This window comes from Microbulbifer aggregans (assembly GCF_001750105.1).
GTDB classification, from domain to species: Bacteria; Pseudomonadota; Gammaproteobacteria; order Pseudomonadales; family Cellvibrionaceae; genus Microbulbifer; species Microbulbifer aggregans.
Window position 1 is genome coordinate 2,010,394 of record NZ_CP014143.1, and the last position, 57,671, is coordinate 2,068,064.

At 51.4% G+C, this 57,671-nt stretch carries 50 protein-coding genes (2 of these 50 only partly in view); 45 read left to right on the forward strand and 5 right to left on the reverse strand.

Features of this window, described 5'->3' with window-relative positions:
- The 5 genes from AUP74_RS08680 to AUP74_RS08700 all read right to left on the reverse strand — a co-directional run.
- Window positions 1-272, reverse strand: partial view of a hypothetical protein gene (locus tag AUP74_RS08680; RefSeq protein WP_069947230.1) — the start only. The gene continues 655 nt to the left of window position 1, outside the view; only the first 272 of its 927 coding nucleotides appear in the window; it begins with the start codon at window positions 270-272; its stop codon lies beyond the left edge, outside the window.
- A gap of 276 nt (window positions 273-548) precedes the next feature.
- Window positions 549-1,982, reverse strand: a complete 1,434-nt coding sequence (locus AUP74_RS08685) for an O-antigen ligase family protein (RefSeq protein ID WP_069947231.1) — start codon at window positions 1,980-1,982, stop codon at window positions 549-551.
- A gap of 238 nt (window positions 1,983-2,220) precedes the next feature.
- A complete protein-coding gene (locus AUP74_RS08690) occupies window positions 2,221-2,676 on the reverse strand; it encodes a hypothetical protein (protein ID WP_069947232.1) in 456 nt (151 codons plus the stop codon).
- Window positions 2,677-2,864: 188 nt separating this feature from the next.
- A complete protein-coding gene (locus AUP74_RS08695; RefSeq protein ID WP_069947233.1) occupies window positions 2,865-4,094 on the reverse strand; it encodes a LapD/MoxY N-terminal periplasmic domain-containing protein in 1,230 nt (409 codons plus the stop codon).
- 72 nt (window positions 4,095-4,166) lie between these two features.
- Window positions 4,167-4,811, reverse strand: a complete 645-nt coding sequence (locus AUP74_RS08700; protein ID WP_158514555.1) for a transglutaminase-like cysteine peptidase — start codon at window positions 4,809-4,811, stop codon at window positions 4,167-4,169.
- A gap of 980 nt (window positions 4,812-5,791) precedes the next feature.
- Here AUP74_RS08700 and galU point away from each other — a divergent pair.
- The 45 genes from galU to AUP74_RS08930 form a co-directional block, all read left to right on the forward strand.
- Window positions 5,792-6,703, forward strand: a complete 912-nt coding sequence (galU, locus tag AUP74_RS08705) for a UTP--glucose-1-phosphate uridylyltransferase GalU (RefSeq protein ID WP_069947234.1) — start codon at window positions 5,792-5,794, stop codon at window positions 6,701-6,703.
- Window positions 6,704-6,877: 174 nt separating this feature from the next.
- On the forward strand, window positions 6,878-7,426 hold the full coding sequence (rfbC, locus tag AUP74_RS08710) for a dTDP-4-dehydrorhamnose 3,5-epimerase (RefSeq protein WP_069947235.1): 549 nt from the start codon (window positions 6,878-6,880) through the stop codon (window positions 7,424-7,426).
- Window positions 7,427-7,434: 8 nt separating this feature from the next.
- Window positions 7,435-8,340, forward strand: coding sequence for a dTDP-4-dehydrorhamnose reductase (gene rfbD / locus AUP74_RS08715; protein ID WP_069947236.1), 906 nt, complete (start codon window positions 7,435-7,437; stop codon window positions 8,338-8,340).
- A complete protein-coding gene (gene rfbB / locus AUP74_RS08720; protein WP_069947237.1) occupies window positions 8,337-9,410 on the forward strand; it encodes a dTDP-glucose 4,6-dehydratase in 1,074 nt (357 codons plus the stop codon). Before rfbD (AUP74_RS08715) ends, rfbB (AUP74_RS08720) begins: the two co-directional genes overlap by 4 nt.
- Window positions 9,411-9,448: 38 nt before the next feature.
- Window positions 9,449-10,315: a glucose-1-phosphate thymidylyltransferase RfbA gene (rfbA, locus tag AUP74_RS08725; protein ID WP_069947238.1), complete on the forward strand. Its 867-nt coding sequence runs from the start codon at window positions 9,449-9,451 to the stop codon at window positions 10,313-10,315.
- Window positions 10,316-10,453: 138 nt separating this feature from the next.
- Window positions 10,454-11,626 (forward strand): DUF1972 domain-containing protein, encoded by a 1,173-nt coding sequence (locus tag AUP74_RS08730; protein ID WP_069948784.1) that lies wholly within the window; start codon window positions 10,454-10,456, stop codon window positions 11,624-11,626.
- On the forward strand, window positions 11,613-12,911 hold the full coding sequence (locus tag AUP74_RS08735; protein WP_158514556.1) for an oligosaccharide flippase family protein: 1,299 nt from the start codon (window positions 11,613-11,615) through the stop codon (window positions 12,909-12,911). The genes AUP74_RS08730 and AUP74_RS08735 overlap by 14 nt, the downstream gene beginning before the upstream one ends.
- Window positions 12,904-13,833: a sulfotransferase family protein gene (locus AUP74_RS08740; RefSeq protein ID WP_083260883.1), complete on the forward strand. Its 930-nt coding sequence runs from the start codon at window positions 12,904-12,906 to the stop codon at window positions 13,831-13,833. The genes AUP74_RS08735 and AUP74_RS08740 overlap by 8 nt, the downstream gene beginning before the upstream one ends.
- 2 nt (window positions 13,834-13,835) lie before the next feature.
- Window positions 13,836-14,378: an acyltransferase gene (locus tag AUP74_RS08745; RefSeq protein WP_162493444.1), complete on the forward strand. Its 543-nt coding sequence runs from the start codon at window positions 13,836-13,838 to the stop codon at window positions 14,376-14,378.
- 194 nt (window positions 14,379-14,572) lie between these two features.
- Window positions 14,573-15,784, forward strand: coding sequence for an O-antigen ligase family protein (locus tag AUP74_RS08750; protein ID WP_145924349.1), 1,212 nt, complete (start codon window positions 14,573-14,575; stop codon window positions 15,782-15,784).
- On the forward strand, window positions 15,781-16,719 hold the full coding sequence (locus AUP74_RS17035) for a glycosyltransferase family 2 protein (protein ID WP_083260884.1): 939 nt from the start codon (window positions 15,781-15,783) through the stop codon (window positions 16,717-16,719). The genes AUP74_RS08750 and AUP74_RS17035 overlap by 4 nt, the downstream gene beginning before the upstream one ends.
- Entirely contained in the window at window positions 16,716-17,729 is a 1,014-nt protein-coding gene (locus AUP74_RS08755; RefSeq protein WP_083260885.1) for a sulfotransferase family protein, read from the forward strand. The genes AUP74_RS17035 and AUP74_RS08755 overlap by 4 nt, the downstream gene beginning before the upstream one ends.
- Window positions 17,722-18,858: a glycosyltransferase family 4 protein gene (locus tag AUP74_RS08760; protein ID WP_145924350.1), complete on the forward strand. Its 1,137-nt coding sequence runs from the start codon at window positions 17,722-17,724 to the stop codon at window positions 18,856-18,858. The genes AUP74_RS08755 and AUP74_RS08760 overlap by 8 nt, the downstream gene beginning before the upstream one ends.
- Window positions 18,859-19,410: 552 nt before the next feature.
- On the forward strand, window positions 19,411-19,800 hold the full coding sequence (locus AUP74_RS08765) for a VanZ family protein (RefSeq protein ID WP_145924351.1): 390 nt from the start codon (window positions 19,411-19,413) through the stop codon (window positions 19,798-19,800).
- Window positions 19,801-20,059: 259 nt separating this feature from the next.
- Entirely contained in the window at window positions 20,060-21,433 is a 1,374-nt protein-coding gene (locus tag AUP74_RS08770) for an undecaprenyl-phosphate glucose phosphotransferase (RefSeq protein ID WP_226999742.1), read from the forward strand.
- A 113-nt stretch (window positions 21,434-21,546) separates the two neighbouring features.
- Window positions 21,547-22,779 carry an outer membrane beta-barrel protein gene (locus AUP74_RS08775; RefSeq protein WP_083260887.1) on the forward strand — a complete coding sequence of 411 codons (1,233 nt, stop codon included), beginning with the start codon at window positions 21,547-21,549 and terminating at the stop codon, window positions 22,777-22,779.
- A 53-nt stretch (window positions 22,780-22,832) separates the two neighbouring features.
- On the forward strand, window positions 22,833-23,414 hold the full coding sequence (locus AUP74_RS08780; RefSeq protein ID WP_226999743.1) for a polysaccharide biosynthesis/export family protein: 582 nt from the start codon (window positions 22,833-22,835) through the stop codon (window positions 23,412-23,414).
- A gap of 8 nt (window positions 23,415-23,422) precedes the next feature.
- The gene (locus AUP74_RS08785) at window positions 23,423-25,684 is read left to right on the forward strand and encodes a GumC family protein (protein WP_069947246.1); all 2,262 of its coding nucleotides are present in this window, start codon (window positions 23,423-23,425) and stop codon (window positions 25,682-25,684) included.
- Window positions 25,681-26,436 carry a tyrosine-protein phosphatase gene (locus AUP74_RS08790; RefSeq protein WP_069947247.1) on the forward strand — a complete coding sequence of 252 codons (756 nt, stop codon included), beginning with the start codon at window positions 25,681-25,683 and terminating at the stop codon, window positions 26,434-26,436. The genes AUP74_RS08785 and AUP74_RS08790 overlap by 4 nt, the downstream gene beginning before the upstream one ends.
- On the forward strand, window positions 26,426-27,169 hold the full coding sequence (locus AUP74_RS08795; RefSeq protein ID WP_069947248.1) for a VpsP family polysaccharide biosynthesis protein: 744 nt from the start codon (window positions 26,426-26,428) through the stop codon (window positions 27,167-27,169). Before AUP74_RS08790 ends, AUP74_RS08795 begins: the two co-directional genes overlap by 11 nt.
- A 67-nt stretch (window positions 27,170-27,236) precedes the next feature.
- The gene (locus tag AUP74_RS08800) at window positions 27,237-28,307 is read left to right on the forward strand and encodes an acyltransferase family protein (protein ID WP_226999744.1); all 1,071 of its coding nucleotides are present in this window, start codon (window positions 27,237-27,239) and stop codon (window positions 28,305-28,307) included.
- A 420-nt stretch (window positions 28,308-28,727) separates the two neighbouring features.
- On the forward strand, window positions 28,728-30,455 hold the full coding sequence (locus tag AUP74_RS08805) for an SLC13 family permease (RefSeq protein ID WP_069947249.1): 1,728 nt from the start codon (window positions 28,728-28,730) through the stop codon (window positions 30,453-30,455).
- A 393-nt stretch (window positions 30,456-30,848) separates the two neighbouring features.
- Window positions 30,849-31,982, forward strand: coding sequence for a non-hydrolyzing UDP-N-acetylglucosamine 2-epimerase (gene wecB, locus AUP74_RS08810; protein ID WP_083261106.1), 1,134 nt, complete (start codon window positions 30,849-30,851; stop codon window positions 31,980-31,982).
- Window positions 31,960-33,228 (forward strand): UDP-N-acetyl-D-mannosamine dehydrogenase, encoded by a 1,269-nt coding sequence (wecC, locus tag AUP74_RS08815; protein ID WP_069947251.1) that lies wholly within the window; start codon window positions 31,960-31,962, stop codon window positions 33,226-33,228. Before wecB ends, wecC begins: the two co-directional genes overlap by 23 nt.
- 49 nt (window positions 33,229-33,277) lie before the next feature.
- A complete protein-coding gene (locus tag AUP74_RS17190) occupies window positions 33,278-34,303 on the forward strand; it encodes a polysaccharide deacetylase family protein (protein ID WP_145924352.1) in 1,026 nt (341 codons plus the stop codon).
- Between the two features lie 1,041 nt (window positions 34,304-35,344).
- Window positions 35,345-35,692, forward strand: coding sequence for an acyltransferase (locus tag AUP74_RS08825; RefSeq protein WP_226999745.1), 348 nt, complete (start codon window positions 35,345-35,347; stop codon window positions 35,690-35,692).
- A gap of 1 nt (window position 35,693) precedes the next feature.
- A complete protein-coding gene (locus AUP74_RS08830; protein ID WP_069947254.1) occupies window positions 35,694-36,953 on the forward strand; it encodes a hypothetical protein in 1,260 nt (419 codons plus the stop codon).
- Between the two features lies 1 nt (window position 36,954).
- A complete protein-coding gene (locus AUP74_RS08835; protein WP_069947255.1) occupies window positions 36,955-37,806 on the forward strand; it encodes an endonuclease/exonuclease/phosphatase family protein in 852 nt (283 codons plus the stop codon).
- Entirely contained in the window at window positions 37,787-39,148 is a 1,362-nt protein-coding gene (locus AUP74_RS08840) for a lipopolysaccharide biosynthesis protein (protein WP_145924353.1), read from the forward strand. The genes AUP74_RS08835 and AUP74_RS08840 overlap by 20 nt, the downstream gene beginning before the upstream one ends.
- Window positions 39,148-40,104 carry a glycosyltransferase family 2 protein gene (locus AUP74_RS08845; protein WP_069947257.1) on the forward strand — a complete coding sequence of 319 codons (957 nt, stop codon included), beginning with the start codon at window positions 39,148-39,150 and terminating at the stop codon, window positions 40,102-40,104. Before AUP74_RS08840 ends, AUP74_RS08845 begins: the two co-directional genes overlap by 1 nt.
- Complete coding sequence (locus AUP74_RS08850; RefSeq protein WP_069947258.1) at window positions 40,105-40,944, forward strand: glycosyltransferase family 2 protein; 840 nt, start codon at window positions 40,105-40,107, stop codon at window positions 40,942-40,944.
- Window positions 40,925-41,410, forward strand: a complete 486-nt coding sequence (locus AUP74_RS17040; protein ID WP_083260889.1) for a glycosyltransferase family protein — start codon at window positions 40,925-40,927, stop codon at window positions 41,408-41,410. The genes AUP74_RS08850 and AUP74_RS17040 overlap by 20 nt, the downstream gene beginning before the upstream one ends.
- Before the next feature lie 5 nt (window positions 41,411-41,415).
- Window positions 41,416-41,889, forward strand: coding sequence for a glycosyltransferase (locus AUP74_RS08855; protein ID WP_158514558.1), 474 nt, complete (start codon window positions 41,416-41,418; stop codon window positions 41,887-41,889).
- A gap of 781 nt (window positions 41,890-42,670) precedes the next feature.
- Window positions 42,671-44,083 (forward strand): undecaprenyl-phosphate glucose phosphotransferase, encoded by a 1,413-nt coding sequence (locus AUP74_RS08865; protein ID WP_069947261.1) that lies wholly within the window; start codon window positions 42,671-42,673, stop codon window positions 44,081-44,083.
- Window positions 44,084-44,160: 77 nt separating this feature from the next.
- Window positions 44,161-45,357 carry an outer membrane beta-barrel protein gene (locus AUP74_RS17045; protein WP_083260891.1) on the forward strand — a complete coding sequence of 399 codons (1,197 nt, stop codon included), beginning with the start codon at window positions 44,161-44,163 and terminating at the stop codon, window positions 45,355-45,357.
- Between the two features lie 40 nt (window positions 45,358-45,397).
- Window positions 45,398-45,964: a polysaccharide biosynthesis/export family protein gene (locus AUP74_RS08885; RefSeq protein ID WP_069947265.1), complete on the forward strand. Its 567-nt coding sequence runs from the start codon at window positions 45,398-45,400 to the stop codon at window positions 45,962-45,964.
- The gene (locus AUP74_RS08890; protein ID WP_083260892.1) at window positions 45,912-48,233 is read left to right on the forward strand and encodes a GumC family protein; all 2,322 of its coding nucleotides are present in this window, start codon (window positions 45,912-45,914) and stop codon (window positions 48,231-48,233) included. Before AUP74_RS08885 ends, AUP74_RS08890 begins: the two co-directional genes overlap by 53 nt.
- A gap of 51 nt (window positions 48,234-48,284) precedes the next feature.
- A complete protein-coding gene (rfbA, locus tag AUP74_RS08895) occupies window positions 48,285-49,202 on the forward strand; it encodes a glucose-1-phosphate thymidylyltransferase RfbA (protein WP_069948789.1) in 918 nt (305 codons plus the stop codon).
- 958 nt (window positions 49,203-50,160) lie between these two features.
- Window positions 50,161-51,189 carry a polysaccharide deacetylase family protein gene (locus tag AUP74_RS17195; protein ID WP_145924354.1) on the forward strand — a complete coding sequence of 343 codons (1,029 nt, stop codon included), beginning with the start codon at window positions 50,161-50,163 and terminating at the stop codon, window positions 51,187-51,189.
- A gap of 110 nt (window positions 51,190-51,299) precedes the next feature.
- Window positions 51,300-52,034, forward strand: a complete 735-nt coding sequence (locus tag AUP74_RS08905; RefSeq protein WP_069947268.1) for a WecB/TagA/CpsF family glycosyltransferase — start codon at window positions 51,300-51,302, stop codon at window positions 52,032-52,034.
- Window positions 52,035-52,514: 480 nt separating this feature from the next.
- Entirely contained in the window at window positions 52,515-53,612 is a 1,098-nt protein-coding gene (gene rfbB / locus AUP74_RS08910; protein WP_069947269.1) for a dTDP-glucose 4,6-dehydratase, read from the forward strand.
- Window positions 53,609-54,475, forward strand: coding sequence for a glucose-1-phosphate thymidylyltransferase RfbA (gene rfbA, locus AUP74_RS08915; protein WP_069947270.1), 867 nt, complete (start codon window positions 53,609-53,611; stop codon window positions 54,473-54,475). The genes rfbB (AUP74_RS08910) and rfbA (AUP74_RS08915) overlap by 4 nt, the downstream gene beginning before the upstream one ends.
- Before the next feature lie 15 nt (window positions 54,476-54,490).
- The gene (gene rfbC, locus AUP74_RS08920; RefSeq protein ID WP_069947271.1) at window positions 54,491-55,057 is read left to right on the forward strand and encodes a dTDP-4-dehydrorhamnose 3,5-epimerase; all 567 of its coding nucleotides are present in this window, start codon (window positions 54,491-54,493) and stop codon (window positions 55,055-55,057) included.
- The gene (gene rfbD, locus AUP74_RS08925) at window positions 55,054-55,971 is read left to right on the forward strand and encodes a dTDP-4-dehydrorhamnose reductase (protein ID WP_069947272.1); all 918 of its coding nucleotides are present in this window, start codon (window positions 55,054-55,056) and stop codon (window positions 55,969-55,971) included. Before rfbC (AUP74_RS08920) ends, rfbD (AUP74_RS08925) begins: the two co-directional genes overlap by 4 nt.
- 187 nt (window positions 55,972-56,158) lie before the next feature.
- Window positions 56,159-57,671, forward strand: partial view of a DEAD/DEAH box helicase gene (locus AUP74_RS08930; protein WP_069948790.1) — the 5' portion only. Its footprint extends 275 nt past the window's final position; 1,513 of the gene's 1,788 nt are visible here — the first part of the coding sequence; it begins with the start codon at window positions 56,159-56,161; the stop codon falls past the right edge of the window.

Genomic DNA, 57,671 nt, shown 5'->3' on the forward strand with positions numbered 1-57,671 from the left:
GCGGCCTGTTCAGTCTCAGTTACTTCTGCCACAGACTCTTCTGTCGCTTCGGCTGATGCTTCTTCAGCTTGTACTTCTTCGTCAGCGGCTGCCTCGCTCTCCGGCTCTGCGGCAATCTCAGTTTCTTCCCTGGTCACAGTTTCTTCTGTGACTTCTTCACCAGCGATTTCTTGCTCGCTGGTCTCTTCACTGAAGTAGTTGTACGCAGTGACGGCAACTGTTGCCACCAGTACGACCACTCCGAGTGGCCCCCAAAAAAACCTCTTGGTCATTTCAACCCCTTTTGATTTTTCTTAGAAAATTTCCCCATAAGGAAATGGATTCTACTAGTCGCGGAATAAATGGGAAGAGTTCACAGGAGCTTTGTGAGCGTATCCATTAAATAATTTGCGTAGCGAGCAGATTTTGTTTTGTGGTGACAGTATTCTGCCAATTGCGAGGGCTACAGCGGTTAGAAAGGGGCTGAACGTGTTCGATATTGGTGCGGGCAGTTAACGAATGGGCAGGCTTGCCACCAAAACTCCAACAAGCGCAGCGGCTATTTCCGTTTATTTGGGCAAGGCGTCCTTTTTCTGTGCCGTAAGTGCCCGGTTTTCAGCCTGCATAAACCGCGCCTGCCAGGCCAGTGCCAGGCACAGCAGGAAATAAATCGCCGTGGCTGGTGCCTGCAGGTGGAAGTCCGTCAGCAGCATGATCAACTCGGCAATAATTGCCATCACCGCCGCAAAGGCCATGCCCTGCATCAGGCTGTCGCGCCGCTCACGCAGCGCACTGAAGGCGTGCATCAGGCTCCACAATACGGCAATACCCAGCAGTACCATGGCCGGCAGGCCGAACTCGATGGCAAATTGCAGGTAGTCATTGTGGGCCAGATCGTAAAAGGTCTGGATCTCGGGACCCTTCACGCTGGGGAAGGCGGAATAGAAACTGCCGCCGCCGGTGCCGGCCAGGGGGTGCTGTTCAATCAGCGCCAGCCCATAGCGGTTTACCTCGTCCCGTGTTTCCTGGGTGAAACTGGTGTTTTCCAGCCGGTTCTTCAGCTTTTCCACCCCGAACCAGCTGCCCACAATAAACAGGTCGATAACCAGCAGGCTCGCAAGTAGCACGGTCAGGCTGCGGCTCTTTTTGCGGATCAACAGTAGGCCTAGGACACCAGTGATAGAAAGGCTGGCAAAGAACGCGGTGTTGGCCATGCGCGAGTGGGACATCACCAGTCCGATCACCATCATCGCCAGGCACAGGCGCACCACCGCCTTGCCATTCATCAGTGTGGCCAGGGTGCCGCGTAGGAATTCGCGCAGTGAGCCGGCTTTCTTGCGCGACAGGCTCGCAATCAGCAGACCGATGCCAAAGCACAGGCACAGCACCAGGAAGTTGCCGAAGTGGTTCTTGTAGCGGAAACCACCGGTGGCAATGGTGCTGTTGGGGAAGCCCAGTATCCAGGTGGTCTCAGAACCGGATAGCGCCAGTAGCACCCCGTAAAACGCCTGGAAAGTGCCGGTGAGTACAATCACCAACGCCGTCAGCTTCAGACGCTGCGGCGTGTTCACCAGTGCAACAGCCAGAAACAGCAGGCACCAGTAACTCAAGCCTTTTAACAAGCCGATGTGGGTCTGGTTGGGATCCAGTGATAGCGTGCCCAGTGCCGCCTGCGGATCGGCAGTCAGGAAGTGCGCGGCCCGTTCAGGAGAGATTGCCTCCATCAAGCCCATAGGCAGCGGCAACACCTGTAAACCCACCCAAACCTGGAACAGGGCAAACAATCCCAGCAGTGGGGCAAACGGCTTTAAATCCTGCAAGCGCGGTGAGTAGGCATTCACCAGCAGCCAGCCACCGAGCAGGGCAAAGGCCCACACTTCCAGCAGCGCCCATGCCCAGGGCCGGTGCGAGCCCAGCGGCACTGGCAGCCAGAACAGCAACACCAGCAAGGCGTAAAACAGGCCGCGCTCAAGGCGCTGGATGCGGGGGCTGGCTTCGGTCATAGGGTGGGATCAATACGTGAACAGCTGTTTGTTGTAATCGTGAAAACAATCAAGGGTTTGGGCGCAAAAGCGGAGCCTAGTGTTTTGCTGTGTTGTCGTCATGCCAGCGCAGGTTGGCATCCTGGCCCTACTGATTTTACTCAGGTCCGCTCGGTGCCCAGGCAGCTACTACAGAAAGATTACGGAAACCCAAAACGAGAAAAGGCCCTCGCGGGCCTTTCCTTGGTGCAGCGTAATGTCAGTTCTTTGACGGGCACTTGTCATCGCAGCCACCCGCACCGGCAATCGGGGGCGGTGAGCTGGGCATGCCCGGTGCAGCGCCAGTGCGGCCCGGAGCCAGGGAGGAGCGGCCAGCGGCCGTCGCGGCAGAAACTTTACTCGGGTCGGCGCCACCGGCAATAGCGGCAGCCACCGCATCACGGGGCTTTACGCCCTTGGCGATCGCGGCGTCGACAATTTCCTGCGCCTTATCGGGGCGGTTAGCCACGGCAGCGGCAATAATCGCATCGGCTTCTTCCGGCGCGATGGCCAGCGCCTCGGTCACGGCGGCTTCCACCGCAGTACCTTCGGCCACTGCATTGGCGATCACCTGGTTCATGGTGTAACCGGCCTTGATATATTCGGCTACGTCCGCTGTGGCGATACCGCTGAGCAGGCTCGCGCCCAGTGCAACCCCCAAAACCGCCTTCTTCATGATGGCTCCTTTTATCAGTGTTTTTTTCCCGAAAGATGCGCCCAATTGTACCGGGCCCGCCGTAAATGGGAAGAGTTCACGCCATAAGGGCCAACGGTTTCTCATCCTCGCTTGTGGATAAACTCGTTAAAAAATCCATTTTGTCCTGTAATGACAGCAGGCCTCTGCCCAGGCATTCCGGAATGCCTTTATGCAGTGGGTTCAGGTTGCAGCCTGTTTTGCGCTTTGTGCTCCTGCAAACGGCCGTTTCTGGAGGCTTGCATACTACCAGTCGCTTTAGCGGGTGTTGCTGGCTTCCCTGCGGGCCGCTGCACTTGAATCTCCAGCACCGGTGGGTTCGGTTTACCGATACACTCCCCGTAAACACACCACTGGAACGGGCCCAGCAGCCGCATTTGTGCAAAAGCCCACTTGAGACGTTCCAGGGCCGCCCGCCGGGTGATCGATCCTGAAAGCGGCATCACCATCACGCGCAGCCCCCGGCCCTCGGCACGGGGTGGCACGGGGTCGCCAGCGCTGGACTCGGGCTGGATGGCCCCAATCGCCGCGCACAGCCAGCCGGCCAGCCCGCAGGCGGCGGTGCGGTAGCTGTGCGGCATATAAATGGCGTACTCCTGCCCCCCCAGGTGATAGAGCTGCACCCCGGGGGACCAGCTTTCCAGGTGCGCGCGCAGCAGTTCCGGCAGGGCGCTGCCGGCTAGAGAGTTAGAGTTTTGATTCCAGCTTGGGCCGCTACCGCCATCGGTATCCACCAGCAGCCAGTACTCTTCACCGCTCCGTGCGCCCCAGCGTTCCCGCTTGCACAGCTGCTCTTCAAATTCCCTCCGGTTGCCCATTGGTGGCAGCGCGGTTGTTGCGGCGGGTTTTGTTTGGGGTTGCTGGTTGCTGCGTCTCCACGCCGTGAGCAGCGCCAGGGCCATGCTAGCCACAAAAAGCCCTGCGTAACCCTTGGCCAACCGCCATAACTGTTGCTGGGCGGGTGCGGTGTGGATCTGTGCCTCCACAAAGGCAAGGGCTTGCCAGCCCTGATCGATGGTCGCAGCCGCGGCCGGTGGCTTGAGGTCTATCCACTCAGTGAACCAGGCGGGCACCGGTGTTTGCAGTGTGGGGCTGTGCCGTTCCGTCAGGATGGTATTGTCCAATGCGCGGACAGAGATCGCCCGGTAGTGCCCGCCCTGCACCAGGGCAGTGATGGTGGTCTCCAGGCTCAGGGTATCGTCCTCTATTACATAGGGACGCAGGGCCAGTGCCAGGGTGTTGGCGCTATCCCGCGCAGTGCCCTGCAACTCCGTCTGCAGGTAGTCGCGCGTAGTCGCCATCGAGAGCCACAGGCCTCCGCCCAGAGCCAGGACCAGAACCAGCGCCAATGGCAGGGAGTGTAGGGTGCGAAGGCCAGGTGGGGTGTTCGGTCGGTCCATGACAACCCTCCTTCTTTATATACGATGCTGTCTTTTATTGTTGAAATATCAGTTTTCGAGTCGGCGGGGTGGCTAATAAATGTCCAGCCCCTCAGACCGTAGCCGCCGGCGTAGGTCCTCCCACATGAGTGAACCACTGTAATCCCGCACTTGCTGGGGCTGGGCGGACAAGGGTTGCAGCCAAATTCCGGCGGAATTGAAACTATAGACCGGTTCCAGATCTTTGCGCTGGTCAGCGGGCGCTACCGTGTTGGTCAGGTTATCCAGTACCAGCGGCACCACGCCGGGGGCGGGCGTATACAGCAGCACCATGTGGGCCTGGTTACGCTCCAGGGCATTTACATACATCAGGCGCAGTTGCGCGGGCGGTATCTCTACTGCCTGTAAAGTGAACAGCTTGGCAATGACAAAGTCTTCACAGTCCCCTCCCTGGGAGGCGACAAACTCTACCGGCGTAGCCCAGTAATCCTCCACCCCCCAGTGGGCAGTGTCTTCCACAAATGGCACCCTGTTCAGGTAGCGGTTGACCCGCTTCAGGCGCTGTTGCGCACTGCCGCCGGTCTGCACGCGTATAAACCGATCCCAATGCTGTAAATGCCTACCTGCGCCTGAGCCGAAGCGGGCCTCCATTTGGCCCACCAGCCCCGGCGGTATCAACGGCGTATTCGCAGGCATCGCCTCAGCGGCAAATAACAACCCCAGGGTGAACGTGGCCAACAACAGGCTCCGTGTGCCCAGCAAAACCACGGACCGAAAACTGCGTGGTAAAGATTGGTTTCGAACTTGCATTCACATCCCTGAAAGCCACAAGAGCGTAATAAAGCCTTAAGGGGCTGGGTTAAGTAGCGGCACGCAGCCCAGCACAGGCCAACAGGAAGAAGTGTGGCAGCCCCAAAACGGGCCGCACGAAAAGCGCCGGTATTCACGTAGTAGCACACGCCGTTATTTGGTGCTTGTGGAGTGAGTGCAGAAAGAGCAAGTCGCCACAAACGGTAAAGTCGTCAAGTGATAAATAGGCGAGAGATAGATGTAGCAAAGAGCAGCCACTCGCAGTTTGACGTCAAATATCCAAAAAGATGAATAAACCATCAGTGGAAAGCCGTCATTAAGTGGTACGAATACATCAGTTTGCCGCTAGGACATGATTGCTGACACGGGATGACAACGCTCCCCAGAAAAAAACGTTGAAGCGGACTCACCGCGCATTGAAGTGCCAACGGGGTCTGGTAAAGTGTGACTCCTGTCACGCCGCAAGTGCGAGCCAACCAGGGTTGGCCAAAAAATAGACACTGGCGTGACCGCTTAACTGACCAAACCGGCTGATTGGGGTTGACCAGCTTCAATACAGGAACCGGCAAGCTGCCTTCAGGAAGGTTGCAGCCAGGAAAGTCACAGCGGCAATTGAATAAACACGGGGTCAAGGGGCCACTGCCAACGGGTGGTGGGAGCTGGGGGAGTCCATTCAAATGGTATCGCGCGCTGCCCATGGGGATGGGCGCCGCGTACCGCCTTGCTGAACCACCGCGCAGCCGCGCGGTGGTTCAGTGCCGTCCCTCCTAATCCAATTCCGGTAATGTCGGCTCCGCTTGCCCGGGGCTGGCCTGATGGCGTATTGGCAAGTCACCACTGGCGGCTGCAGCCATTCCCATTGGGTGGCAAAACAAGAATACAAAGGGTGCACAAAAAGGAAGGCAATCATGAACAAAGTAAAAAAAGCGGTAATCCCCGTTGCAGGCCTGGGCACCCGTATGCTGCCCGCCACCAAGGCCATCCCCAAAGAGATGCTGCCGATCGTGGACAAGCCGCTGATCCAGTATGTGGTGAACGAAGCGGTAGCCGCTGGCATCAAGGAAATCGTCCTAGTTACCCACGCCAGCAAGAACGCCATCGAAAACCACTTCGACACCTCCTTCGAACTGGAAGCCCAGCTGGAAAACCGGCTCAAGCGGCAGCTCCTGGAAGAGGTGCGGTCCATCGTGCCGAAAGACGTAACGGTGATTTCCGTGCGTCAGGCAGAGGCCAAGGGCCTGGGCCACGCCATCAGCTGTGCTCGCCCGGTTGTAGGGGATAACCCCTTCGCTGTTCTGCTGCCAGATGTCCTAATCGACCAATACGCCGCAGACCTGAGCACCAGTAATTTGGCCGATATGGTCCGCAACTTTGAGGTAACAAAGGCCAGCCAGATCATGGTTGAAGCCGTGGAGTGGGATCAGGTCAGCAAATACGGTGTGGTGGATTGCCTGGGTGCAGACCTGCAGGCAGGCGGTAATGCCAAGATTGACGGCATGGTAGAAAAGCCCGAAGTAGACGCAGCTCCCTCAAATATGGCAGTGGTAGGGCGTTACGTGCTTCCAGCAGAAATCTGGGGTCTGCTAGAAACTACTCGGCCCGGAACCGGTGGCGAAATCCAGCTCACTGATGCTATCGACGAACTCCTCAAGCAGCAGGTCGTTGAAGCGTACCGCATCGTCGGCCACAGCCACGACTGTGGCAATAAGCTCGGCTATATGAAAGCCCAGTTTGAATACGGCTTGCACCACAAGGAAATAGGCCGCAGCCTGAAAGCTTTCCTGCATACAGAGAAAACAAAGGCCAGCGAAGAGAGTTAAGTAGATAGCAGGCTTCTGACGCCGTACCCAAAGTGCATATTGCGGCATGGTAAATGCACATTGAACCGATGGGGCTTGTAGTAAGACCAATGACAGTCGTTGCTCGAAGTTTATCCATTTAAAAGAATACAGTTCACGCCTAGTGCATGAGCAATCTATTTTTTTGTGATTTTGATGAATGTAATAAAGACAAAGCTACCGGGCGTGGTGATCATCGAGCCAAAAGTGTTCGGCGATCACCGAGGCTTCTTCTTGGAAAGTTTCCAGAAGGATCGGTATCGGGATGAGGCTGGTATCGATCTTGAATTCGTTCAAGACAACCATTCCCGCTCATCCTACGGCGTCCTGAGAGGCCTACATTTTCAGAAGACAAGGCCTCAAGGCAAGCTGGTCCGTGTGGTTTCCGGTGAGGTTCTGGATGTGGCTCTGGATATCAATCCAGATTCTTCCACTTTTGGCCAGTATGAGGCCGTCGTACTCTCAGCAGACAATCATCGTCAGTTCTGGGTTCCGCCCGGCTATGCCCATGGATTTGTGGTCCTCTCTGAGTTTGCTGATTTCGAATACAAGTGCACGGAGTATTACGACCCTTCTGATGAAGGCGGAATCATTTGGAATGACCCGGACGTGGGGATTGATTGGGAAGTCGACTCCCCCAAGCTCTCAGACAAGGATCTGAAGCTGCCAACAATTGCTGAATACGCAGCGCAGCTTAAAGGGTAGCTTCAGAGATGAGAGTTTTATTATTTGGAGCCAACGGCCAGGTTGGTAGGGCGTGTCAGGAACTGATGGCCGGCCCGGAGTTTGAGCTACTTCCCATAACTCGTAGAGAAGCAGATCTTTCCAACCCCGCAGAGGCTTACGAAGCCGTAGTGTCCCGTGAACCGCAATTAGTGATCAATGCCAGCGCTTATACCGCGGTCGACAAGGCTGAGTCTGAACCGGAGTTGGCCCAGAGTGTCAACGGCGACAGCGTTGCAGCAATGGGTAAAGCTTGTGCCAAAGTTGATATCCCCTTGATTCATATTTCAACCGATTATGTGTTCGACGGCCAGGGTTCCAAACCGTATAAGGAAGAAGATCCCGTCAACCCAATGGGGGTTTACGGGGCGACAAAGCTAGCTGGTGAGCAAGCTTTAGAGGCCGGCAGTAACAAGGTTGTCATTCTCCGCTCCAGCTGGGTGTTTGGCGAGTATGGCTCAAATTTTGTGAAGACCATGCTGCGCCTGGGTGCTTCACGACCGGAGCTTGGCGTGGTGTCTGATCAGGTGGGTAAGCCCACGTATGCCACTGATATTGCCAGCGTAATCCTCAGCCTGACCCGCATATATCGTGATACCGGTGATCTTCCCTGGGGTATTTACCATTGTAGCAATCAGGGTACATGCTCCTGGTACGATTTCGCCTGTGAAATATTCAATCAAGCGGAATCACAGGGTTTTCTGGAATCTTCACCAGCTGTGAAGCCAATCACGACGGGTCAATACCCAACACCCGCTGCTCGCCCCGCTTACTCAGTATTGGATTGCAGTAAGCTGGAGCGGCTATTGGGAGCGCCTCTGTCTCATTGGCAGGTTGGATTAGAGCGAATGTTGTCACACTTAGCTGCGAGTGCCTGGCTAGGAGAAAGCAAATGAAAATCATGGTCACCGGTGGAGCTGGCTTTATCGGCAGTGCAGTCGTTCGATACTTGATTGGTGAAACTGATCACGAAGTATTGAATATTGATGCGCTCACCTATGCAGGAAACCTCGAGTCCATCCCCTGTAGCGACGATCCGCGCTACCAGTTCAAACAAATCGATATTTGTGATGCTGTAACACTGGATGCAGCATTCGCCGAATTTCAGCCAGACGCTGTGATGCACTTGGCTGCAGAGAGCCACGTGGACCGCTCCATCGACGGTCCCGCAGAGTTTATGCAGACAAATATAATGGGCACCTACAATATGTTGGAAGTGGCTCGTCGCTACTGGTCATCGTTGGGTCCTGACGCTAAGGCCGTCTTCCGCTTTCATCACATCTCTACGGATGAGGTATACGGGGATCTTGGCCCGCAAGGCCTGTTTACAGAAACGACGCCTTACGAACCCAGTTCGCCATATTCGGCCAGTAAAGCGTCCAGCGATCACTTGGTTCGCGCCTGGTTGCGGACATTCGGTCTACCAACCATCGTAACCAACTGCTCGAATAATTATGGGCCTTACCACTTCCCGGAAAAATTGATCCCATTAATGATTCTCAATGCCCTCGCGGGCAAGGCATTGCCTGTTTATGGTGACGGAAGTCAGATTCGTGACTGGCTCTATGTTGAAGATCATGCGAGAGCCCTGGTCAAAGTAGTAACTGAAGGGCAGGTAGGTGCGACCTACAACATTGGTGGCCACAATGAGCGAAAAAATATAGACGTTGTAAAAACTATTTGCTCGATCCTCGAAGAGCTGGCGCCGGAAAACCCCAACTCAAAAAAAACAGGCAATGAGGGTGGCTTTGAGTCACTGATTACCTATGTGGCGGACCGTCCCGGTCATGATGTCCGCTACGCAATCGATGCCAGCAAAATAGAGCGAGAGCTCGGTTGGGTGCCTGCAGAAACGTTTGAAAGCGGGATCCGAAAGACTGTTCAGTGGTATCTGAACAATGAGAGCTGGTGGCAGCGAGTGCTGGACGGTAGTTATCAAGGTCAGCGCTTGGGGCTGGCAAGCTGATTTGACTCGCAGGCAATACAAAGAATAAAGGTTTTAACATGAAAGGTATTATTCTGGCAGGCGGTTCGGGTACCCGCCTCTATCCATTGACAAAGAGCATCTGCAAGCAGCTGCTTCCCGTCTACGATAAGCCGATGATTTACTATCCACTTTCTACTCTGATGCTGGCGGGTATCAAAGACATTTTGATCATTTCTACCCCTGAAGATACACCTCGGTTTTCTCAAATGTTGGGTGATGGCACCCAGTGGGGGATCAACCTGCAATATGCTGTGCAACCATCACCCGACGGACTGACACAAGCTTTTATCATCGGGGAAGAGTTTATCGCTGGAGATAGTTGTGCACTTATATTGGGCGATAATCTCTTTTTCGGTCATGGAATGTCGCAGGCGCTTCAGCGTGCTGCACAGAAAGATAGTGGAGCAACCGTATTCGCTTACCCCGTCAGCGATCCAGAACGTTTTGGTGTGGTTGAGTTCGGTACAGATGGCCAGGCTATCAGTATTGAAGAAAAACCGCAGAATCCAAAGTCCCGCTACGCTGTAACGGGGCTCTATTTTTATGACAGTAGTGTAGTCCAGCGTGCTAGAGACGTTCGACCCTCTGCGAGGGGGGAGTTGGAAATTACTGATCTGAACTTGATGTACCTGGAACAGAATGAGTTGAGCGTGGAGTTAATGGGCAGGGGCTCTGCCTGGTTGGATACAGGTACACATGATTCGTTGATGGAGGCTGGAAATTTTGTTCAAACGATTGAACATCGTCAGGGACTCAAGATTGCTTGTCCGGAAGAAATTGCTTGGCGGCAAGGGTGGATTGACGACTTAAGAATGAAAGAGTTGGCAGAACCCCTGCTAAAGGGCGGATACGGAGAATATCTACTTTCTATTATGAATTTTTGATCTGTTTTTGGGGTTGGGGTTTTAGCAAATAGCTCGGACTTCTGAATAAATTAAGGAAATACTTGAACAAGGGGAGTTATCGCTGGCTATATTTAAGCGAACTGCCTTTTAATTAGCATCGAGATGTTAAGGTTGAATATGCCAAAAAAAAGAACTGACCTAGTCGACAGCGGAAGTAAAACAGTAAGGATCTTAGGCACTCGGGGCGTTCCTGCAAGCCATGGGGGGTTTGAGACTTTCGCAGAGAAGCTTGCTTTATATTTGGTTGATCGAGGCTGGCAGGTCGTTGTTTATTGTCAGGAGGAAGGGGCAGGGAAATTTAGGGAGGACGATTGGAACGGCATTGCTAGGGTGATTATTCCGGAGCCAAATGAGGGAGCCTTGGGAACAATTCGTTTCGACTGGAAGGCGATTTCGCACGCAGCGCAGCATAAGGAGGATTTAATGCTGGTGCTCGGATATAATACAGCATTTTTTTGCCTCATTTTCCGACTCAAAGGCATTGCTAATATTATTAACATGGATGGCATCGAGTGGAAAAGAGCTAAGTGGGGGGCAATTGCAAAGACTTGGTTCTGGCTAAATGAAAGGTTTGGCTGTTGGTTTGGAAATCACTTAATAGCCGATCATCCCGAAATAAAAAGGCATCTGGCAACTCGAGTTAGCGAAAATAAAATAACTATGATCCCATATGGTGCCGACCAGGTCCTAGAAGCCGACCCCACCCTTTTGGGTGAGTTTGGCTTGGAGCCCTATGGATATGCAATTGTCGTCGCTCGCCCTGAGCCAGAGAACTCGATTTTACAAATTGTAAAAGGATTTTCGGAAAAAAAGCGGGGTAGAAAGCTAATCTTGATTGGAAATTACGATATTTCAAATACCTATCATAAGAAGGTTATGGCCTCAGCTAGTGAGGAGGTGATTTTCCCTGGTGCTATTTACGATAAAGTTAAGATCAATGCTCTGCGTCGCTTCTCTTTTTTGTATATTCATGGTCATACGGTAGGAGGCACAAATCCGTCATTAGTTGAAGCCCTTGGCGCAGGTCTGCCTGTATTGGCACATGAAAATAAATTTAACCGGTGGGTGGCCGGCGAAGGCAATGCATACTTTGAGGATGAAAATTCTTTTAGCATTGTTTTAGAGGACCTTTTATCTAGGCCCTTGGCACTCAGGGAGATGAGCCTAAATTCTCGGGCACTTTTTGATAAAAAATTTAGGTGGAACATGATTCTGGAGCAGTATGAGCAGTTGATGCAATTTTGGCTTTCTGGGCAAAGTGTTGATGAGGGTGAAATTGTTCAAGCTTGAACCACACTTGACTGAAGTCCTCAAGGGTTCTGCTACTACATTTGTACTAAAGATGTTTGGTATGGGGCTCGGTTATGTTGTTATCAGTTTGATCGCAATGCGAGGTGGAGCAGAAGGAGTAGGTGCCTACAGTTTGATACAGTCGCTTCTTCAATTCCTTAGCTTGTTAGCGATGATGGGTATGAATAACGCCATTCTGAAGTATTCTGCATCATCTGTTAGTAATGAGGGGCTCTCTAAGTTGAGAGGATACTATAGTTTTTCTCTGAGTAGGGCGGTAACCCTTTCACTTCTAGTGGCCGTTATTTTGTGTCTCCTTTCGGGCCCTCTGTCGCACTGGTTAGATGGTGGTGAAAAATATCAATTTTATTTGTACCTTGTTGCGGTAGCTCTTCCATTAAGTGTTTTGCTTCTCATTTCTGTAGAGGTCCTTCGAGGATTATCAGAAATAAAGCTTTCGGAATGGTTTAGAAGTATAAATATAAATTTGCTGAATGTTTGTGTTTTTCTGGGAGCAGGTTTAGTTCTCTATCCAGATCCGGTCCTGAGTTACATTTTGGCTGTTCTGGCCTCGTCGCTGCTTTGTTTATACGTTTTGTACACTCGCTTGAAAGGGGTTACTGCCGGGTTGCTTTGCAAAGAAGAGAGGCGGGATTACTTGGCAGTATCTTACCCCATGTATGTTACAGCACTGTGCACATATCTCCTTCCGCATTCAGCCATATTTATTATTCAGTATTTTCTCAAAGGAAGCGATGTTGGTGTGTATAGTCTTTGCTTAAAGCTTTCTTTGTTAGTTGGAATGGTTCTACTTGTTTTTAACACTATGCTGGCGCCAAAGCTCGCTAGAATGCATGTTTGCGGACAACCCATGAATGACTTGATTGGAAAGTCCTCTTTAACGATGACTCTCCTCTCGGCTTTTATTGGGCTGTTTTTTATCGTTTTTGCAGAACAAGTGCTTGCACTATGGGGTGAGGATTTTATACGTGGGAGTCTTTTGCTAAGAGTATTGGTTCTAGCGCAAGTTATAAATTCAACATTCGGTATAGCTGGCACTTTGCTGAACATGACGGGGCATCAAAGCGTCGTTCGCTGGGCTTCCATTCTAACACTGATTGTCAATGTGGCGCTTTTATGGGTTTTTGTGCCAATTTATGGTATTGAAGCTGCGGGGATAGGAGTTTTGACTAACGCACTCCTTATGAACTCAGTGCTGGCTTCATATGTATATTTTCGACTTGATATCAAAATATGGCCAAGTGTGAGATTGTTGAATGTCTAAGCCAAATTTTTTTATTGTTGGTGCACCCAAGGCTGGAACTACATCAATCGTAAGTTATTTAGGTGAAAGTCCAGAAGTTTATATAAGCCCTATTAAAGAACCACATTTTTTTAGTTCTGACATCCGATGCTCAAACTTCACCCAAGCCGATTGTAAGTCAGCTTGTATCGATATTGATCGTTATCTGAAGAAAGTCCCTCTGCAGCATCTTCATATTGCGTTTGTTAAAGATATCGCTAACTACTTGGAATTGTTTCGGGAAGCGCAGGCTGAGTTAGCAATTGGAGAGGCAAGTACTGGATATATGTATTCAGAATTTGCGGCACAAAATATAGCTAAGTTTAGCCAAAGTGCAAAAATTATCATGTTGCTGAGGGATCCGGTTGATAGGGCGTACTCACACTGGAAGATGAACGTGGCGGCTGGTAAGGAGCCCAAGAATAAGCCTTTTTCCCAAGCGTTGGAAGACGATTTCAATAAGAAAACTAAAGGCTATTGCCGTTCACATTTATATGTGGAGAGTGGGTTATATGCTGCTCAGGTGAAAAGGTATTTTGAGTTCTTCCCAAGGGAGCAAATACTTATCATTAAATATGAGAATCTAGTGCGTGCACCTGAGATTGTGATGACCAATTTATTTAACTTTTTAGGAGTTAAGCCGGTAGAAGTTGATCTCCATCGACGAGAAAATGTTTCACGTATCATACGGTTTCCTAAGTTTTTGGCGTTCGCTAAGAAAATGGGCGTTAAGTATGTTTTCCCAAACAAAGTAATATCACTTTTGAAGCGACTTCTAGATGATAGCAGAAAGTATTTTCTAAGTACTTCTGTCAAGTCAGAGCTAAATAAGAAGTTCTTCCTGAAAGATATTGAAACCCTCGAGTCTGTTTGCGGCATCAAATTTGATGAGTGGAAAGGCTGATTATGAAGGCTTTGATTAGAAACTATGTGAATAGCTTGATTTGGATGTGGTTAGCTATTCTTTCGAGATTACCTGTCCGCTGGATCAGGACGGGACTTCTTAAGTTATCAGGCATGCAAATAGATGGGGCAATAGTTTATGGTGGATTTCATGTTCGGAAACCTTCCAAGATAAAGATTGGCAATGGAAGCGTAATTGGCCACGGAGTTACCTTGGATGGGAGAAATGGTATTACCATAGGCGAGAATGTGAACTTTAGTTCCGAGGTCATGGTCTGGACTATGCAACATGACTACGATTCGCAAGACTTTCGGATTGCCGGAGGAGAAGTCGTAATCGGTGATTACGCATGGATATCTGCTAGAGCGACTATTTTGCCTAATGTGAAAATTGGTGAAGGTGCCGTTGTTGCCGCGGGTGCTCTGGTAACGAAAGATGTTGCCCCCTTTAGCGTAGTTGGAGGGGTGCCGGCAAAAAAAATTGCCGTTAGGCGCAAGGATCTGAATTATTCCCCCGCTGAGGGGGGGGGGCTTCCTTTTGTTTAATCTGCCTGGCAGAGATGCCCTATAGCCATGTATTAGCTTAAAATTTGGGTAGTTTTGTGTTCTTTTTAGCGATATTATTTTTTTTGCTATGTGCCCTTAGTGTAATTATATATGTTCACATTGGCTTAAAGCGCTCTGACCTTGCCTTTATATTGACTCTCTATGTCGTTCTGCTTTGGCCAACCTATCTAAATGTGAAGATTGGTTCACTGCCGAATATCGGTTTGGACAGGATATTTGTTCTTCTGTTTCTCTTCACGATGCTGGCAAAAAAGTTTTCGGGATGGAAGGGCTATTTGAAGTCTGCTGACTTTCCCTTGGCTTTATATGCGCTCTTTGGTTTCTGGATGATATTGGTGGGGTTATTATCACCATTCTCAAAAGTGGCTGCTACCTATGCTGTTGTGAATTGGTTTTTTTTCGGCCCCTTTTTAGCGGTCTCAGTCATAAGTATTTTTAATGGGGCTAATGGGGCTCATCGGCTTCTTTTGCATCTATATATTATTTCCTTAATAGTAAATATTTTGGGTTTATTAGAGGTTTTTTCTGGAGAGCCACTGTTTGCTGAGTTGTCCGCTCTATTGGGTGTCAACCGAGAGGGGTTGGTAGAGGGCTTTTACCGAGATGGCCGCGCTAGGGTGATATCAGTATTTTCAAGCCCGCTGGTTTACGCGCAGTTTCTATTGGTCACTCTTTGCTTGAGCTTGATGAGGTACGTAGAAAGTTCTGGTCCCTTTAAGTTGTTGGCGGCACTTAATATTTTATTGTCGTATATTCTTTTGTTGAAAACTGGATCGCGTGCCGGACTTGCTATTTCGCTCTTACTCCCAATTATTTTCTTATATATTAAGCTTTGGCGTATAAATTTTGCGCTACCGTTATTGAAGTTTGGCCTTTTTTGCCTGATGAGCCTCCTGTCACTTTCCGTCTACTGGTTGTATGTGACTTATATCTCGGACGCAAGAAATTTAGAAACATTGATGGCATATGGTTATGTGAGCACTAGCGAGGCGAGTTCATTAGCTAGAGTTTTGCAGTGGGATCTTGGCCTTGAGGCCTTCAAAGAACGGCCTTTTTTGGGCTACGGGGAGGGGCAGGCAGGGGAAGCAATTATTTCAACTATAGTCTTAGATAATTATTATTTAACCCGTTTATTATCTGGGGGTGTTCTAGGCTTGATTCTTTTTTTGATGCCTATTCTAATACTTGTGCGATATGGCTTTGTAGCTCTAACTAATGGTGAAAAGCGCGCGATATATCCTTTATCTGCTGTTGCTTGCCTCCTAATATTTTACTTTATTTTGTCGATCAATCGACTTGATACTTTGCTTTTCGTTTTGTTCGGCGTTTTAGTCCTGTACTGGAATTCGGTCAAAGTGAAAAGCATTAAGGGCGGTGGTGCATGATTCGCGTGTCGGCAATAATATTGAATTTTAATGGTGCTACTGACACGATCGAATGCTTGGAGAGTCTTTCCAAAGTTAATGCGGAGGGGATTTTTTTACAGAAGATAGTTATCGACAATCACTCAACCGATGATTCTGTTGGCCAGCTGCGGCGCTACATGTCCAGAAAAAATTATAATTACAAGTGTTATGACACTTCTGATGTAATTGGTGATGAACTGTCGAGTTTAGATGTGGTTCTAATTGGATCTGGTCGCAATGGTGGATTTGGCTTTGGTAATAATGTAGGGATTAAAATTGCGTTTAGTAGCGGCGCAGATTATGTCCTCTTGATTAATAACGATACTGTTGTGGAGCCAGATTTTTTATCTCCGCTATTCAAAGTGTGCGAGTCAGAAAGCTCGGTTGGTATTGTTTGTGGGCAGATAAATTATTTTGATGAACCGGACCGAGTGTGGTTTAACGGTGGTGATTTTAATTTGGCCACTATGAGTGTGTCCCATAGAGATTTTGGATTACATATCTCCGATAGGTCCGCTTGGCATCGTGATTCTACTTTTATATCTGGTTGCCTCTGGCTTTTGCCAAGAAAGACGATCCAAGCTGTTGGCTTGCTTAATGAGTCGTACTTTATGTATTTCGAGGATGTCGAATATTGTCATAGGGTAACTGAGGCAGGTTTGCGACTAGTCGTTGAGCCCGAGTCTGTAATCTATCATAAGGTAGGTAGTAGTGGGGGGGGGCATATGTCGGACTTTTCTATTTATTGGACTGCAAGAAACAAGGCTGCTTTTTGGAAGAGTAACTTAGGGCGTGTTGGGTTTCTGGCCTTTCTAAACATTGGTCTTTTATGGCCATTTAAATGTTTTTTAAAGTTTGGCTATTCGGCTTGGGTAAATGCAAATAAAGGGTTTTGGAGTGGTTTGTTGAGATGATTTTCGTTGTTGGTAATTCCCGTAGCGGGACTACGATGATGAGTCGAATCCTGGGGCGGGGGAGTCGTGTTTGCAATTTACAGGAAGTCCACTTTTTCGAGTGGATGGTTTCTGCCGATAGAATTCGGGAGGAGATTTCATATGATGATGCAGTGCGTTTGTTCTGCTGCCTGATAGCTAAGCAGGAGCAAAATTTCTATCGAATTTCTGATCCTGATCAGTACGTTAATCGGTCAAGAGCAGTGTTGGACCCTATACCCCGCAGAGATTTGACTCCAATTTCAGTCTATAAGTTATTTCTTGGTTGGTGGGCAGAGAAAGTTGGGGTGGATATTTGTTGTGAGCAGACCCCAAAAAACGTGTTTTACATTGAGGAAATATTAGAGCATTTTCCTGATTCGAAGATTATTAATATGGTTCGTGACCCTAGGGCTGTGGCTTTTTCACAGCGAAATAAGTGGAAGCGACGATTCTATGGAGAGGATGGGGAGACTGTCTTCGAGACGATAAGAGCCTGGTCTTTGTATCACCCCATTTTGACTGGCCGAATGTGGTCTATGGCGGTCGATGCAGGTTTTCGTGAGGACAGTGAGCGGGTAAAGACCATTAGATTTGAAGATTTGGTTGCTGATCCCCATAGAATAGTGCGTGAAGTCTGTGATTTTTGTGAAATCGAATTTGATCCAGTTATGCTGAACGTGCCAGTCGTAGGATCTTCGCTGGGAAAGGACGAGCCCAGTTCAAGGGGGATATCGTCCAGCAATATTGCCTCTTGGGAATCGGATGGCGGTTTGTCGAGTTCAGAAATATTTTGGATTCAAAAAGTTGCGGGGCGTAACCTTGCGCGAGCAGGCTACGAGCTGTCTAAAAAGGGTCGCTGTTCTTTCCGTGTTGGCAGTGATTTGCTTACGTTTCCGTTCAAATGTCTTTTTGCACTAGTGCTTAATACGGGTCGAATGGCGAATCTGCTGAGCACGATAAGACGGCGATTCGGGGGTGCTCGTGCCTAGGGTTGCAATTATTGAGCCTGTCGGCGGTCACGGTGGGATGAACTATTATGATCTCGGGCTTCTGAAGGGGGTTATTGATGCCGGCACCGACGCACTCTTGTATACGTCAGAGGAGACTAATGTCAGTCCGGAGATGTCCTGTTTTGTGCGAAGGTATTTTAGGGGTGTCTGGGGCCCCAAAAACAAACTTTTTCGAGCAAGCCGCTTTGTTTTCGGCATGGTTAAATCATTACTGCACGCGCGGTTTTCAAGATGTAATATTGTCCACTACCATTTTTTCCATTATGGAATTATGGAGCTCTTTATGGTTCTTGTTGCGCGGTTGCTTCTCTTTAAAGTGGTCGTCACCGCGCATGATGTTGAGAGTTTCAAGGGCGGTCAAAAAGATTGGCTTGCAGAGATAATTTTAAAGGTGGCAAGTGTTGTTATTGTCCATAACCAGATCAGTAAAAAATCTCTTGTAGAGAAGTTGAGTTTGACTGAGTCTTACATTTATGTGATTCCGCATGGAAACTATTTCGATTTTATCGAACGGAGACCAACAAAGACTGCCGCTAGAGAAGCACTGGGAATTCCTAAAGATAAGATGGTTGTGCTATTTTTTGGGCAGATAAAGAGGGTGAAGGGCCTGGAAGTTCTCCTGAACGCATGGGGTGAAGTTGTCGCTAATGAACCAACTGCTCATTTGGTAATCGCTGGTAAGGTCTGGAAGGATGATTTTTCTGTATATCAGGATCTGATTGATGATTCCCTGCTCTCGGATAGCGTTTCAACTTTTGTGCGTTATATACGTGATGAAGAAGTAGCGGACTTTTATTGTTCGGCGGACCTGGTTGTACTTCCCTATCACCAGATCTTTCAAAGCGGTGTTTTGCTAATGGCGATGAGCTATGGAGTCCCGGTGCTGGTTTCTGATATAGCTGGGATGATGGAGGTTATTGGCAACGACGAGTTTGGATTGAGTTTTGAGAAAGGTTGTCCGAAGGATCTCGCAGTAAAGACCCGCAACCTATTGAAAAGTCCCGATTCCCTAGATCGCTATGCTGATTTGGGCATAAAGAGAATGAATGAAAGCTATAGCTGGGGAAATATCGGAAGGCTGACCGCGGAGCTTTTTCGTTCCCTTTGAATGTATAGGAAGTCTCCGGTGGCGAGAGTTTCGCGTGGGCGCCAATTGTGAAGTCCAATTAAGGGGTGTCACTTATCCGGTGCTGAAGATTTGGATCTCCGCGTTGGAGGCCCTAAAGCTGTTCTCTTTAGTTCAAGCATCTGAGGACTAATAAACGTTGTAATGGTCCAGAGTTCTAGAGACATGATTCTATATTTACTGCCATTGGGCCATGTTATTAGTCATGCTTTTGATGCTTATTCATGGGAATGTAGATTTGCTTTTCCAAGAATGGTACTTGAGGTGTTGGGGGCATCTTTTTTATTAGTTGACTTCAGATTCATGATGCTCGCTAGCGTTTGATACTTATGGGGTAAGGTGCTCAACTGAACGATAACTGGCGGTTATATTTGATAGAAGCTGGATCCAGCAATCGATGATGATCCGGCTTCGCTATAGTTCGTGCTCTATCCTGCGGCCTTGGTGATGCTTCTGCATTCTTCAGTCAAAACGTAGATGTAATGCAAAGTAATCGATTTAGCCCAAAAGGGCTATTTTTTGAGGTTAATTAAAGTGAATAAAATTATTGCTCGCGGCTTATTCGTAGTTTTGTTGGCCGCGGCGCTCTTTGCCGGGCTGAAGTCCACGCCGGTACCACAGGTGGTTTCACACTTTGACCTAATCCTTCACTTCGGTGCTTTTGCTGCGCTCGCAGGGCTTTGGATGATTGGCTTTACGCGGCCGCCAGTTGGTATTTTTGTACTAATTACAATTGGGCTGGGTATTGAAGTGTGGCAGGGCTGGATGCTGCCGGGCCGGACGGCCGATGGCTGGGACATATTGGCCAACTCGCTTGGGGTTTTTTGTGGTTGGTTCTCCATATTGCTTTTAAGCAGGTTTGTATTGTCGCGAGCGGATAAAAAGGCGGGGCTTGTCGAAATTTCGATCAAAAATTCAAAATAAAATCGTGATTTGTATCTCGTTTTTGTGTTGATTGGTGTCACATCTGTGGCATCATTTGAGACCTAAAACAAGAAGCCCGAAAGGGCTGGCCAGGGGTCATGAAGAGCGTACCGCACCTGGGGAACAGGGCAGATTTTGGTCTGCCTTGTGGCGCGGTCGACCCACCTCTTTGCAGGGGATGACCAGGGATACTGGCAGGGAAGAATTTTTCTGGGGGATTTTCGTGGGGCAAGGTTGGATTCGCAGCCACCAGAGTAGCTTGGCTGCTGTATACCGTTTACTGGACGGCGCGCTGATTCTGGGCGCGCTGTTTACCTGCATTACTGCCTTTGGTCACAGCATTACTACCGAGTGGGTGCTGCTGGGGCTGATTGCGGCCGTCGGCTTTGCCGTGATGGCGGAGTCTGTGGATCTCTACCGTTCCTGGCGAGCGGACACTTACCTGCAGATGGTGGCCTACACGGCCTTTGCCTGGTGTGCACTGGGCGCGGTGCTGCTGGTGCTGGGTTATTTCAGCAAGACCAGTGTGGGCTATTCGCGCTTGATCGTGGGCACCTGGGCCGGTTCCACGCTGGTGTTGCTGTGTGCCTGGCGCTTTGGCTTGCGCCAGTTGCTGTTTGTGTTGCGTTCACGTGGCTTCAATACTCGCAGCGCCGCTGTGATCGGCGTGACGGAAGCCGGCCTGCGGCTGGCCCGCAACCTGAATAATGAGCCGCAGCTGGGTATCCGCGTGCAGGGCTTTTATAGCGTGCCGGATTGTGCCGGTTGTGATCAGTCCATGCTGGAACTGGAGCCGGTCAAACTGCTGGGCAGTGTGGAAGATGCCGTGGCGGCAGCCCGCGCCGGCGAGCTGGACCTGGTTTATATCGCCCTGCCCATGCGCGAGGAGCAGCGCATTGCCGATATTCTGCAGGCGCTGGCAGACACCACGGTCACGGTGCACCTGCTGACAGACCTGTTCGTGAGCAACCTGTTGCACGCGCGCTGGCGCCAAGTGGGGGATTCAAGCCTGCTGAGCGTGTACGACACGCCCATCGAGGGCTTGAACAGCTGGCTGAAACGGCTTGAGGACCTGCTGCTGTCGTCCGTCATTCTGCTGTTGATTTCACCATTGATGCTGCTGATCGCTGCGGCGATCAAACTGACTTCACCAGGGCCGGTGATTTTCAAGCAGCACCGCTATGGGCTGGATGGCCGCGCCATCAAGGTGTGGAAGTTCCGCTCCATGACCACCCAGGACAATGGTGACAAGGTGGTGCAGGCGCAAAAGGGCGATGCGCGCATTACGCCGGTGGGCGCTTTTTTACGACGCACCTCGCTTGATGAACTGCCGCAGTTTATCAACGTGTTGCAGGGGCGCATGTCCATCGTCGGCCCGCGCCCGCACGCGGTGGCCCACAACGAGGAATACCGCCAGCTGGTGAGCGGTTACATGCTGCGGCACAAGGTAAAGCCGGGCATTACCGGCTGGGCCCAGGTAAACGGCTGGCGCGGTGAGACGGACACGCTCGAGAAAATGAGCAAGCGGGTGGAGCACGATTTGCATTACATCCGCCACTGGTCACTGTGGCTGGATATCCGCATCGTGCTGATGACGGTATTCAAGGGCTTCACCGGCAAGAATGCCTACTGAGTTGGGCAGGGCTCAACGGTAGCCAGCCGGTGTGGCAGGACAATTGGGGTGCATAGGCACCGTTCGGTTTGGCCGGGCGGTGCATGACTTGTTTTTAGGGATATGGGAAAACGATGATGAAAAAAACAACTCTTTCTCTGGCGATCGGCCTCGCGACCCTCGTAGGCACGGGTGTTGCCTCCGCGCGGTCTGAGGCCGATGCCGGTGCGGTGGACTTGGGCAATGGCATCCTGTTTACACCGGTGCTGGACATGGGCCTGGTCTACGATGACAACGTCGTGCATACCGATACCAATCCCACCGACAGCTGGGTCACTGAGTTGCGCCCCAGTTTCCTGCTCTCTGCAGAGAATGACTTTTCTGAGTATGGCCTGCGTTACACCGTTTCCCACGGTGATTACCAGGACAGCAGCGAAGATAACTACACCGACCACATGCTGCAGGCCAATGCAGACTGGGAACTGAACGCCCGCCATCGCCTGGGCCTGGCTGCCAGCTACGAGGACCTGCACGAGATGCGCGGTACTGGCTACTCCCAGGGCTTTGGTGCGTTGCTGGACGAGCCGGACCGCTACTCGGAGAGCGATGTTTCCGGTGTCTACCGCTACGGCGCCGAGACTGCCCGCGGCAATATCGAGCTGGAAGCAGGCACCCGCGCGCGGGATTACGATCCCACCCAGTTCATCGACGGCGTGGAGCAGAATAACCCGCTGGCAGATGTGCGCGATTACGGCACCGACTACGGGGCCGCGCGCTTCTTCTATAACACCGGCGGCAAGACACGCCTGCTGGTGGAGGCGAAAGGTAGCCTGGTGGGGTATGACAATGCCGTGGCCGGTATCCCCAGCCGTGACAGCACCCAGAGCAGTGTGCTGTTTGGCCTGAGCTGGGAAGGCACAGCCAAGACCACCGGTACCCTGAAGGTGGGTGCGCGCTCCAAGCAGTTTGATGATGCCGCCCGTGAGGATTTCTCCGCGCCGGCGTGGGAGGCAGGTGTCATTTGGCAACCGCTCACTTACAGCACGTTTGAGTTCAGCACTGCGCGCCGCTTCGAGGAAGCCCGTGGTGACGGTGACTTCGCCGATGTCGAGGTACTGTCTGCCTCCTGGAACCACACCTGGCTCGAGCGCCTGTCCACTGACGTGATGTTCTATCACCAGAACATGGATTACGAAGGTACTGAGCGTACCGAAGACCGCCTCGGCGGCACATTCAATTTGAATTACGAGATGCGCCGCTGGTTGATCCTTACTGCCGGTTATGCCACCGGTAGCCAGGACAGCACTCTGCAGGGCTATGACTACGACCGCGCTGTAATGACGTTTGGCGCTCGCGTCACACTGTAAGAGTTGAAGCCGGGTATCGGACGCAAGCAATTAAGAGGTAACTACGGGTAACCATGATGGGACACACACGCTCACCTGGGCAGCGCGCATGGCGCGCAGCCCTGTCCATTTTCTCCGCACTGTGGCTGGTACTGGCCGCCGCTTCGGCTGTGGCCATTACCGACAGCACCCTGGTCGATAACTATCGCCTGGGTTCCGGGGACAAGATCCTCATCAATGTGTACGGCGAGGATGACCTGACGGTGGAGACCCAGCTGAGCGACAGCGGCCTGGTGAATTACCCGTTCCTGGGCGAGCTGAAAGTCAACGGCATGACCGTGGCGCAGCTGGAGGCAACCATCCACGGGGGCCTGAAGGACGGTTACCTGGTGAACCCCAATGTGCATGTGTCCATCATGGAATACCGCCCCTTTTATATTCACGGCGAAGTGGAGCGCCCCGGTGGTTACCCGTACCAGCCGGGCCTGACCGTGAGCAAGGCGGCGGCACTGGCCCAGGGCTTTACCGAGCGGGCGTCCGAATCCAAGATTTTTGTGGTGCGGGGCGATGATTCGAGCAAGACCCCGAAAAAAATCACCCTGAACACCGAGCTGCGTCCCGGCGATGTAGTGACCGTGGAACAGCGGTTCTTCTGAGGTAACCAATGAACGCGCAAGACAACAACACCCAGCAGGAGCGCTTACTTCAGGAGGAAGTGATTGACCTGCGCCAGTACTGGCGCATCCTGGACCGGTTCAAGTGGCGCATCGGTGCGCTGGCGGTGGCAGTAGCCATGCTGGCGGCGATGGTGGTGTTCTCCATGACACCGCGCTACCAGGCCACAGCGACCCTGATGATCGAGGCGGAGCAGCCCAAGGCGCTCTCCATCGAGGAGGTGTACGGGCTGGACTCCAGCCGCAAGGAATATTTCCTCACCCAGTTCGAAATCCTCAAGTCCCGCCGTATTGCCGAGCAGGTGGTGGAGCGGCTGAACCTGACCGAGCACCCGCTGTTTGACCCGGAGCAGCAGGAGCCTTCTTTTAAAGAGAAAGTGAAAGGCTGGCTGCCGTTCCTGGCTTCCAATGAAATCCTCAGCGAAGAGGAGTTGCGCGAACTGAAGCTGGAGAGCGTGACCAAGGCGGTGAGCGAAAACCTCACCATCTCGCCGGTGCGCAACACCCAGCTGGTGAAGATCAGCTTTGAATCCGAATCCCCCGAGCTGGCCGCGCAGGTGGCCAATACCGTGGCAGAAGTGTTTATCGACAGCCACCTGGAAGCCAAGCTGGATATGACCAAGCAGGCCACCTCCTGGCTGAATGTCCGCCTCGAGGACCTGCGCGTGAAGCTGGAGGACTCCGAAGCACGTCTGCAGGCTTTCCAGGAATCCCAGGGCTTGGTGGATGTAGCTGGCGTGCAGGGCCTGGCGGCGCAGGAACTCAACGAGATCACCACCCAGCTGATTGATGCGCGTAAAGAGCTGAAGCAGGCCGAGAGCATTCATGCGTTGGTGCAGAGCCGCGGTACGGATGTCACTGCGCTGTCCAGCCTGCCGGAAGTGCTGAACCACACGGTGATAGCCAATATCAAGCAGGCGGAAATTGATGCATCGCGTAAGGTCTCCGAGCTGGCACGCCGTTACGGGCCCAAGCACCCGAAAATGATCGCCGCCCGCGATGAGCTGGAATCGGTGCAGGACAAGCTGCGCAGCGAAGTGCGCCAGCTGGTGAGCGGTATCCAGAACGATTACGAAACCGCGCAGGCGAATGTCCGCGCGCTGGAGCGTGAGCTGAACGCGGCCAAGGGCGACTACCAGCAGATCTCCCGCAAGGAGACGCGCTACAACGAGCTGAAACGCGAGGTGGAAGTCAACCGCCAGCTGTACAACGCCTTCCTGACCCGCTTCAAGGAAACCAGTGAAACCTCCGGCTTCGAGGCCGCCAATGCGCGCCTGATGGACCCGGCCATTGCACCCCGCGAGTCGGCCAAGCCGAAGAAGAAGCTGATTGTGGCGCTGGCGTTTGTGGTCAGTGCCATGCTCGGTGTGATGCTGGCCTTCCTGATCGAGGCGCTGAACGACGGCATCCGCAACCCGGATGATGTGGAAAACAAGCTGGCCCAGCGGATGATCGGCATGCTGCCCTGGGTGAAGCATGAAAAGGACGAGCGCCTGAGCCTTTCGACCTTCTTCGATAGCGCCAACCACCAGTTTTCTGAGGCGGTACGCACCCTGCGGACCAGCCTGGTGCTCTCGCACCTGGAAACGCCGGCCACGGTGATTTCCGTCACTTCTTCGGTTCCCGGTGAGGGCAAAACCACTGTGGCGGAGAACCTGGCCTTTGCCCTGGCACAGATGGAAAAAGTACTGCTGATCGACGCGGACATGCGCCGTCCGTCTGTGGGCAAGGATTTTGGTCTGCCGGTTTATCACCCGGGCCTGTCGAACCTGATTGCCGGCAGCAATACGCTGGCCGAGTGTATCCACCACGACGAGAAGAGCGGACTGGACGTGATGCCTGCTGGTGCGGTACCGCCCAACCCGCAGGAGATGCTGTCTTCGCCACGCTTTACCAAGGCGCTGCAGGTACTGATGGACAAGTACGACCGCGTGATTCTCGATACCGCGCCCGCGCAGGTAGTGAGTGATGCGCTGGTGGTTTCCCGCGTGGCAGACTCCATGCTGTACGTGGTGAAGGCGGACAGTACTCGCCAGAAGATGATCACCAACGGTATCGGCCGCCTGTTGCAGGTGGGTGCGAAGCTGGATGGCGTGGTGCTGAACCAGCTGGACACTTCCAACAAGGCCAGTTATTACGGTGACTACTACGGCTATGAAGGCGAGTACAGCAGTTACAGCGCTGCGGTAAAACCCCAGCAGCCCTCCAGACAGGCTGCCAAAGCCGCTGAGAAAGACCTGGAAGTGGCATGATCGACCTGCACTGCCATCTTTTACCGGGCATCGATGACGGTGCCCGCGACCTGGACCAGGCGCTGCAACTGGCGCGCATGGCGGTCGAGGATGGCATTACCCACTGTGTGGCCACGCCCCACATCCACCCGGGGCGCTGGAACAACACCCGGGCCAGCATTGCTGACGTTTTTCATGCGTTCAGGGATTCCCTCGCACAGGAGGGCATTCCGCTGCAGCTGGGTATGGCGGCGGAGATCCGCTTCTCCGATGAAATTCTTACCATGGTTGCCAGTAAGCAGGTGCCTTTCCTGGGCAAGTGGGAGGGCGAGCCGGTATTGTTGCTGGAGTTGCCCCACAGCCATATTCCCGCCGGTGCCGAGCAACTGATCCGCTGGCTGCAGAAGCAGGGCGTCCGCCCGATGATCGCCCACCCGGAACGCAACAAGGATATCCTGCGCGATTTCAGTAAGGTGCTGCCGCTGGTACGGCAGGGTTGCCTGTTACAGGTGACCGCCGGTGCCGTGGCCGGCGATTTTGGTGAAGGGCCGCAGCTGCGTGCGCAGGAACTCCTGAGTGAGGACATGGTGACGATCCTTGCCACCGATGCGCACCACGAGGAGCGTCGCCCGCCCGTACTGGCCCGCGGCCGCATGGCTGCAGAAGCGGTGGTGGGCGAGTCCCGCTCCTGGGATCTTGTGCGCAATAATCCGGGCCGCATTGCCGCCAGCCATTTCTCCCTCGAGAGTGTTGAATCCGGCAATGGCGACTGAATCCCGTCGCCGCCGTCGCACCCCCTGGTACCGCAAGTGGTATCGGCACGTAAGCCGTCCCCGCCTTGCGCTTACCGGCTTGCTGCTCTGTGTGCTGGTTAGCCTCGCCTGGCAGGCTGGTTCCTGGGGCCTCGCGCACCTGCAGGTGGTCGCGGTGGAAAATACACTCAAGCGTTGGGGGCAAAATGGCAAGGTGTCTTCAGAAAAGGATCTGGATAATGCCTTTGTTGCGATCGACCGCGCCATTGCCCTCCATCACGACAATCCCTATCAGCTTTCACTCAAGGCGCGGTTGTTGGAGTGGCGTGCTTACGCCATGAGAGAGGATGAGGGCAGGGTGGCTGACTACCGCGCAGCGCTGGCGTTATATAAAGAAGCGGCTGCACTGCGCCCTATGTGGCCCGAGACCTGGGCCGAGATGATTAATGTTAAGCTCAACTTGGGAGAGCTGGACGGGGAGCTGCAGACTTGGATGTTGCGGGCCGATGAGATGGGGCCTTACACACCTGCGGTGCACACAGCCATAGTCCGGGGGGGCTATGCGCTGAAGCAGCAGTATCCGTTTGAGGAGCGCCCATTGCTGGACCGCCACCTGCTGCGAGGCCTGGCGGACCACCGCAGTCGCCCGGAAGTGGCGCGGTTGGTGGAGCAGTACGCCCAGGAGGTGTCGGCCTGCCGGACGATTGCCCAGGCAGCGGAGCCGAGACCGCGGCTACAAATTTGCGAGACCTGATTGCCTGAATGATGTATCTCCAGGCTAGCAATTCCATACTAATAATAATGAGGTTGCGGTGGAGAGAGTGGCGAATGGTGTAAGCGTGGAGAGTCGAGCCCAATGGGTCGACTACGCCAAAGCGATCGGCATCATCCTGGTGGTTTATGGACATGTGGCGAGGGGGCTCTTCGACGCAGGCATCCCTGTATCCCCTGAGTTATTCCTGCTGGTGGAAAGCATTGTTTACAGCTTTCACATGCCACTGTTCTTTTTCCTTTCCGGCCTTTTCTTTGAAGCATCGTTCCGCAGGCGTGGTCCCGGTGGGTTGGTGCTCAGCAAGCTGGATACAATCGTATACCCCTATATTCTCTGGTCGCTGTTGCAGGGCTCGATAGAAGTCTTCCTATCGAAATATACGAATGGGTCGGTTGGGGCCGGGGATGTCTTCTCTTTTCTGTGGGAACCCAGAGCGCAGTTCTGGTTTCTCTATGCCCTGTTTATTCTCTTTTGCGTAGCCACCCTGATATTTTCTTTGCTCAGGCTGCGGGGAAGCCTGATTGTCTTTTCCGTACTTGCGGCCTTGCTTTATATCTATCAACCCCTCGCGGGGGTTCAGCCCCTCGGCTTCCTCGTTGATAACCTGGTTTACTTTTTACTGGGTGCGCTGGTTTATCGGTACGGTGGCGAGACGGAGTTGGGGCGTTACCGCTGGGCAGTGGTTTTGGGCGCTGGCTTTTTGCTGGCCCAGTATTGGTTCCACGCTACGCTGGGGCTCACTTGGACAGATAAAGGGGCTCCCTCTCTGCTCTTGGGGGGGATCTCAATCCTGTTTGTGGTATCCCTGTCGGTAGCACTGGCACGTAGCCCGAGCAAAATATGGCTGCTGGTGGGCTCATCCTCAATGGCAATCTACCTGATGCATGTGCTTGCGGGAGCCGGAGTCCGGGTCGTTTTGCAAAAGCTGGCCGGTGTGGATGCCTTCTTGGTCCACCTGGGGCTGGGAATGGCGGTGGGGCTGATCGGGCCGATCCTGGCGCTGGAAATCATCAAGCGCCTGAATATTCGCTATCTGTTCAGTGCGCCAATTTCCTCTTACCTGATGTCCATAACGACGCGTATTGGCGGCAAGGGTGAGGGGCGGGCAGCAGATAGTTAGATTGAAGCTGAGCTGGCGCAGGAGCATCCGTTCGCCCCAGACGATTTACGCCATCTCTTACTGACGCCACACCCGTGGATCCCGGTCCGCACCGGTACGAGTGACCGCTCGTTGTGGCAAGCGGTTAGCGGTTACCGTACTCGTCATGCCGGCCGTGAGGGCGGATGGTCGCTCGTAATGTCCACAGGGCTACCGGCAACACCCCGTCGTGCCGGCGCAGGCCTGTATCCACCTAATTCTCTGCGCCCGCACGAAAACCTGCACATGAGCAGTGGATGTGCGACTCTTCCCAACCCACTAAATCGTCCTAACCATAGAACTACAACTGCATTGGGTGGCTGTACGGAATTTGGCATAATTAGCTACAGACGTTGTGTATAAAAAATAATCACCGGGGCGGGCGCACCGACCATCTTCACTATGACCATAACCCAGATTTTTGTTGCCGGGCTCTTTGCGCTGGTCATTGCCGCCCTGGTTTTCAGTCGTGTGCGTCCCTCGTTGGTATTCGCCTCGGCGGCCGGTGCGTGTTTCCTGACGGGCCTGGTACCGGCGGAGTCGGTGTTACAAAAGGCGGTAAACCCCGGTCTGGTGACGCTGGTGATTCTGATTCTGGTATCGGTGGGCCTGGAAAAGGCCCGCTGGCTGCGCTCGGTTTCTGACGGCCTGATCAACGGCTCGCTCAAAACCAGCCTGTTAAAACTGACCACTGCGACGGCGATCAGCTCTGCTTTCCTCAATAATACTGCCGTGGTAGCGGCATTGGCTTCCAGCATCAGGTCGCAGCGCCGCTATCCGGCCGCCAAGCTGCTGATGCCACTCTCCTATGCCGCCATTCTCGGTGGCACCATGACGCTGATTGGTACCTCCACGAACCTGATCGTAAACAGCTTTGTGCTGGACCGTGATATGCCCGGTCTCGATTTCTTTGCTTTCTTCCCGATAGGCGTGGCCGCTGCGCTGGTGGGCCTGGTGGTACTGTTTGTGAGCAACCGCTTACTTCCGTCCAGGGCGATATCGGATGAGCCGCTTACCGAGTACTTGCTGGAAGCGGAGGTGGTGGTGGACTCACCATTGGATGGCAAGACCGTGGAAGAGAACCAGCTGCGCCGGCTGGAAACCCTGTACCTGATCGAGATCGTGCGCGGGGGGCAAGTTATCAGTCCGGTGTCGCCGACCGAGGTGCTGAAGTCCGGCGACAAGCTGATCTTCAGCGGCGATGTCCGTGATCTGGGCCGGTTGCAGGATATTGAGGGGTTGCGTCTGTTCGCGCTGGAGGACAACACACTCAACATGGAGTTCACCGAAGTGGTGATTACCCCCACCTCCAGCCTGATTGGGCAGAGCCTGAAAAGTGCCAAGTTCCGCACCCGCTTTGATGCGGCTGTGGTTGCCATGCGCCGCGGCGGTGACCGCCTGTCGGGCAAACTGGGGGAGGTTGAGCTGCAGGCGGGGGATGCCCTGTTGCTGGCGGAAGGGCCGGACTTCAAGCATCACCTCAACATCAGCAAGAACTTCTACGTGATCAGCGGCAGTGATCTGCAGCGCCAGCTGCCCAGACGGGACAACTGGTTGCTCGGGCTTGGGTTTGCGGCGGTGATCGCCGGTTCTGCGCTCGGTTACTTTTCACTATTGAAAGGGCTGGTGATCCTGCTGGGGGGCATGATCGCCCTCGGTATTGTTTCCACCACTGAGCTACAGCGGCGCTTTCCCTTCCAGATCTGGGTCATCATCGCCAGCGCGCTGGTGCTGGCGGAGGCCTTTACCGGCAGTGGTCTGGCGGATGCGATGGCCAGCGGCTTCCGGCAGCACCTGCAGGGAGCCGGCCCGTACGTGGCCTTGATCGGCATCTTTCTACTGACTCTGGCACTGACGGAACTGATGACCAACAATGCCGCCGCTGCACTGGCCTTCCCCCTGGCCTGGAGTCTGGCGGAGAGCTTTGGCGTCAGCTGGATGCCCTTTGTGATGGCGGTGGCCTACGGTGCCAGTGCCAGTTTCCTCACGCCATTCGGCTACCAGACCAACCTGATGGTGCAAAACCTCGGTGGTTATCACCTGCGCGATTTTGTTCGCGCTGGCCTGCCATTGACCATTGCCTATTCTGTTACCGTTGTGTTGCTCCTGCCGGTGGTCTTTCCTCTCTAAAAGCCTCCTTGCTCCGTTCATTATTCTGTTTTGTTTATTCCCCCTCAAAGGTTCCTATAAGCAGGGCAGAGGGGGCTTCACTTGATGTGCAAGTGGAAGTCACCGGCTAATGCATCTCGGAATCCACGCTCCTGTCTTTTGATGGACCCTTGCCGTCGGCAGATAAGGAAGGTCCCGACACTGCCGCACCAAAAACATCATAAAACGATGTGCTACCGCCAAGATGGCAAATGAGGCATCGGTACCAACCTGATCTTTACTGTTTCTCATGCAGGCCAAGCAGTCGGAAGCTATATAGATTCTTGTGCCTCGCTATACATCACTGGCAGCCGGGGCAACAGACTGAAAATAATCGGTACACGCCGAAATACGCACTTGGGGTGGTGGTATTTGATGAAAGTGTTACTCGTCTTTGGAACACGTCCGGAAGCCATCAAAATGGCGCCGCTGGTCCGGAGTATGCAGGAGGATGAACGCTTTGATGTGCGAGTGTGCGTCACAGGCCAGCATCGAGAAATGCTGGATCAAGTGCTGGCCCTTTTTGAAATAGCGCCTGACTATGATCTGAACATCATGCAGAAGGGTCAGGACCTCTACCAGGTCACGGCCCGAGTATTGCTGGGAATGCGGGAAGTGCTGGATGATTTCCTTCCCGACAAGGTGTTTGTTCATGGAGATACCACAACTACCCTGGCGGCGTCCCTTGCTGCTTATTATCGCCAGATCCCTGTGGCCCATGTAGAGGCGGGCCTGAGGACAGGCAATCTCTACAGCCCTTGGCCCGAGGAAGCGAACCGCAAGCTGACAGGAGCCATCGCCCAGCATCACTTCGCGCCGACAGAACTGTCACGCGACAATCTAATCAACGAATCCGTATCTAAAGACACCATCCTCGTCACCGGAAATACGGTAGTCGATGCCCTGCTTGATGTTGTTGAGCGGATTGAGCAATCGGAAACCCAGAGGAGGAAGCTCGCGGACCAGTTCCCCTTTCTGGATAACAGTAAGCGGCTAGTCCTCGTCACGGGCCATCGACGTGAGAGTTTCGGTGAGGGGTTTGAGAACATCTGTATCGCCATTCGCCAGATTGCAGAGCGCGGGGATGTACAGGTGGTTTACCCGGTTCACCTGAACCCACGTGTGCGGGAGCCGGTGAACCGTCTTCTGGCGGGCCTCGACAATGTCTATCTTGTTGAGCCTCTGACCTACCTGCCATTTGTTTACCTGATGAATGAGAGCTATCTCATCCTGACCGACTCGGGCGGCATACAAGAGGAGGCTCCATCTCTTGGCAAGCCGGTCGTGGTGATGCGCGAGACCACAGAGCGGGTGGAAGCTGTGGCCGCCGGTACGGTCAAGCTGGTTGGAACTGATGTAGAGAAAATTGTAGACGCAGTGCAATCGCTATTGGATGACGATAATGAGTACCGCACTATGAGCCGGGCCCACAACCCCTATGGTGACGGATTCGCTTGCGAAAAAATAGTGGAGGGAATACTCGCGGATGTCCACGAATACACAGTTTGAGCGAATCGCTGTTATTGGCCTGGGATACATTGGCCTGCCAACGGCCGCAGTATTCGCCTCCAGGGGAGTGGAGGTTGTGGGGGTCGATATCAACCAGCGGGCGGTGGATACGATCAATGCGGGCTGCGTACACATTGTCGAGCCCGATCTCGATAATGTTGTTAGGGCAGCTGTCACTAGCGGAAAGTTACGAGCGACCCAGTTTGCGGAACCCGCTGATGCTTTCCTGATTGCGGTGCCTACTCCCTTCCGCACCAGCAAGCATGGTAATTCACGTGAGCCGGACCTGACCTACATCCATGCCGCTGCAGAGGCGATTGGACCATTGCTGAAAAAAGGAGACCTGGTTGTATTGGAGTCCACTTCGCCAGTGGGGACCACCGAACAGTTGTCCGAATGGCTCCAACAGGCTCGGCCCGACCTGACTTTTCCGCACTTGCGGGGAGACGCGGCCGACATCCGTGTGGCGCACTGTCCCGAGCGGGTTTTACCAGGCAAGGTGTTGAAGGAGCTGGTCTCGAACGACCGTATTATCGGGGGGCTTAGCTCCGCCTGCAGCCATGCGGCATTGGCACTCTACAAGGTGTTTGTTGAGGGAGAATGTATTATCACGAATGCCCGGACTGCGGAAATGAGCAAACTCACAGAGAATGCCTTCCGTGATGTCAACATTGCCTTCGCGAACGAGCTCTCGATGATCTGTGATCAGCTTAAGATCAATGTCTGGGACTTGATTCAGCTGGCCAATCGTCACCCCCGGGTGAATATCCTTAATCCCGGGCCGGGAGTTGGGGGCCACTGCATTGCGGTTGATCCCTGGTTTATTGTCAGCAGCTGCCCGGATCAGGCCCGCTTGCTAAGCCTTGCGCGTAATGTCAACGATAGCAAGCCGGATTATGTAGTGAAAAAAGTCCTCAAAGTGGCAGAGCAGTTTAAGGAACCGATCATTGCTTGCCTGGGCTTATCCTTCAAAGCTGACATCGACGACCTACGGGAGAGCCCCGCGATGCGAATCGTGGGAGAACTGGCATCACGATGTGTCGGAGATGTGGTCGCCGTAGAGCCAAATATCAAGGAATTACCATCCGCACTAGCTGACAAGGGCGTGCGGCTGGTCGACCTGTCTGCTGCCCTGGAAAACGCCAACATAGTGGTAGTACTGGTTGACCATCGCGAATTTAGAAATCTGGATCCATCACTCTTTTCCGCCAAAGCAGCAATCGATACCCGAGGTGTCTTCGCTTAGAAATAAATTCGGGAAGTAGTACAAGGGTAACTTGAGGACGTACGACCGTATGAAAACGCTATTGACATTGGATTACGAGCTTTTCTTTGGTCAAAAAACGGGTACGCCAAAAGCATGCCTGATAGATGCAACAGAGCGCTTATTAGAAGAACTCAATAAATTTGATGCACGTGCAGTCTTTTTTGTTGATGCTGCCTATCTGGTACGGCTGCGGTATTTTGCACAGACAAAAGAAAAAGCATCAGAGGATTACTCTGCAGTCATTCGTCAGATTCGTAATCTTGAAACGCAAGGTCATCAGATACAGCTACACATCCATCCCCATTGGTATGATACGACTTATGACGGGGATAACTGGAAAATAGATACCCGGCGTTACCGTCTTGGGGACTGGAGCCGCGAAGAAGTAGGGAAAATCATCACTGACTGTACTGGAGAACTGAATAGGCACCTCAGAAATAAGGTATTCGCATTCCGCGCTGGTGGTTGGTGTGTACAGCCCTGGCAGCACATTAGCCGCTTCATGAAAGCCAATGGCATCACAATGGATTGTACTGTATATAATGGCGGGCAATGCCTGAACGGCCCGCACTTATTTGATTTCTCCAGTGCGCCCAGCATGGGCATATGGAAGTTCGAATCGGAACCCTGCCGGTTAATTAGAGATGGATCATTTACGGAATTGCCAATATCGTCAGTTCGCGTATCACCATTGTTCTTCTGGCGTTTTGCTTTGAACCGATTATTTGGCGACCTTTCAGTACATCGAACTTTTGGTGATGGCGGAGCGATGAAGAGTAAGCGTTCTGAGCTTATACGTAAAATGGTACGTGCTTCCAATATTCCTGTTTCTATAGACGGATTCAAGTCATCCCTGCTGAGTGAGAATTATCGACGAGCATTGGAAAACGGGAAAACGCACTTTGTGGCTATGGGGCATCCGAAGGCACTATCCGAATTCTCTTTGGGCAACTTGCGTAGCTGGCTCACTGATGTTTATTCGCGTGGTGAAAAACTGGAATTGCTGGATAGCCCTGTATTGACAGTACAGCGCGAGAAGGAAGTGATAGCCTGACAATTTTGGCTACAGGTAGGCTTCTTTCCGTGCAATGTCAGAACCAATAGAACCCAGAGACGCTTCTTTAGAAACCGGATATCTAATGGGGATGGGTCTCTTAGTCATTGACGGTCATTGGGGGGCAAGTTAGAAAGTCACGTTATTTCTAATAATAAGTTGCCGCTTAGTTTGGCGTTACTTAGTGCGTAAAGTCAATCAATGGTATTTGCAGATAAATACAATTGCTTCTTGATTCCATTTTCATCATCTCATGAAAATTAGTACCTAGCATAAGCTCATGAAGGTGAGCGCTGGAGACCCATTAGCATCTTTTTGCGCAGTGATGCTATTGCAGGTGACGCGTCATCGTACTTAGCCCACAGTAGCAAACTAAAAGTCCGCCAGCGATGGCGCATGCTTCATTTCCAATTGTGACTTGAATGAGTCTCACAGTCCAAAGTGGGCAGATTGGCAGAGAAATCCACCAAGGGTAGATTGCCGTGCCATTCTTCGAAATATTTTTGCTTGCCTTCGCATCAACCTTTGATACAGTGAATCCTGCGCTATGTAGCGGTTAGCGCCTGAACCCTGACTGACGTTTACATGGATGTAAATCAATAGTACGGCAGGGTGCCTCTCAAGGATAAGTTAGAGCCCGAGTGGAACCTGACGTCGAGAGAATAATGAGGCAAGGATGATGCTTCCTCCCTTGTGTGGTGCAAGGCTACATTCTTTTCCTGGGCACCCCGGTGGCTGGCGCCAGCACACCATCTCTTCACCTGTCATTTCTGACAATAGGCCGATCAATCGTTATCGGGGATCGCTGACTCCAGTCATGGGCGTATCCTGTCAAAAATTGCTTGTTAGCTACCAACTTCAACACTCGCTTTATCTGCCCGCGGAAGATAAGACTCTTCTCAGCCAGGTAATGTCGCGTATTGAGCAAAAAAATACAGGCAAAGAGCAGCAATGAAAAATAGATTATTCCGGTTAATACATATTCATCTTCGGCACTTTCTCCTTGGGTTGAGAATAAAAGTCCTGAACAGAGTGTTTGGTATGAATATCGATCCAACGGCAAAAATTTCATTGAAAGCTAACCTGGATTTCACTAATCCAGCGGGTGTCTACATCGGCGCGGGTTCATACCTTGCATTTGGCTCTACGATATTGACGCACGACATGAGCCGGGACCTCAACAAACCGGTCAAAATTGGCAAAAACTGCTTTATCGGTGCGAATGCAATTTTGCTCCCAGGGGTGGAGTTGGGAGACCAGGTAATTGTGGGCGCGGGATCGGTAGTAACAAAGTCATTCCCGTCAAATGTCATTGTAACGGGAAATCCTGCAAAAATTGTCAAGCAGGAAATAAGAACAAGTAGGCTAGGAATTCTAGAATCCGCATAATATGAATACCATCAGTACCACCTCGTCGTACAAGCTTGCGTTAATCTATTTCGCATTAATGCTGATCCCTATGGAACTATCAGGGTTTGTAGGTGATCTCCGGCTAGAGCCCTATCGGGTTTTCCTGATATTAGTTTTCTTATTCAACATTAGGGGTATGTATCACCTCTATAAGAATGACACGATAGCGAAATGGCTAGGGTTCTACTGCTTCCTGTGCTTGATCAGTTATCTAGTGAATCATGGTAGTGCTGGATTCCAGTCTGCCGCAATCCTCTTTCTAGAGGTATGGGTCGGATACTTCATCGGTTCACGCATTGCCGGAGACCATGAAGCTTTTAAGAAAGTATTGAGAATCCTGATTCTTGCCTACTTGATTTTGGTGCCATTTGCAATCATGGAGGCACAAACGGGCTATCGACTACTGCACATGTGGGCGGCGAAGGCAGTAGGCGGTACTGCAACTGAGACTCTGGGTCCAGATTATCTAAGATATGGTATCCACCGGGCGGGTACCGTGTTCTCCCATCCTATTCTCTACTCCGTTTGTGCGGTGATGTTTCTACCAATTATTTATGTTTATTACTCAAAGCTGAAAGCAACACTGCTCTCATCAGGCATATTTGTGGCCATGGTGACGTCAGTAACATCTGCCGGTGTAGTTATGGCAATTATTACCCTCGGCTTGTATTTCGCTCGTAAGCTTTCACTCCGTATACCCTCGATATTCACCAATATATCAATCGCCTTTATATCGCTATTTGTTTTCGTATCACTATTTTCAGATCGGGGGCCAGTTCTGTTTTTCGCTCAGGTTTTCTCGTTCAACCCACAGACCGCCTACATGCGTTACCTGCAATGGATGTACGCTTCCGATGACATTGCAGCAAATCCCTGGTGGGGCATTGGCTTTGCTGACTGGAGCCGCCCACACTGGATGCCAGATAGTGTGGATAGTTACTGGTTGATTACAACTTTGCAGAATGGGTATCCAGCTCTGATTGCGTTGGGGATAGCATTTATATTAAGTATGAAATCATACTGGCAGCACTGGAGATATACCGGAATTACAATTTACTTTGCCTACTTCTGCTCGATCATCTCGTTGGTCTTTGCGGCTTACACTGTCGACTTGTTCGACCGCGCTCCGTTGATCGTATTTTTCGCCATGGGAATGTTCAACTCGTTCCTGATTAAATCGCTTCCGGAAAAAGTGAGGGAGGCTCAGAGAGCATCACCCTCTGCACTGGCGGCTGCGTAAGATGCTCAATCCAGAATTCTTGCATCTGGTTGACTACTTCAAGTGGGAAATCATATTCCTTGTAGTAGCATCTTTGTCAATTTTGCTCAGGAAGTGGCGACTGGCATTTGTGGGAATTGCATGTATTGGCGCTGTTTTTGTTGGGAAAACCTTCGGTGTGAATACCACGAAGCCGGACATTGATGATGTAAGTATTGTTTCTTTTTCTGTCCGTTCTGGTAATAACCAAGCGATAAGCGACATTGGGCGCGTGTTGGAGCTGGCCCCAGACGTCATCTTGTTTCAAGAGGTCATCCTGAATAGGGCATTAGAGAATGTGATTTCTGAGGCTGGCTACAGCATCTGCTCTTTTCACAGTAAGGCTTCGCTGATTGCAGCAAAAAGACAAATCACCAACTGTGAATTACACGGTAATGTGATCGAAGTTGAAGTTGAAGGCTACTCCAATACGAAATTCTTCAATATACATGCACCTAAGTTCTTCGTTGATCTTGAAACCTATAACGATTTCTTTGAAGCAGTGATTGAAATCGCAAATACAGAAGATCCGAACGTAGTGATAGGTGGTGACTTTAATTCGCTGGTTACAGGCACCTGGAGGAAGAAGTTAAAGAAGATCGGTTTTGTTGCAAGCATCGATGAGCTAGCAGCAGGTTTCAAGACTACTTTTCCAGCATCAGGCAGGAGGTTGGGTGTGCTTCCACCACTGCTTGCAATTGACGATATATATGTAAAGGGATTGACAGTAGTGCAGTCGAAGGTCATATACAATAATAGCGGCAGCGATCACTTTCCAATAGTTGCCTATATAGAAAATCCTGAAGGGGCAGAAAGTGAAAATATTGCGAAATAATAGCATTGCCGCTGTTATGTCTAAATTCGCATCTGCAGGATTTTCATTTGTATTTGTCTGGTCTGTAGCATTTGTCCTTGATACAAGGACTGCAGGTATATTCCTGTATTCCTATATGCTTGTCACAGTACTCGTGCAGCTGGCTCGCGCTGGGACCGAGAACTCTATGCTGCGAATTATTCAGTCAACTGATGATCGTGTAGAAACCATATCCAAGCTAGTTGTATTTCTCGTATATGTTGCAGGCATGACAATTATATTCGGGGGGATGTTATTTGCTTTGGTAGGGCTCGGTATTATTCAGATCTATCAAGATACGCAGGCATCTCAATCACTCTGGCTATTATTGGTGCTCGCGTTGTTGTTTGGTGTCAGCCAGGTATTTGGAAGCTATTTCCAGATCCAACGGAATGTGTACTCACAGTACTGGTCATTAGCGATATTTGTCTCGTTTGCAGGTTGTCTTGCAAGTGCCCTGGTCTATTTTGGCCAGTCCGAGGTAGACGTTGTTCAGTACACATTAACCTTCCTCTTGATCTCGATGCTGTGCTTCGGAATCACGCTTCTTCTACTTTGGCATTCACTTGGGAAAAAATGTAGTAAGGAAAAGCGGCATGAGGAATTGGTGAATGCAAAGGGCATTCAAGTCATAAAGTCGACAATGCCATTTGCCCTGCTGACTTTTATACATATAACCACGCAATGGGGTGGGCAGCTTTTATCAGGTGGCTGGTTAAAGGAAGAAGAGCTGGCGATGTTGTCGGTGGCCACTCGGCTCGCCATGTTAACTAATTTTGTTTTTCTGGCCTTGGCAGCTTTGCTTGCTCCATCCTATTCGAAACTTTATGAAGAGAATAAAATAAATCAGTTTGAGGCTATTTCCCTCAGGTCAGTAGGTCTCTCCACCTTGTTTTCACTGACATTGATTTTAATCTTCATTGTTTTCGGTAAAGCTATTTTAGCTTTCTTCGGAGCGGAATATCAGGCTGCCTATTGGGCGCTGGTTATCCTTTCGGCTGGCTGGCTTGTGTGCGTAATAGTGGGACCGACGAGTGAAATACTGTTAATGACTGATAGAACCCGCGAAGTACGAAAAAGTTTGATCGTGTCCTCAATCATTACCGTAATTCTCTCTCTTATTTTGATCCCCTTGTTCCGTGTTGAGGGTGCGGCCATCGCCGGAGCCCTGGGGTTGACAGCCCTCTCATTACAAAATTATGCAAAAGTAAAAAAAGCGTATGGAATAAATTTTCTCTCTCCCAAATCCCAGGCTGCTCAGCTTGGGTCAATATGGCAGATGTTCTTTGTTCAAGGATGGCGGTTGAATAAAAGGAATGTGTAATGAGTTCAAATTCTAGAATTCCAGAAATACATGTCGTATTTGTATCATACAATTGTGCGGAAGCAATATATAAAGTAATAACACAGATAAAAAACAGTTCATATCCCAATAATAAAATAAAAATTATCGTTGTTGATAACAATTCAGTAGACGATCTTGGGTTTTATATATCTAAAGTCGAAGATTTTGAAATTAAAGTTATTCGCAATAAGTGGAATATTGGCTTTGGGAGCGCTTGTAACAAAGCATTGCCTCATCTACCAGAAGATGGCTATGTTCTATTCCTTAATCCCGATATTACTCTAAACAGAAACAGCATTGGTAACCTGGTTGAGTATGCACTTAGCCATCCGTTCGCTGAGATCTGGGGCGGCAAAACAATCGATAATAATGGATGTTATGACGGTCAGTCTGCTTGGCGGGAACCGAGCCTGGCTGGATTATGGTGCTGGGGCTTACTCGGTGACATTTTATTAAAGCGGCTGAAATTATCTTTGCCAGATGCATATTCAGAGAAAGAGCTGAAAACTAATAGCCGTGTTGACGTTGTCTCTGGTTGCTTCTTTATGATTCGGGCTGCTTTGTTTAAGGAGCTTGGTGGCTTCGACGAGCGTTACTTTATGTACTCCGAAGAAGTGGATCTATGCCGACGAGCAAGGAAAATTGGTGCCAAACCAAGAATTGCGTTAAAGGCGACACTTCGTCATGAAGGAAGTATGACGATTGAAAGCACAAAGAAAATTGAATTCTATTTCGATTCAAAGATGAAATACATCAAACAGTACTGGCCAAAGTATAAGTACTATTGTGGCGCCGCAGCAATCTTAACCGGTGCTTCAATACGGTTCATGGCGCTCTATATGGCAAGTGTTGTTGGGCTTGCGAAGAAGCGCGCTGCGTATGGCTGGTTTAGGCTTGCGCGTCAGCAAATGCAGACAGTGGGAATGGTTAAATAGATGGAAAAGGAAGCAATGTGTCCAGCAATCATTATTCCCGCGCATAACGAGTCCAGGGTAATCGGTCGTCTGCTAAAAGCGCTTAGTCCTGCCGCTATTAACGGTGAGTTCGAGGTTGTTGTTTCTTGCAATGGCTGCACCGACGGGACAGATGAGATGGTGCGAAACAATTATCCAGAAATGCGCTGTCTCAATGTAAAACAGGCCTCTAAAGTAGCAGCCCTAAATGCAGCTGAGGAAAGTGGACTCGGTTTTCCGAGAATATATATTGATGCTGATATTGAAATAGACCTCGATTCGGTAAGATCGCTGATCGATGCTGTGGCGTGTTCTAAGCGTCCCTTACTCGCAGTGCCAACAGCGATTCTGAAACGAGATGAAGCAAGCTGGATCGTGAGGAAATATTACTCAGCATGGATGAAGACCATTTTTTATCGTGAACAGGGCTTCGGTGGTGGTGTTTTCGCTCTAAACAAGCCGGCAAGAGTGAAATTCGGATCCTTCCCGGATCTGATAGCCGACGATACCTATGTCAGACGAACCGTTGGACTGAAGAATATCAAAGTTGTCAAAAATTCAAAGGCATATGCTCGTGTTCCAAGGACTGTTGCCAGCCTGCTCAAAGTGCTGTCCAGAGTCAAGCTTGGCAACAGACAGCTGAATCAAACCATCGGCTTATGCGCAAATCGGCATAGCAAAGCTAATGCTTATGAAAATCTGGGGTTTTTGGAGCTCGTAATATACCTGTTAATTAATAGTGTTGCTCAGCTATTGGCATGGAAGCCAATCGATAAAATGGATTCGTACAGGTGGCAAAGAGATGAAACATCAAGAGCATGATGTATTGATAAGAGGTTCAAAGAGAAAGGTACTGGCTGCATCATCAACTGGCGGACATTGGGTTGAGCTACTTCGTCTTCAGCCGTCGTGGCAGGAGCATAATGCGGCTTATCTAACATGTGACCCGGCGCTGCAGAAACAGGTCAGTCCCTCGCCATTCTTTGTCGTGACAGATGCAAATATGAAGAGCAAAATTGCTCTTATTAAATTGTGCATTCAAGTGTTTCGGGTGATTTATGCGTATCGCCCTGATGTGGTCATATCTACAGGTGCTGCACCAGGATTCTTTGCTGTCTTTTGGGGCAAAATATTTGGCGCCAAAACAGTCTGGATCGATAGTGTTGCAAACATTGATCAGTTATCTTTGTCAGGTAGAAAGGCCAAGTTTTTTTCAGATGTCTGGCTTAGTCAGTGGCCGGATCTTGCTGGTGATGAAGGTCCTCAATTTCGGGGGCGTGTATTTTGATACTCGTGACAGTCGGAACTCAGTTACCTTTTGAACGTCTGGTAAAAGCTGTAGATGACTGGGCAATTACCAACCAATACTTTGATATTGTCTTTCAGGTCGGAAAGTCGTCCTATCAACCCAGGGTAGGCAAGAAGTATGACTTTCTTGCAGTCGATGAAATGGATGACCTCGTAGCTAAGGCAAAGATTATTGTTAGTCACGCGGGTACTGGAACGATATTTAATTGCCTGTCTATAGGTAAGCCGATGGTAATGTTGCCCAGGCGCTTCAAGTATGACGAACATCGCAATGATCACCAGTGGCAGACCTTCTTGGCGTTTAAGGAGATGCCCGGAATCTATGCTGCGGAAGAAGAAGATGAAGTCGCGAGGCGTATCGAGGACGCACTACTGGAGAAGTCGTATGAGAGCAAGATAGGCGCATATGCTGATGAGGAGCTACTGGATTTTTTACGAGCTGAGATCAATTTTGTGTGAGCGAGAAAATTTTCTCAGCAGTGCGCACATTAAGAAATGCTTAATAGACTGATATTATCTTGTAGCCTGGCTTTTGTGTTCCTTATTGAACGGTCAAATATTTGTGGCTTTAGTGTCGTGGAGTTGATGGTGGCTTATTTGGGTTCGATAAGTGGAGTTACTAGAGCGAATTTTTTGTGGTTTGGCGACAAAAATAAATGCTAGCTCTTATCCGTTTCGGATTTTGGCTGCTTTTTATCATCCTAATCATTGCCGGTACGCTAAGTAGTCCTGTCAGACAGATATTTAAACACTGGGATCAGGTGTTACATGTCGGCATATTCCTGGCGCTAGCGGTGTTGTGGATTACCGGATACGGAAGGCATGTTGCTTGTATCGCAACGCTATTTTTGGTTGGGCTGTTAATCGAAGCTTTTCAGGGGATAGTCCTTCCAATGCGAACTGCAGATCCCCTGGATGTGGTTGCGAACCTGCTTGGAATTATCGCCGGAACTATGATCGGTAGTTTCATTCGGTCGAATTACATGTCACGCCAATCGCGAGGCAGGAAAGCCGCCAGGTTATGATGATTTATGCGAAAATTTTTTACTTGTTCCTCACAAATGTGTCTTGAAAAGCTTCTTCGAGCGGAGTAGCTTGAAGAGGTGAGGCAGAGCCGACTCTGCCCGGTTTGGCAAAGGGATATATGCCAAACATCGATGTACCCCTTTATAAGATGTACTTGATGGCCGCGATGATTTGATCCGTGGCTGAATGGTTCAGAATAAGGATTTGGGGTGTTATGAAACAAGGATGGTTGATAAGGCATCGTCGTGGAGTGGGTGTTCTATACCGGCTTTTCGACGGCTTGATAATCTCAGTTGGTCTTATTTTCTGGGTCCAATATTTCCAGTACGAAATATCCAGTGAATGGCTGCTTTTGGCTTCAGTCTCGACTATCGGCTTTGCTCTCATGGCCGAATCCCTCGAAGTCTATCGGTCCTGGCGCGCAGATTCTTTCCTTAAGATGGTTAGTTACACCATTGCTTCTTGGTGTGTACTTCTTGGTGTGGCACTCTCAGTAATATATGTAACAAAAACGTCAGACCTTTTTTCTCGACTTGTGATTGGCTGTTGGGCCGTCAGCACAGGTGTTCTTTTTATCGCCTGGCGGTTTAGTCACAGGCTATTGCTGATGTTTTTGAGAACCCGAGGCTACAATTCGAGAAAAGCCGTGATTATTGGCCTCAATGAGTCCGGCTTGCGCCTTGCCGGTAATATCGAAGCAGAAGTACATCTAGGGATTAAGCTGTCGGGTTTCTACCGTAGTGAGTACGACCAGGTCGATGAAAAGATGCTGGACGGATTTGGTCCACGTTACAGCGTACTCGGGGATGTGGCACAGGCTCTGGCCGATGCACGCGACGGAAAAGTGGATCTTTGTTATATCGCCCTCCCATTGCGCGCGGAAAAACATATTGCCCAGCTGCTGATCGAATTTGCCGACACACCGGCGACAGTGCATGTGGTGACGGATCTGTTTGTCAGCAACTTGATTCATGGACGTCTCTACCATGTAGGCGATTCCAACATTCTCAGCGTTTACGACACCCCAATAGAAGGTATTACCGGTTGGATTAAACGTGTCGAGGACTTGGTCCTGAGTGCTGTAATCCTCACCGTTATTTCTCCCCTGATGTTGGTCATTGGTCTGGCTATCAAGGTAACGTCGCCAGGACCCGCAATATTCAAGCAGACTCGCTATGGCCTTGATGGGCGACCTATAGATGTATGGAAGTTCCGGACGATGTCGACACAAGACAACGGCGAGATTGTAGTGCAGGCCTGTAAAAATGATCGCCGGGTGACGCCAATTGGAAGATTCCTTCGAAAAACATCCCTCGACGAATTGCCGCAGTTTATCAATGTCCTGCAGGGCAGTATGAGTGTCGTAGGTCCCCGGCCCCATGCCGTTGCTCATAATGAGCAATACAGGAAGTGTGTTTCTGGCTATATGCTTCGCCATAAAGTAAAGCCTGGAATTACGGGGTGGGCTCAGATCAATGGGTGGCGCGGAGAAACAGATACGATCGAAAAGATGGAAAAAAGGGTCGAGTATGATCTGCAGTACATCAGACACTGGTCTCTGTTGCTAGACGTGAAGATTCTTTTTGCCACGATCATGATTGGGTTTATCAACAAAAATGCCTATTGATCCCAGCATGTGTGATGGCAGGCGAATAATAAATAGATGAAATCAGTAAGTAATAATTGTGAGAGCGGGGTGGTTCGATGAAGAAGAAGATAATCGCAGGCGCAGTAACAATGACACTATCTGTTGTTGCCAGTGCTCAAAATTCTGAATCAATGGAGCCTGCCGGGTTGGAGATCTATGACGGTCTCATGCTTGTCCCGGCGTTGGGAATTGAATTTCTCCATGATGATAATGTTGCCCGTTCCCAGGATGCTGAGATTGAAAGCTGGGTCACCTTGATCAACCCAAACCTTCTCCTGCTCGCTGAAAGTGGTAAGAAGGAGTATGGCCTCCGATACAGCGCAGAGATTGCGAGCTACTTTGATAGTGAAGAGGATGATTATGTTGATCATACTCTGGAAGCTTTCGGAAAATTTGACATCAATATCAGGAACTATTTTGAAGTTTCAGGTAGTTATGAAGATGCCCATGAGGCAAGAGGAACTGGTTTTTCCAGGGGGTTTGGAGAGTTTCTTGAGGAGCCAGATCGTTACCAAAGAGCAAGTCTTGATGGCCGTTACCGCTACGGAGCACAGGGTGCTAAAGGAAATATAGAACTGCTTGCAGGTACACAGAATACTGAATTTGAGACGGCCCTTTTCTTTGATGGTCGTGACTACGATACGCACTATGGCACAGGTCGGTTTATATACAACCGGAGTGGAAAAACCCAGCTCTCGCTTGAGCTAACAAGAAGATCGATTAGTTATGGCGAGCTTCCTGGTGAGTTTGCCAATCTAGACAGTGTTGAAAATGAAGTGCTGGTAGGTGCTTCTTGGGAGGCAACTGCAAAAACTACCGGTAGCATCCAGGTGGGCGCCCAAGAGAAGAAATTTGACGATGTTTCGCGTTCTAACTTTTCTTCACCAACCTGGGAAGTTGGAGTTCTCTGGGAACCAAAGAGCCATATGGCCTTTGACTTTTCGGCCAGACGTGACATCGAGGAGTCCCGCGGTCTGGATGACTTCACAGATGTGCGAACTCTTTCTTTAAGCTGGATAAATCGCTGGTCAGAAAAGCTATCTTCGACCGCAACCATATACAGTCAGGATGTGGATTATGGTGGCCTCGAGCGGACCGAAGATGAAGTTGGCAGCGATATTAACCTTAATTTTCAGATGAAGCGTTGGCTCGGTTTTAGTCTGGGCTACTCTAGCCAGACTGTAGAAAGTAACGCGGACGGCTTTGGTTTCGAAAGAAATATATTTTTCATTGGAGCCAGTGCTTCTCTGTGATTAATAAACAAGCAGTAGAATTTTAAACAGGGTATATAAGATGACCACGGCCCCGGAAAGTTACGGAAGCAAACTCAAGCTCGCCATATCAGCGTTCATTCTCGCTATTACAGCCTTTATTGCGCCTCTGGCCCTCGCGGACTCAACAGCCGATTATGGACTTGGCGCCGGTGACAAAATTTTGATCAATGTGTACGGCGAGGAAGACCTCACTGTTGAGACTGAAATTAGTGAAAGTGGCAAGGTCAACTATCCATTTCTGGGTGAGCTGTACATCCAGGGACTTACAGTCGCTGAGCTAGAAGAACGGATCACCAGCGGTTTGCGTGGCAGATATTTGGTAAAGCCAAATGTCCATGTATCGATCCTTGGGTACAGACCTTTCTATATTTATGGAGAGGTCGAAGTACCTGGCGGTTATCCATACCAGCCAGGTCTTACAGTTGGAAAAGCAGCCGCTCTGGCGAAAGGATTTACGGAGCGGGCATCCAAGAAAAAGATTTACGTAGTACGGGCCAATGACAGCAGCCAGAAGCCGCTGAAAGTTGATCTCAATGACAAGCTTCAACCTGGTGACGTTGTCACTGTTGAAGAAAGCTTCTTCTGAGGGTGATATGAACGACCTAATTAGGAATTTTCCACAAGACACCGCCGCTCAGCCTGAGGCTTTTGATATCCGGCAGTACATAGGCGTCGTCAACCGCTTCAAGTGGTACATACTCGGCTTGACAGCGGTAGCAACCCTGGGCGCGATACTTGTCACATCAGCTTTGCCTAAGGTCTATGAAGCGACTGCAACCTTGATGGTAGAAGCTGAGCAGCCTAAAGCATTGAAGATTGAAGACGTGTATGGGCAAGACCCGACACGCCAAGACTATATGTCTACGCAGTTTGAGATGCTCAGATCGAGAAGTATCGCGAGGGAGGTCGTCACTCGGCTGGATTTAGTTAATGATCCGAAGTTTGCCGCTGACAGAAACTCAGTATCACTGAAGGCAGCTATCAAAGGTGTTTTCAGTTCAGGGCCCTCCTACGGAAATGTCACCAGGGAAGAGATGGAGGCCATAGAGCTTGAGAAGGTGGTTGATAAGGTTGCGGACAATCTGACAATCGAACCTGTCATCAATACACAGTTCGCAAAAGTCAAGTTCGAGTCCAGGTCTCCGGAAATTGCTGCTCGAGTTGTCAACACCGTGGCTGAAGTCTTTATTGACAAGCACCGTGAGTCCAAAAATGCTATGACCCGGGAGGCATCCGTATGGTTACAGCAGCGTTTGGAGGATCTTCGCGGGAAGCTTGAGGAATCTGAGGAGCGCCTTCAGAGTTATCAGGCTGCGCAAGGTCTGGTGGACGTTCAGGGTGTGCAGAGTCTTGCCTCTCAAGGATTGAATGAAATTACTACCGACCTCATCCAGGCAAGAAAAGAGCTCAAACAAGCGGAAAGCCTGAGAGATCTGGTTACCAACCGTGAATACGATATCAATGCGCTGGCCAGCCTGCCTGAGGTTCTCAATCACGGAGTGATTCAAGACGTAAAGAGAGCGGAGGTAGCTGCTGCTGCTAGGGTGTCTGAGCTTTCACAGCGCTATGGCCCAATGCATCCCAATATGATCGCCGCGAGGCAGCAACTCGGTTCTGTTCAGCAGAAGCTTCGCACTGAGATACGTCAATTGATCAGTGGTATTGAAAACGATTTTGAGGCTGCCCAAGCTAATGTCGCTGCCCTTGAGCGTGAACTTGATACCGCGAAGCAGGACTTCCGTGAGCTTGACCGTAAAGATACCCGTCACAATGAGCTAAAGCGGGAGGTCGAGGCGAATAGGCAATTATATAACGCTTTTCTAACCCGGTATAAAGAGACCAGTGAAACGACTGGGTATGAAGGCGCTAATGCCAGGCTGATTGATGAGGCTTTACCACCCCAGGCTCCCTCTAAACCGCGAAGACTCCTACTGATAGCGGCAGCATTCATGGGAAGTTTGATCGGCGGCTTGGGGCTGGCATTTGTTTATGAAGCATTCAACGATAGTGTGCAAACTGCCGTCACTGTCCAGAATAAGCTCGGCCAGCAATTGCTGGGAATGTTTCCTAAGGTGAGCACGAAAAGCGGAAATAGATTCCGACTTTCAACCTTTATCAGGGCTGCGCATACTCCTTTTGCTGAAGCCGTACGCACACTTCGGACTAACTTCGTTCTTAAACATGTCGATAATCCAGCCAAGGTCGTCGTGGTGACATCCTCCGTGGCAGGCGAAGGCAAGACGACCGTCGCTGAAAATATGGCTCTGGCCCTTGCCCAAATGGAGAAGGTGGTCCTGGTCGATGCAGATTTACGACGTCCATCCGTTGGTAAGGATTTCGGGTTGGCTGTGTACATGCCAGGGCTTTCCAATTTAATCAACGGTAGTAATTCGTTGGCGGAGTGCACCTATTTTGATGAGCGGCGCGGTCTCGACATCCTGCCGTCAGGGGTTGTTCCCCATAATCCGCAAGAGCTACTGGGTAAGCCGCAGCTTGCGGAGGTCATCAAGTCATTGGCCGAGAAGTATGACCGTGTGATCATTGATACTCCCCCGATTCAGGTAGTGAGCGATGCTCTTATGGTTTCCAGACTTGCTGATTCCACCGTATATGTAGTTAAAGCGAATGGTGAATCTCAGGCATTCGTGAAAACTGGACTCGACAGGTTGATTGCGACCGGTGCAAAAGTTGATGGCGTTGTATTGAATCAGGTGGAAAGCCCTGCAATGTCAGGTTACTTCGGTGATTATCAAGGATATGAAGGCGGTTATGGTGCAGGTGCCGTTTATGGCGCAGGTGGTATGCCACCCGGTATGAGAAGTCGCAAGGAGCCTGACCTGGAACTGGAAGGCTAATTCCGTGCTGGCAGAGGTAGCTTATTGACCAAATTGGAAGTCGACCGAAATATGAGAAAAGGAATTATTCTTGCTGGGGGATCTGGGACCCGGTTATACCCGCTCACCCAGGGGGTCAGCAAGCAGCTTATGGCTGTCTATGATAAGCCGATGGTTTACTATCCCTTATCAACACTTATGCTGTCCGGTATCAGGGAAGTCCTTATTATTACCACTGAAAGGGATTGTGCCCAGTTCAAGAGCCTTTTAGGCGATGGTGCTCAATGGGGCATGGCATTCAGCTATGCGATTCAGTCAAGACCAGAGGGCATTGCGCAAGCACTGATCATTGGTGCTGATTTCATTGGGAACAATAGCTGTGCTTTGGTGCTAGGCGACAACATTTTTTATGGGCACAATCTCACTAGCACACTCCGTGCGGCTAATGACCGCACTACGGGTGCTTCTGTGTTTGCTTATGAAGTTTCTGATCCCGAGTCTTACGGTGTCGTTGCCTTCGATAGTAACCAGCGCGCACTAAGCCTCGAGGAAAAGCCAAAAATTCCCCAGTCAAACTTTGCTGTAACGGGGCTATATTTTTTCGATAATCAGGTGTGTGATATTGCAAGAGATATCAAGCCAAGTAAGAGAGGTGAACTTGAAATTACCGATGTAAATCGTTGGTACCTGGAGCAGAACCTTCTCAATGTAGAGATTTTGGGGCGCGGAAGTGCTTGGCTCGATACCGGTACTCACGACCGCCTTCTCGAAGCAGCCCAATTTGTCCAAACAATTGAGCGCAGACAGGGTCTTAAAATTGCCTGTCCTGAGGAGGTCGCATTTCGTATGGGCTATATCAGTAAACGTCAGCTCGAGAATTTGGCTGAACCGTTGCTCAAGAGTGGCTATGGACGGTATTTGCAGAAAGTGATATCGAGCACCGATATGCCTAAGTTACCTAATGAGCGTGTTCTTCAGCCTGCTATCTAGCTGGAATGTTCGTTTTCAGCCTTTATCTAGTCTGTTAAAGATGCCGATGGCGCAAATGCTAGCAATGCATCGGCTTTTTCTTTCCGTCATCGATTGTTTGGGGTGCCAGAGGATCGAAAGGGCAGTGCTGTTAAAGCATTAGGCAGCCAATATTCTGCGCCATTCCTTACAGAAATCCTTCAATCCCCGAATTCTCCACACTGTCGTCTAAAGCCGCTTTACTGCCAGCGATATCAAGCGATAACCGGCTGCGAGTCATCTTTGTTTAATTAAACGACAAAAGTCGTTTTAGTAGCTGTAACTTACGCCAAGCCACGTCTGGTTATAAATTAGGCACCTCTGACAACCCCGGATTGTACGATTTGTGTGCGGTTTCAGCATGTGCAAGCTATATACGTTCACGTGCCCTGCATCACTTAGCCAACTGTATGATTTTGTTTGGCTGAGATGAAACAACAAGACTCGCCTGTGGTGGTGGTATCGATGAAGGTGTTATCAGTGCCTGACGCAACACATGTAGCCTCAGCGCCTGCAAGTTTGGTTAATTTGATCCAAGCAAAAAATTGGACGGAGATTTTTAGCTGTTTTCTGCCAGTATTCTTTAAACGCTTCATGGCGAGAGGTTCACACCGGCGTTCCTGTCGGTGGATAATATTTCAGGCTCCTTTCTCACCCTTCCTTCACACCTCTCAAAACGGTCGCAGACCAGCTATCGACTATCAGTTTTCGAAGTCAAGTTGTTGTCGGACTGAGCTTAGCGGTGACTCTCCGAAGATTGATGTTGGCAATTCATTTCATCTGCGTCCTGTTAGCTTTTGCTTTAGCGGAAGGATTGGGGAATATGCTTCAACGGCAATCTCTTCAGCGCTATATGACATGTCTTCATGTTACGCAGAAAGTCAGTTGCTAGTAGCTGCTCCATTATCAATGAGTTCAGCTGAGAGGAGTTCGTAATCCAATGAAGATATTCTTGACGCTAAATTATGAGCTTTTTATTGGCTGCAGATCCGGTTCGGTAAGTTCGTGTCTGATCAATTCGACTAATGTCATTCTGAATATATTGCGGAAGTTTAATGCGCAGGCAGTAATATTCGTTGACGCCAGCTACTTGGTCAGATTGAAGGGTTATGTGGACAGATTTCCTAATGCCGCACGAGACTACAATGCAGTTACAAGCCATGTAAAGGAACTGGAGGCTGCAGGGCATCAGATACAGTTGATCGTCCATCCGCATTGGTGGCATTCAGTTTTTGATGGAGAGAGTTGGACTTTCAATTCACAACCGCTTTCACCTGCCAGCCTTAGCAGGGAGACAACCGTCAAGATGATAAAAGAATCCATTGCGGAACTTAATAGTCATCTTCACAGGAAGGTCTTCGCTTTTCGGGTAGGAGGGCTGTGTCCTGATGGATGGGAGGCTGCGCCAGAAATATTACGCTCATACGGTGTGATGATTGACTGTGGAAACAAAAGGCATTCACGTTCACCGAGATTCCCCCATTTCGGTGGCTCTCTATATAGAGAGGAGAATCATAGTCGGGAACACTCAGTCAATGAACAGCGGCATTTTGATATGGCTGGTGGCTTTTTAGAGCGACGGGTATCAACTATGAACGTCGGGCCATCATTCTTTTGGAAGGCTTATCTCGCACGAATGCTAGCGCCAAAATCGCTCCATATGGTTTACGGGGACGGAGTCGATGGCAGGAGGCAGACATCGTCGCTTATTCAGAAGTTAACAAAGAAGTCTCAGGTCCTGGCTTCCATTGACGGATTGAATTCTTCGCTATTGATAAAGAGTTACCGAGATGCTCTATCGTGGGGTCACAGGAATTATACGGTTGTAGGCCACCCAAAGTTGCTCACGGATTACTCAATAGCAAACTTAAAATCATGGCTTGACGAAGTGTACAGGCATGGTGACTCGCTTGGGGTTATTGAGGAGCCAGTCTGGATGAAGGTCAGGGATTCCATGGAGTTTGCGTAGTTTTGTGCTTTAGGGGCAAATCGCAGTGGTGATGAATGCCCTTAAAGTTATAGGTAATGATGTAATACGGATGTAAAAATTTGAAGCGTATTGAACTATTTAGGGTCCCGATGGATATCATTTCCATGAAAGAAACTGTTGAGATGATATCTGGAAGGCTAGAAAATCGTTGTTTCACTCAGCACGTGGCAGTAAATGTTGCCAAGGTAATTAACTCGCGTAGTGATGAAAAGCTTGAACGCTCGGTGAGCCAGTGTGACCTTATCAATATTGATGGTATGGGTGTAGTCTGGGGCGCGAGGTTACTTGGTTATGCAGTGCCAGAGCGTGTTGCGGGTGTAGATCTTTTTCACGAATTACTCGCGATGAGTGCTGAAAAAGAATTCCCAGTGTACTTCTTAGGAGCAACGAGTGACGTTGTAGAACGTGCAGCAGCCTTGTCTGTGGAGGCACATCCAGGGCTAAAAGTTGCCGGATTCCATCATGGTTATTTCTGGAATGATGAGGAAGCCGTTGTCGAAAAGATCCGGCAGTCTGGAGCCAGGCTATTATTTGTTGCGATTACATCACCGCTGAAAGAGAACTTTATTAATCGCTGGCGACAACGATTGGGCGTGGATTTTGTAATGGGCGTTGGCGGAACCTTTGATGTCGTAGCAGGTAAGGTCAGGCGTGCGCCGGACTGGATGCAAAATCTGGGGCTCGAATGGCTCTATCGCGTTATTCAGGAGCCAAGGAGGATGTGGAGGCGGTATCTGGTTACAAATTCTGCTTTTGCCTGGCTGCTCATACAGGAGCGGTTTCGCTGTGCGTTTAGCAGCGAAGAGTTCGGCTTTGGGGATTGATGGATGATTTTTGTGAGCCCCGACTTCTTCCATCGCTTTTGGGACGTTTCTCATGTGGGCACTTGATATAGTGCTAGCGACGTGGGTGCCATCCTGCGTCACCTAGCAATCTATCCAGTATCTCTATGCCTCTGACCGCCAACGTGTGCAGCACCAAGATCCGAAGAAAGAGCTTGTTGCAGCGTTGAAGCACGATGCTGGTAATTTTCGTTATTCTGGAATTGACTGGGACACCAGCAGCTCGACGCTTCAATGTTTGCTTGTTCCCGCAACAGCATCAAAGCCCTTTGGCGCATAGAGCATACAGTCGTGGACAGTTGTCGCTGGCGCCTGAATCTCATTCCTTTTTTTTCGACACCTCTCCCCACCTGACTTCTGTCAAGACCCAAGCACCGATCTGAGTCGAGGTCTATATACAGGGTTGCACACGAGTACCAGCTGCGCGGTGAGCGCGTGGCAAGAATCACTGGTGGTGAATGTATGCGAATTTTAGTGACGGGCGGTGCCGGATTTATTGGCAGCGCCGTGGTGCGCTTTCTGCTCAGGGAAACCGGCAACAGCGTGCTGAATGTGGATGCGCTGACCTATGCCGGCAACCTGGCATCAATCCCTTTGGTCTCTAGCGGCGGTGCAATCAATCAACAGCGCTATCAGTTTGCCCGGGTGGATATACGCAACCGGCAAGTGCTGGAACATTGCTTTGCGGAGTTCCAGCCCGATGCGGTGATGCATCTGGCGGCAGAAACCCATGTGGATCGCTCGATCGATGGGCCTGCGGAGTTTGTCAGCGCCAATGTGTCTGGCACATGCACGTTGCTCGAGGTAGCGCGCAGCTATTGGAATGGTCTCGATCTGGAGGCGCGCAAGAAGTTTCGCTTTCACCATGTGTCCACCGATGAGGTATTCGGTGATCTTGGCTCGGAGGGCTATTTCAGCGAAACGACTCGCTACGACCCGAGTTCTCCCTATTCGGCCAGCAAGGCCGCCAGTGACCACTTGGTGCGAGCCTGGCATCGCACATTCGGGTTACCTGTGGTCTTGAGTAACTGCTCGAATAATTACGGCCCCTACCAGTTCCCGGAAAAATTGATCCCGCTCACCATTACCAATGCGCTGGCCGGTGAGCCGCTGCGAGTCTATGGCGACGGTAGCCAGGTGCGCGATTGGCTTTACGTGGAGGATCATGCCCGCGCATTGTACCGGGTGCTGACGCGCGGCGAGGTTGGGGAGACCTACAACATCGGCGGCCACTGTGAGCGCCGCAACCTGGATGTGGTCACGCGAATTTGTGACATTCTTGAGCAGGTCACCCCACACAAACCCTTTGGCATCAACCGCTTCCGCGATCTGGTCTGTTTCGTGGCCGATCGCCCTGGCCACGACCGCCGCTATGCGATCGACGCCGGAAAGATTGCCCGTGAGTTGCACTGGACCCCTGCCGAGACCTTTGAGACCGGCCTGTACAAGACCGTGCTCTGGTATCTCGATAATGAGAGCTGGTGGCGCCGGACAGGCACCCCTGCCTATGCGGGAGAGCGTCTCGGGCTCACTCCAGTGAGTGAGGAGGTGCGCGGATGAAAGGGATTATTCTCGCCGGTGGCAGCGGCACACGGCTGCATCCCATTACCTGGGGGGTGTGCAAGCAACTGCTGCCAGTCTACGACAAGCCGATGATTTACTACCCGCTGACCACACTGATGCTGGCGGGAATTCGCGATGTACTGGTGATCTCCACACCAGCGGATACGCCGCGCTTTGCCCAGATGCTCGGCGACGGCAGCCGCTGGGGCATCAATCTACAGTATGCAGTGCAGCCATCACCGGACGGACTGGCGCAGGCCTTCCTGATCGGTGAGCAATTTATCGATGGCGATGCCTGTGCCCTGGTTCTTGGCGACAACCTCTTTTTCGGCCAGGGGCTGACGGCAACGCTGGAGCGTGCCTCGCAGCAGGAGCACGGTGCCACCGTGTTCGCCTATCCGGTCAAGGATCCGCAGCGCTTTGGTGTGGTGTCCTTTGATGATTCTGGCCGTGCCATCGAGATCGAGGAGAAGCCGCAGTATCCCGCCTCCCGCTATGCCGTTACCGGCCTGTATTTTTACGACGAAAAAGTCGTCGACCTGGCGAAAGAGGTCAAACCGTCCCACCGCGGCGAGCTGGAGATTACGGACCTTAATCGCTTCTACCTGGATAACGGCGAGCTGAATGTAGAGATCCTCGGCCGCGGTGCCGCCTGGTTGGATACCGGCACCCATGATTCCCTGCTCGAAGCGAGTCAGTTTGTGCAGGCCATCGAGCATCGTCAGAGTCTGAAGGTGGCCTGCCCGGAAGAAGTGGCCTGGCGCCGGGGCTGGATTGACCGGGACCAGTTGCAAGAGTTGGCGATGCCGCTAATGAAAAGTGGCTATGGCAAGTACTTGGTTGATCTCCTGGAATACTGAATAGGGAAGGACTGCATGGAGATTATTGATACTGCGCTGACTGGCGTAAAAATCGTGGAACCCCAGGTCTTCGGTGATGAGCGCGGCTTTTTTGTCGAGACCTGGCAATTGGCCCGTTACATGCGGTTATTGGGGCTAAGTGCCGGTTTGGAATTTGTGCAGGACAACCATTCGCGTTCCGCCAAAGGCGTATTGCGCGGCCTGCATTTCCAGGAGCGTTGTCCGCAGGGGAAGCTTGTGCGTGTCGTACGCGGGGAGATCTACGATGTGGTGGCCGATATCGACCCGCGGTCGGTGACCTATGGCCAGTGGGTTGGCGTGCATCTCAGCGAGGACAATCACCGCCAGCTGTGGATTCCGCCGGGTTATGCACACGGATTTCAGGTGCTCTCGGTGTCTGCGGACGTCGAATATAAATGTACCGACTATTATGTACCGACAGATCAGTGCGGGGTGGCGTGGGATGACCCGCAGTTGGCGATCACGTGGCCCATTGCAGAGCCGGTTCTTTCCGAGCAGGACGCTGCCTGGCCGACGCTTAAAAAACTTAAGAATCAAAATTGGGAGCGTGTAACGCCGTGAAAATCCTTCTCTTTGGTGCCAATGGCCAGGTCGGCCGCGCGTGCCGGGATGCCTTGCAGCAGCCCGGATGGGAGTTGATTGCCCTGGCCCGCAAGCAGGCTGACTTCGCCTGTCCTGAACAGGTCACCGCTACCGTACAGCGTTCACGTCCGGATCTGGTGGTCAATGCGGCTGCGTATACCGACGTGGAGGCAGCAGAGAAGACCCCGGATATGGCTTCCATGGTCAACGGGGAGTGCGTTGGCTCCATGGCCGCGATCTGTGCGGCGCTGGAGATACCGGTAATCCACCTGTCCACCGATTTTGTTTTTAATGGCCAGGGTTCGCGCGCCTACCGGGAAGAAGATCCGGTGAGTCCGATCAACACTTACGGGGCAAGCAAGCTGAAAGGCGAGCGCTTGCTGCGCGCGGTGCATCCTCGCTATATCTGCCTGCGCACCAGCTGGGTGTTCAGTGCCCACCCCGGGAATTTCCTCACCACCATGCTCCGGCTTGCCGCTCAGCGCACCACGGTCAGCGTGGTCGGCGATCAGGTAGGCTGCCCCACCTATGCGGGCGACATCGCTACCACCATTGCCGAACTGGCGCGACGCTACGAAGAGTTTGGCGATCTGCCCTGGGGCCTTTACCACTGCAGTTCACCGGAGCCCTGCAGCCGCTATGAGTTTGCGCGCCATATTTTCTCCGAGGCGGAGGCGGCGGGTCTGCTGGATCCTGCGCCCTGGGTCAAGAAAATCAGTAGCTACCAGTTTCCGACTCTGGCGGCGCGGCCGCCCTACTCGGCGCTGGATAGCAGCAAACTGGCAGAAATTCTGGGTCACCCGCTGCCTCACTGGAACCGGGGTATCCGCAAGGCCTGCCAGGTGCTGGCGACTCGGGAGGAGCCGTCGGCGACCCCCTCGCTACTGAACTGAGTGGTCGAGCCCGGGTGTGAGTGGGGTGTTATATGGATGGTCTCAGGCGTGTCTCTGGTGGCTGGTTAAAAAATAAGCTGCCAGGGGAGGGCGAACCTGTTAGACTGCGCGGCCTTTTGACCCCCCGCCGCACCTGGCCCCAGCCGATTGTTCGTGGGCCCCACTGCAGCCTCAAGTGAAATCCGAAATGACCGATACTCCCGAGCCTATTGGCTTTGACCAGCTCAACCTGCCCACGCAAATCCTCAGTGCTATCCAGAAGCTGGGTTACGAAACCCCCTCACCGATCCAGGCGCAGACCATTCCCTCCCTGTTGGACGGCCGCGATGTACTGGGCCAGGCCCAGACCGGTACTGGCAAGACGGCAGCCTTTGCACTGCCGCTGCTGGCACAGCTGGACCTGAGCAACAAGCGGCCCCAGGCGCTGGTGCTGGCGCCGACCCGTGAACTGGCGATCCAGGTAGCGGAAGCCTGCCAGTCCTATGCCCAGAACCTGAAAGGTTTCCATGTGGCGCCGATCTATGGTGGTGCGGATTATCGCGGTCAGCTGAAGCAGCTTCAGCGCGGCGTGCAGCTGGTGGTGGGCACTCCGGGGCGTGTCATGGACCATATGCGCCGCGGCAGCCTCGATCTGTCCAACCTGAAGACGTTGGTACTTGATGAGGCCGACGAGATGCTGCGCATGGGCTTTATCGACGATGTGCAGTGGGTACTGGAGCAGCTGCCGGAAGAGCGCCAGATTGCGCTTTTCTCTGCCACCATGCCGCGGGAGATCGCCCGTATTGCCCGCGATCACCTGCAGGACCCGGTTGAGGTCAAGATCAAGGTCAAGACCGAGACTGCCGAAACCATCCGCCAGCGCTACTGGCCGGTGGGTGGTCTGCACAAGCTGGACGCGTTGACCCGGATCCTGGAAGCGGAGCCGGTGGATGCGACCATCATTTTTGTGCGCACCAAGAACAGCACCGTGGAGCTGGCAGACAAGCTGGCCGCGCGCGGCTTTGCCAGTGCTGCCCTGAATGGCGATATGGCGCAGAACCTGCGCGAGCAGGTGATCGACAAGCTGAAGAGCGGCAAGCTGGATATCGTAGTGGCCACTGACGTGGCGGCGCGAGGCCTGGATGTGAAGCGCATCAGCCACGTGATCAATTACGACATCCCCTACGACACCGAAGCCTATATTCACCGCATTGGCCGTACCGGCCGCGCCGGACGGGAAGGGGATGCCATCCTGTTTGTCGCTCCGCGTGAGCGCCGTATGCTGCGCATTATCGAGAAGGCCACCAAGAAGCCTATCGAGCAGCTGGAGCTGCCGAGTGCCAAGGCGGTGAACTCCGCACGCATGCAGCGATTCCGCGAACGGATTACCAGCACCCTGGAGGGCTCCATTGATCTGGCGCCCTACCGCCAGCTGGTGGATGAATACCTGTCCATGAATGAGACGGACCCCCTGCAGGTGGCTGCAGCCCTGGCCGCCATGGCCCAGGGCGACCAGCCGCTGTTCGTCAAGGAGCAGGAGCCGAAGAAACGCCGCGAGCGCGATGAGGATTTCGAGCCGCGCGGGCGCAAGCAGGGCGGTCACGGAAAAGACAAGAAGGTGGGACCGCCGGACGAGGGCATGGAGCGCTACCGTATTGAGGTCGGTCGCGAGCACGGCGTACGTCCCGGCAATATCGTCGGTGCCATTGCCAATGAGGTGG

Coding starts and splice junctions, on each gene's coding strand:
- wecB (WP_083261106.1), top strand. CDS start 30,849: ATGAAAGTGTTACTCGTCTTTGGAACACGTCCGGAAGCCATCAAAATG.
- AUP74_RS08805 (WP_069947249.1), top strand. CDS start 28,728: ATGACCATAACCCAGATTTTTGTTGCCGGGCTCTTTGCGCTGGTCATT.
- AUP74_RS08775 (WP_083260887.1), top strand. CDS start 21,547: ATGATGAAAAAAACAACTCTTTCTCTGGCGATCGGCCTCGCGACCCTC.
- AUP74_RS08685 (WP_069947231.1), bottom strand. CDS start 1,982: ATGACCGAAGCCAGCCCCCGCATCCAGCGCCTTGAGCGCGGCCTGTTT.
- AUP74_RS08730 (WP_069948784.1), top strand. CDS start 10,454: ATGCCAAAAAAAAGAACTGACCTAGTCGACAGCGGAAGTAAAACAGTA.
- AUP74_RS08865 (WP_069947261.1), top strand. CDS start 42,671: ATGAAACAAGGATGGTTGATAAGGCATCGTCGTGGAGTGGGTGTTCTA.
- wecC (WP_069947251.1), top strand. CDS start 31,960: ATGTCCACGAATACACAGTTTGAGCGAATCGCTGTTATTGGCCTGGGA.
- AUP74_RS08745 (WP_162493444.1), top strand. CDS start 13,836: ATGAAGGCTTTGATTAGAAACTATGTGAATAGCTTGATTTGGATGTGG.
- AUP74_RS08830 (WP_069947254.1), top strand. CDS start 35,694: ATGAATACCATCAGTACCACCTCGTCGTACAAGCTTGCGTTAATCTAT.
- AUP74_RS08790 (WP_069947247.1), top strand. CDS start 25,681: ATGATCGACCTGCACTGCCATCTTTTACCGGGCATCGATGACGGTGCC.
- AUP74_RS08885 (WP_069947265.1), top strand. CDS start 45,398: ATGACCACGGCCCCGGAAAGTTACGGAAGCAAACTCAAGCTCGCCATA.
- AUP74_RS08890 (WP_083260892.1), top strand. CDS start 45,912: ATGACAAGCTTCAACCTGGTGACGTTGTCACTGTTGAAGAAAGCTTCT.
- AUP74_RS08825 (WP_226999745.1), top strand. CDS start 35,345: ATGAATATCGATCCAACGGCAAAAATTTCATTGAAAGCTAACCTGGAT.
- galU (WP_069947234.1), top strand. CDS start 5,792: ATGAACAAAGTAAAAAAAGCGGTAATCCCCGTTGCAGGCCTGGGCACC.
- AUP74_RS17195 (WP_145924354.1), top strand. CDS start 50,161: ATGAAGATATTCTTGACGCTAAATTATGAGCTTTTTATTGGCTGCAGA.
- rfbB (WP_069947269.1), top strand. CDS start 52,515: ATGCGAATTTTAGTGACGGGCGGTGCCGGATTTATTGGCAGCGCCGTG.
- AUP74_RS08780 (WP_226999743.1), top strand. CDS start 22,833: ATGATGGGACACACACGCTCACCTGGGCAGCGCGCATGGCGCGCAGCC.
- AUP74_RS17190 (WP_145924352.1), top strand. CDS start 33,278: ATGAAAACGCTATTGACATTGGATTACGAGCTTTTCTTTGGTCAAAAA.
- rfbC (WP_069947235.1), top strand. CDS start 6,878: ATGAATGTAATAAAGACAAAGCTACCGGGCGTGGTGATCATCGAGCCA.
- AUP74_RS17035 (WP_083260884.1), top strand. CDS start 15,781: ATGATTCGCGTGTCGGCAATAATATTGAATTTTAATGGTGCTACTGAC.
- rfbC (WP_069947271.1), top strand. CDS start 54,491: ATGGAGATTATTGATACTGCGCTGACTGGCGTAAAAATCGTGGAACCC.
- rfbA (WP_069947238.1), top strand. CDS start 9,449: ATGAAAGGTATTATTCTGGCAGGCGGTTCGGGTACCCGCCTCTATCCA.
- AUP74_RS08695 (WP_069947233.1), bottom strand. CDS start 4,094: ATGGACCGACCGAACACCCCACCTGGCCTTCGCACCCTACACTCCCTG.
- rfbB (WP_069947237.1), top strand. CDS start 8,337: ATGAAAATCATGGTCACCGGTGGAGCTGGCTTTATCGGCAGTGCAGTC.
- rfbA (WP_069948789.1), top strand. CDS start 48,285: ATGAGAAAAGGAATTATTCTTGCTGGGGGATCTGGGACCCGGTTATAC.
- AUP74_RS08755 (WP_083260885.1), top strand. CDS start 16,716: ATGATTTTCGTTGTTGGTAATTCCCGTAGCGGGACTACGATGATGAGT.
- AUP74_RS08795 (WP_069947248.1), top strand. CDS start 26,426: ATGGCGACTGAATCCCGTCGCCGCCGTCGCACCCCCTGGTACCGCAAG.
- AUP74_RS08785 (WP_069947246.1), top strand. CDS start 23,423: ATGAACGCGCAAGACAACAACACCCAGCAGGAGCGCTTACTTCAGGAG.
- AUP74_RS08740 (WP_083260883.1), top strand. CDS start 12,904: ATGTCTAAGCCAAATTTTTTTATTGTTGGTGCACCCAAGGCTGGAACT.
- AUP74_RS17040 (WP_083260889.1), top strand. CDS start 40,925: ATGAAACATCAAGAGCATGATGTATTGATAAGAGGTTCAAAGAGAAAG.
- rfbA (WP_069947270.1), top strand. CDS start 53,609: ATGAAAGGGATTATTCTCGCCGGTGGCAGCGGCACACGGCTGCATCCC.
- rfbD (WP_069947236.1), top strand. CDS start 7,435: ATGAGAGTTTTATTATTTGGAGCCAACGGCCAGGTTGGTAGGGCGTGT.
- AUP74_RS17045 (WP_083260891.1), top strand. CDS start 44,161: ATGAAGAAGAAGATAATCGCAGGCGCAGTAACAATGACACTATCTGTT.
- AUP74_RS08845 (WP_069947257.1), top strand. CDS start 39,148: ATGAGTTCAAATTCTAGAATTCCAGAAATACATGTCGTATTTGTATCA.
- AUP74_RS08690 (WP_069947232.1), bottom strand. CDS start 2,676: ATGAAGAAGGCGGTTTTGGGGGTTGCACTGGGCGCGAGCCTGCTCAGC.
- AUP74_RS08850 (WP_069947258.1), top strand. CDS start 40,105: ATGGAAAAGGAAGCAATGTGTCCAGCAATCATTATTCCCGCGCATAAC.
- AUP74_RS08835 (WP_069947255.1), top strand. CDS start 36,955: ATGCTCAATCCAGAATTCTTGCATCTGGTTGACTACTTCAAGTGGGAA.
- AUP74_RS08905 (WP_069947268.1), top strand. CDS start 51,300: ATGGATATCATTTCCATGAAAGAAACTGTTGAGATGATATCTGGAAGG.